The organism is Terriglobales bacterium (assembly GCA_035764005.1).
Lineage (GTDB): Bacteria > Acidobacteriota > Terriglobia > Terriglobales > Acidobacteriaceae > Gp1-AA112.
Window position 1 is genome coordinate 1 of the sequence record DASTZZ010000095.1, and the last position, 57,671, is coordinate 57,671.

52 protein-coding genes and 2 tRNA genes (1 of these 54 running past the window's edge) are annotated in these 57,671 nt (G+C 55.8%); 27 read left to right on the forward strand and 27 right to left on the reverse strand.

Annotated elements, in window-relative coordinates; genetic code table 11:
- Positions 1-56: 56 nt before the first annotated feature.
- Positions 57-1,163, reverse strand: coding sequence for a histidine kinase (locus VFU50_15050; GenBank protein HEU5234179.1), 1,107 nt, complete (start codon positions 1,161-1,163; stop codon positions 57-59).
- Between the two features lie 206 nt (positions 1,164-1,369).
- Here VFU50_15050 and VFU50_15055 point away from each other — a divergent pair, with 206 nt between their 5' ends.
- Both VFU50_15055 and VFU50_15060 read left to right on the forward strand, forming a co-directional pair.
- Positions 1,370-1,888 carry a DinB family protein gene (locus tag VFU50_15055; GenBank protein HEU5234180.1) on the forward strand — a complete coding sequence of 173 codons (519 nt, stop codon included), beginning with the start codon at positions 1,370-1,372 and terminating at the stop codon, positions 1,886-1,888.
- Between the two features lie 58 nt (positions 1,889-1,946).
- Positions 1,947-4,451: an ABC transporter permease gene (locus VFU50_15060; GenBank protein HEU5234181.1), complete on the forward strand. Its 2,505-nt coding sequence runs from the start codon at positions 1,947-1,949 to the stop codon at positions 4,449-4,451.
- Positions 4,452-4,722: 271 nt separating this feature from the next.
- Here VFU50_15060 and VFU50_15065 read toward each other — a convergent pair whose 3' ends face one another.
- The 6 genes from VFU50_15065 to VFU50_15090 are packed head-to-tail and all read right to left on the reverse strand — an operon-like array spanning position 4,723 to position 8,183.
- Positions 4,723-5,052, reverse strand: a complete 330-nt coding sequence (locus VFU50_15065; protein HEU5234182.1) for a carboxymuconolactone decarboxylase family protein — start codon at positions 5,050-5,052, stop codon at positions 4,723-4,725.
- A 13-nt stretch (positions 5,053-5,065) separates the two neighbouring features.
- Complete coding sequence (locus VFU50_15070) at positions 5,066-5,302, reverse strand: tautomerase family protein (GenBank protein ID HEU5234183.1); 237 nt, start codon at positions 5,300-5,302, stop codon at positions 5,066-5,068.
- 7 nt (positions 5,303-5,309) lie between these two features.
- Complete coding sequence (locus VFU50_15075; protein ID HEU5234184.1) at positions 5,310-5,711, reverse strand: cupin domain-containing protein; 402 nt, start codon at positions 5,709-5,711, stop codon at positions 5,310-5,312.
- A 28-nt stretch (positions 5,712-5,739) separates the two neighbouring features.
- Positions 5,740-6,123 carry a DUF2255 family protein gene (locus tag VFU50_15080; GenBank protein HEU5234185.1) on the reverse strand — a complete coding sequence of 128 codons (384 nt, stop codon included), beginning with the start codon at positions 6,121-6,123 and terminating at the stop codon, positions 5,740-5,742.
- An 11-nt stretch (positions 6,124-6,134) separates the two neighbouring features.
- On the reverse strand, positions 6,135-7,163 hold the full coding sequence (locus VFU50_15085; protein HEU5234186.1) for a zinc-dependent alcohol dehydrogenase family protein: 1,029 nt from the start codon (positions 7,161-7,163) through the stop codon (positions 6,135-6,137).
- A 21-nt stretch (positions 7,164-7,184) separates the two neighbouring features.
- Entirely contained in the window at positions 7,185-8,183 is a 999-nt protein-coding gene (locus VFU50_15090; GenBank protein ID HEU5234187.1) for an aldo/keto reductase, read from the reverse strand.
- A 236-nt stretch (positions 8,184-8,419) separates the two neighbouring features.
- Here VFU50_15090 and VFU50_15095 point away from each other — a divergent pair, with 236 nt between their 5' ends.
- Positions 8,420-9,388 carry an AraC family transcriptional regulator gene (locus tag VFU50_15095; protein HEU5234188.1) on the forward strand — a complete coding sequence of 323 codons (969 nt, stop codon included), beginning with the start codon at positions 8,420-8,422 and terminating at the stop codon, positions 9,386-9,388.
- 363 nt (positions 9,389-9,751) lie between these two features.
- Here VFU50_15095 and VFU50_15100 read toward each other — a convergent pair whose 3' ends face one another.
- Positions 9,752-10,456 (reverse strand): MEDS domain-containing protein, encoded by a 705-nt coding sequence (locus VFU50_15100; protein HEU5234189.1) that lies wholly within the window; start codon positions 10,454-10,456, stop codon positions 9,752-9,754.
- Positions 10,457-11,034: 578 nt separating this feature from the next.
- Positions 11,035-12,033 (reverse strand): hypothetical protein, encoded by a 999-nt coding sequence (locus VFU50_15105; protein ID HEU5234190.1) that lies wholly within the window; start codon positions 12,031-12,033, stop codon positions 11,035-11,037.
- A gap of 156 nt (positions 12,034-12,189) precedes the next feature.
- On the opposite strand from VFU50_15105, the gene VFU50_15110 reads away from it, so the two are divergent.
- Complete coding sequence (locus tag VFU50_15110; protein ID HEU5234191.1) at positions 12,190-13,959, forward strand: winged helix-turn-helix domain-containing protein; 1,770 nt, start codon at positions 12,190-12,192, stop codon at positions 13,957-13,959.
- A gap of 145 nt (positions 13,960-14,104) precedes the next feature.
- On the opposite strand, the gene VFU50_15115 is transcribed toward VFU50_15110, so the two are convergent.
- A complete protein-coding gene (locus tag VFU50_15115; GenBank protein HEU5234192.1) occupies positions 14,105-15,334 on the reverse strand; it encodes an alpha/beta hydrolase-fold protein in 1,230 nt (409 codons plus the stop codon).
- 609 nt (positions 15,335-15,943) lie between these two features.
- On the opposite strand from VFU50_15115, the gene VFU50_15120 reads away from it, so the two are divergent.
- A complete protein-coding gene (locus VFU50_15120; protein ID HEU5234193.1) occupies positions 15,944-16,258 on the forward strand; it encodes a hypothetical protein in 315 nt (104 codons plus the stop codon).
- A gap of 13 nt (positions 16,259-16,271) precedes the next feature.
- Here VFU50_15120 and VFU50_15125 read toward each other — a convergent pair.
- The 5 genes from VFU50_15125 to VFU50_15145 all read right to left on the reverse strand — a co-directional run bounded on the left by VFU50_15125 (position 16,272) and on the right by VFU50_15145 (position 19,425).
- Positions 16,272-16,347 (reverse strand) — tRNA-Lys (locus tag VFU50_15125).
- 309 nt (positions 16,348-16,656) lie between these two features.
- Positions 16,657-16,732, reverse strand: a tRNA-Ile gene (locus VFU50_15130).
- 142 nt (positions 16,733-16,874) lie between these two features.
- A complete protein-coding gene (locus VFU50_15135) occupies positions 16,875-17,711 on the reverse strand; it encodes a DUF1003 domain-containing protein (GenBank protein HEU5234194.1) in 837 nt (278 codons plus the stop codon).
- Between the two features lie 102 nt (positions 17,712-17,813).
- Positions 17,814-18,605 carry an FHA domain-containing protein gene (locus tag VFU50_15140; GenBank protein HEU5234195.1) on the reverse strand — a complete coding sequence of 264 codons (792 nt, stop codon included), beginning with the start codon at positions 18,603-18,605 and terminating at the stop codon, positions 17,814-17,816.
- A 1-nt stretch (position 18,606) separates the two neighbouring features.
- Complete coding sequence (locus VFU50_15145) at positions 18,607-19,425, reverse strand: Stp1/IreP family PP2C-type Ser/Thr phosphatase (GenBank protein ID HEU5234196.1); 819 nt, start codon at positions 19,423-19,425, stop codon at positions 18,607-18,609.
- Between the two features lie 564 nt (positions 19,426-19,989).
- Between VFU50_15145 and VFU50_15150 the strand changes: the two genes are divergently transcribed.
- The 5 genes from VFU50_15150 to VFU50_15170 all read left to right on the forward strand — a co-directional run bounded on the left by VFU50_15150 (position 19,990) and on the right by VFU50_15170 (position 27,788).
- A complete protein-coding gene (locus tag VFU50_15150) occupies positions 19,990-20,334 on the forward strand; it encodes a rhodanese-like domain-containing protein (GenBank protein HEU5234197.1) in 345 nt (114 codons plus the stop codon).
- A gap of 163 nt (positions 20,335-20,497) precedes the next feature.
- Complete coding sequence (locus VFU50_15155) at positions 20,498-21,208, forward strand: metal-dependent hydrolase (protein HEU5234198.1); 711 nt, start codon at positions 20,498-20,500, stop codon at positions 21,206-21,208.
- Between the two features lie 716 nt (positions 21,209-21,924).
- Positions 21,925-23,505, forward strand: a complete 1,581-nt coding sequence (locus VFU50_15160) for a hypothetical protein (GenBank protein ID HEU5234199.1) — start codon at positions 21,925-21,927, stop codon at positions 23,503-23,505.
- A 116-nt stretch (positions 23,506-23,621) separates the two neighbouring features.
- On the forward strand, positions 23,622-26,765 hold the full coding sequence (locus VFU50_15165) for an FAD-linked oxidase C-terminal domain-containing protein (GenBank protein HEU5234200.1): 3,144 nt from the start codon (positions 23,622-23,624) through the stop codon (positions 26,763-26,765).
- 225 nt (positions 26,766-26,990) lie between these two features.
- Entirely contained in the window at positions 26,991-27,788 is a 798-nt protein-coding gene (locus tag VFU50_15170) for an alpha/beta hydrolase (GenBank protein HEU5234201.1), read from the forward strand.
- Position 27,789: 1 nt separating this feature from the next.
- Here VFU50_15170 and VFU50_15175 read toward each other — a convergent pair whose 3' ends face one another.
- Positions 27,790-28,824 (reverse strand): tetratricopeptide repeat protein, encoded by a 1,035-nt coding sequence (locus tag VFU50_15175; GenBank protein ID HEU5234202.1) that lies wholly within the window; start codon positions 28,822-28,824, stop codon positions 27,790-27,792.
- A 229-nt stretch (positions 28,825-29,053) separates the two neighbouring features.
- On the opposite strand from VFU50_15175, the gene aroA reads away from it, so the two are divergent.
- Together aroA and VFU50_15185 are read left to right on the forward strand one after the other, a co-directional pair.
- Entirely contained in the window at positions 29,054-30,334 is a 1,281-nt protein-coding gene (aroA, locus tag VFU50_15180) for a 3-phosphoshikimate 1-carboxyvinyltransferase (GenBank protein HEU5234203.1), read from the forward strand.
- A gap of 281 nt (positions 30,335-30,615) precedes the next feature.
- Entirely contained in the window at positions 30,616-31,008 is a 393-nt protein-coding gene (locus VFU50_15185) for a type II toxin-antitoxin system VapC family toxin (protein HEU5234204.1), read from the forward strand.
- A gap of 26 nt (positions 31,009-31,034) precedes the next feature.
- Here VFU50_15185 and VFU50_15190 read toward each other — a convergent pair whose 3' ends face one another.
- Entirely contained in the window at positions 31,035-32,132 is a 1,098-nt protein-coding gene (locus VFU50_15190; GenBank protein ID HEU5234205.1) for a M48 family metallopeptidase, read from the reverse strand.
- Positions 32,133-32,543: 411 nt separating this feature from the next.
- On the opposite strand from VFU50_15190, the gene VFU50_15195 reads away from it, so the two are divergent.
- Entirely contained in the window at positions 32,544-33,821 is a 1,278-nt protein-coding gene (locus tag VFU50_15195; protein ID HEU5234206.1) for a hypothetical protein, read from the forward strand.
- A gap of 113 nt (positions 33,822-33,934) precedes the next feature.
- On the opposite strand, the gene rsmA is transcribed toward VFU50_15195, so the two are convergent.
- On the reverse strand, positions 33,935-34,783 hold the full coding sequence (gene rsmA, locus VFU50_15200; GenBank protein ID HEU5234207.1) for a 16S rRNA (adenine(1518)-N(6)/adenine(1519)-N(6))-dimethyltransferase RsmA: 849 nt from the start codon (positions 34,781-34,783) through the stop codon (positions 33,935-33,937).
- A gap of 128 nt (positions 34,784-34,911) precedes the next feature.
- Between rsmA and glgA the strand changes: the two genes are divergently transcribed.
- Positions 34,912-36,363, forward strand: a complete 1,452-nt coding sequence (gene glgA, locus VFU50_15205; protein HEU5234208.1) for a glycogen synthase GlgA — start codon at positions 34,912-34,914, stop codon at positions 36,361-36,363.
- A gap of 1 nt (position 36,364) precedes the next feature.
- On the opposite strand, the gene VFU50_15210 is transcribed toward glgA, so the two are convergent.
- Positions 36,365-37,516, reverse strand: a complete 1,152-nt coding sequence (locus VFU50_15210; protein ID HEU5234209.1) for an alpha/beta hydrolase — start codon at positions 37,514-37,516, stop codon at positions 36,365-36,367.
- Positions 37,517-37,539: 23 nt separating this feature from the next.
- Positions 37,540-39,210: a ribonuclease J gene (locus VFU50_15215; GenBank protein ID HEU5234210.1), complete on the reverse strand. Its 1,671-nt coding sequence runs from the start codon at positions 39,208-39,210 to the stop codon at positions 37,540-37,542.
- Positions 39,211-39,508: 298 nt separating this feature from the next.
- Here VFU50_15215 and dnaX point away from each other — a divergent pair, with 298 nt between their 5' ends.
- From dnaX to VFU50_15235, 4 genes are all read left to right on the forward strand, one after another.
- Entirely contained in the window at positions 39,509-41,410 is a 1,902-nt protein-coding gene (gene dnaX, locus VFU50_15220; protein HEU5234211.1) for a DNA polymerase III subunit gamma/tau, read from the forward strand.
- Between the two features lie 17 nt (positions 41,411-41,427).
- Entirely contained in the window at positions 41,428-41,733 is a 306-nt protein-coding gene (locus VFU50_15225; protein HEU5234212.1) for a YbaB/EbfC family nucleoid-associated protein, read from the forward strand.
- Between the two features lie 50 nt (positions 41,734-41,783).
- Positions 41,784-42,383, forward strand: a complete 600-nt coding sequence (gene recR / locus VFU50_15230) for a recombination mediator RecR (GenBank protein ID HEU5234213.1) — start codon at positions 41,784-41,786, stop codon at positions 42,381-42,383.
- Positions 42,384-42,606: 223 nt separating this feature from the next.
- A complete protein-coding gene (locus VFU50_15235) occupies positions 42,607-43,047 on the forward strand; it encodes a PPC domain-containing DNA-binding protein (protein ID HEU5234214.1) in 441 nt (146 codons plus the stop codon).
- Positions 43,048-43,058: 11 nt separating this feature from the next.
- On the opposite strand, the gene VFU50_15240 is transcribed toward VFU50_15235, so the two are convergent.
- Positions 43,059-43,229 (reverse strand): hypothetical protein, encoded by a 171-nt coding sequence (locus tag VFU50_15240; protein HEU5234215.1) that lies wholly within the window; start codon positions 43,227-43,229, stop codon positions 43,059-43,061.
- A 181-nt stretch (positions 43,230-43,410) separates the two neighbouring features.
- Between VFU50_15240 and VFU50_15245 the strand changes: the two genes are divergently transcribed.
- Positions 43,411-43,779: a hypothetical protein gene (locus VFU50_15245; protein ID HEU5234216.1), complete on the forward strand. Its 369-nt coding sequence runs from the start codon at positions 43,411-43,413 to the stop codon at positions 43,777-43,779.
- A gap of 97 nt (positions 43,780-43,876) precedes the next feature.
- On the opposite strand, the gene VFU50_15250 is transcribed toward VFU50_15245, so the two are convergent.
- Positions 43,877-44,140, reverse strand: coding sequence for a YtxH domain-containing protein (locus VFU50_15250; GenBank protein HEU5234217.1), 264 nt, complete (start codon positions 44,138-44,140; stop codon positions 43,877-43,879).
- A gap of 220 nt (positions 44,141-44,360) precedes the next feature.
- Here VFU50_15250 and VFU50_15255 point away from each other — a divergent pair, with 220 nt between their 5' ends.
- The 7 genes from VFU50_15255 (at position 44,361) to VFU50_15285 (ending at position 51,310) form a co-directional block, all read left to right on the forward strand.
- Positions 44,361-44,624 carry a CDGSH iron-sulfur domain-containing protein gene (locus VFU50_15255; GenBank protein ID HEU5234218.1) on the forward strand — a complete coding sequence of 88 codons (264 nt, stop codon included), beginning with the start codon at positions 44,361-44,363 and terminating at the stop codon, positions 44,622-44,624.
- Positions 44,625-44,705: 81 nt separating this feature from the next.
- Positions 44,706-45,008 carry an antibiotic biosynthesis monooxygenase gene (locus VFU50_15260; protein HEU5234219.1) on the forward strand — a complete coding sequence of 101 codons (303 nt, stop codon included), beginning with the start codon at positions 44,706-44,708 and terminating at the stop codon, positions 45,006-45,008.
- Positions 45,009-45,188: 180 nt separating this feature from the next.
- Positions 45,189-46,133, forward strand: coding sequence for a branched-chain amino acid transaminase (locus VFU50_15265; protein HEU5234220.1), 945 nt, complete (start codon positions 45,189-45,191; stop codon positions 46,131-46,133).
- Between the two features lie 283 nt (positions 46,134-46,416).
- Complete coding sequence (gene aspS / locus VFU50_15270; protein ID HEU5234221.1) at positions 46,417-48,186, forward strand: aspartate--tRNA ligase; 1,770 nt, start codon at positions 46,417-46,419, stop codon at positions 48,184-48,186.
- A 184-nt stretch (positions 48,187-48,370) separates the two neighbouring features.
- Positions 48,371-49,423: a hypothetical protein gene (locus VFU50_15275; GenBank protein HEU5234222.1), complete on the forward strand. Its 1,053-nt coding sequence runs from the start codon at positions 48,371-48,373 to the stop codon at positions 49,421-49,423.
- Positions 49,424-49,743: 320 nt separating this feature from the next.
- A complete protein-coding gene (gene proC / locus VFU50_15280) occupies positions 49,744-50,649 on the forward strand; it encodes a pyrroline-5-carboxylate reductase (GenBank protein HEU5234223.1) in 906 nt (301 codons plus the stop codon).
- A 7-nt stretch (positions 50,650-50,656) separates the two neighbouring features.
- Positions 50,657-51,310 (forward strand): class I SAM-dependent methyltransferase, encoded by a 654-nt coding sequence (locus VFU50_15285; GenBank protein HEU5234224.1) that lies wholly within the window; start codon positions 50,657-50,659, stop codon positions 51,308-51,310.
- Here the strand turns inward: VFU50_15285 and VFU50_15290 are convergent, their stop codons facing one another.
- The 3 genes from VFU50_15290 to ychF form a co-directional block, all read right to left on the reverse strand.
- Entirely contained in the window at positions 51,311-51,667 is a 357-nt protein-coding gene (locus VFU50_15290) for a YbjQ family protein (GenBank protein HEU5234225.1), read from the reverse strand.
- A 112-nt stretch (positions 51,668-51,779) separates the two neighbouring features.
- Positions 51,780-52,508 carry a ZIP family metal transporter gene (locus VFU50_15295; GenBank protein ID HEU5234226.1) on the reverse strand — a complete coding sequence of 243 codons (729 nt, stop codon included), beginning with the start codon at positions 52,506-52,508 and terminating at the stop codon, positions 51,780-51,782.
- 3 nt (positions 52,509-52,511) lie between these two features.
- Entirely contained in the window at positions 52,512-53,594 is a 1,083-nt protein-coding gene (gene ychF, locus VFU50_15300) for a redox-regulated ATPase YchF (protein ID HEU5234227.1), read from the reverse strand.
- 200 nt (positions 53,595-53,794) lie between these two features.
- Here ychF and VFU50_15305 point away from each other — a divergent pair, with 200 nt between their 5' ends.
- A complete protein-coding gene (locus tag VFU50_15305; GenBank protein ID HEU5234228.1) occupies positions 53,795-55,285 on the forward strand; it encodes an alpha-amylase family glycosyl hydrolase in 1,491 nt (496 codons plus the stop codon).
- A 154-nt stretch (positions 55,286-55,439) separates the two neighbouring features.
- On the opposite strand, the gene VFU50_15310 is transcribed toward VFU50_15305, so the two are convergent.
- Both VFU50_15310 and VFU50_15315 read right to left on the reverse strand, forming a co-directional pair.
- Positions 55,440-56,090, reverse strand: coding sequence for a UdgX family uracil-DNA binding protein (locus VFU50_15310; protein HEU5234229.1), 651 nt, complete (start codon positions 56,088-56,090; stop codon positions 55,440-55,442).
- Between the two features lie 131 nt (positions 56,091-56,221).
- Positions 56,222-57,671 carry the 3' portion of a glycoside hydrolase family 3 C-terminal domain-containing protein gene (locus tag VFU50_15315; GenBank protein ID HEU5234230.1) on the reverse strand. 1,202 nt of this gene lie beyond the right edge of the window, so only the last 1,450 of its 2,652 coding nucleotides appear in the window; its start codon lies off the right edge, out of view; the stop codon is at positions 56,222-56,224.

Below are 57,671 nucleotides of genomic sequence, written 5' to 3' on the forward strand. Positions count from 1 at the left end.
CAATGTCGTTGTGTTTGGCCAGATAGCGACGGATACCGCGCCGGGCGATCGGTTCGTCATCGACGATGAGGACTCGCGTCTTCATGCGAACTCCGCAGTGGAATGGTGATGATGGCCTCACAGCCTCGACCGTCGCCCCTGATAAGTTCCAGCGACGACTCCTCCCCGTACAGCTGTTTCAACCGTGACTGGACATTGTTGAGTCCGACGCCGAATCGCAGACGCGATCCCGGTGCCGGACCAGGGCCATCATCGCGGACGCGGAGCGAAACTCTGCCATTGTTGCGTTGCGCAGCGATCTCTAGCCGGCCCGCGGCGGAATCGACGCTGAAGCCGTGCTTAATGGCATTCTCAACCAGAGGCTGAAGCGCCAGGCTCGGTACATAGATTCCGAGAAGGTCAGTCGGTACGTCGATGTCCACTTTCAACCGATCATGAAAGCGTGTCTGTTCGATCTCCAGATATTTGCCGACAAACTCGAGCTCGCTCTGCAAGGTGATCTCGTTCTCGCGCCGTTCGAGGGCAAGACGCAGCAAGTCGCCCAGGCTGACCAGCAGATGGCTCGCAGCCTCGACGTCTTCCTGCATCAGCTGTCCAATGGTGTGGAGACTGTTGAACAAAAAGTGCGGATGTAACTGGCTCTTAAGGTTCTCAAGTTCGGCATGGGAGAGCTGCATCTCCAGTTGCGCCGCTCGAGTCTGACGCTCCATAGCAGCCTGATAAAAGTGGAACGACTGATACAGCCCCACAACTAACCAGTATGTAAGCACGCCAGTGAAGCTCATCGACAGAACACTGGCTGTGAACGTCGGGGGAAGGGGCGGCGCACCAGGATCGGTTATGCGAAGAAGTAACCGCAGAAGTCCATGGCTCAGAAAATACGCGGTGACCGATCCCAGGGGAGCCATCATTAGCGACGTGACCGTATGGATCGCTATGTGAGGTACAAACCTCGGCCCCGTCAATGGCAACCGTTTTGCCAGAGCAATCACGAGCGGTGTGCACGCCGCCCATACATTCCAGTAGACGAGTTCGATCGCACCCACGATCACCCAGCTGACGTGCCCACCGCGAACCTTCGCAACCACGATCCCCTGCACCGTAAACAACAGTCCTACGATCGTCCACGCACACAGGATCAAAATCCATCTCGTCCGTCCCATATTTGCTGTGGCCTGCAGCACTGGATGTGTCAACCCTTCGGGTGTGTCAACCCTTCCGGCAAGGATTGTAGCGGAACCCTCGAAGAGGACATCACTGAGGACAGACCGCTTATCTCACTTCGGACACCGCACATCACTTTTCCTGCAAACAGTGGTTCTGCGCTCCATATCCTTCAGCGAGAGGAGCATCGCTAGAGGAGTTTCACATGAAGAAGATTTTGATTCAGCACGGAATTTGCACGCTTCTGGTCGCTCTGATGGTGCCGTTGGCGCAGGCGCAGCCGGCAGGAATGCAGGCCGCCTTCGGGAAAGATGCCGGAACTCTTTCCGACAAATTCACCGCACTCGCGCGCGTTATGTCGGGCAAGTATGACTGGAAGCCCGCCCAGGGCGTTCGTTCCGTCGGCGACGTGTTCAACCTGATTGTGAGGGAGAACAGCATGCTCGTCGGCGTGCTCTCGGGCACACCGAATCCGGGGGCAAAGGCCGCGCCGATCACCGATCCGGAAAAATTGCAGGAAGCTCTGAAAGCTTCATACGCCAGTCTGCAAAAACTGATCACGGCACTCTCCGACAATGACCTGCAGGCGTCGGTGAAACTGTTCGGAAGAGACATGACGTTGCAGGCCGTGCTGACTCTGATTCTCGATGATCAACACGAACATCTGGGGCAGTCGATCGCGTACGCGCGCAGCAACGGCGTGGTTCCGCCCTGGTCTAAGTAGGAGCTACAAACTGATAACTAATAAGAGTGCCGTGTATTGACCTTAGAAGAGATTCTTCATGGGAACTTTACTTCAAGATATTCGCTATGGCTGGCGCATGCTGGTCAAGAAGCCCACGTTCACGATCGTAGCTCTCCTGACACTGGCTCTGGGCGTGGGAGCCAACACCGCCATTTTCAGCATCGTGAACGCCGTATTGCTGCGTTCTCTGCCGTACCCCGACCCGGACCGTCTAGTGAGGATCTACTTTAACAACCCAGGGGTAGGGTTGCGGGGCGTGCGGTTTTCCGTGCCGGAATTCGACGATCTCAGAGCGCAGACCGATGTGTTCGAAGATGTGAGTGCCATCGTTGCGGGCCCCACAAACTTGACCGGTGTCAAACATCCCGAACATTTGGCAATGGTCGAGGTTTCTACTAACTACTTTTCTATGCTCGGCGCCACTCCCGAACTAGGACGTTTAATTGATCACCGGGACTACGCGCTCGGTTTTGCGCCTGTGGTTGTGATCAGCGATGCCTTGTGGCGCCGATCTTATGGGGCTGATCCCGGCGTCCTCGGTCGGAGCCTTCGCCTCGACAACGATCTATATACGATTGTAGGTGTAGTTTCTCCCGGATTTCGCCACCCGGGGCCGACTATTCCAGCCGTGGAGGTGTGGATTACCTGCGGATTCAGTGCCGATCCGTACCCGGCGCCGGCGCGTGGGCTGCGCGTACTACCAGGGGCAATCGGTCGTCTCAAGCCGGGCCTCAGCATAGCGCAAGCTCAGGCACGGCTTGATACCTTGACTGCTAATTTGCGTCGCGAATTTGCGAATGATTACCCTCCGCAAGCCAAATGGGCGATTGAGATTGAGCCGTTGCAGCAATCGTTGGTGGGTAAGGTTCGACCGATGCTGGTCGTGTTAATGGCTGCCGTAGTCCTAATCGTTTTCGTGGTGTCTCTAAACATTTCCAGTCTGCTTCTGGCGCGCGCGTCGGGCCGACAGCAGGAGATGGCAGTACGCGCGGCGCTGGGAGCGAGCGGGAGCCGAATGATTCGGCAGATGCTCACCGAATCGCTGTTGCTGGCTTTCATCGGCGGAATCGCAGGACTCGCGACGGCGGCGATTACGCTGAAAGTCGTCTTGCGATTTGTGCCGGCGAATCTTCCGCGGCTGGGCGAAGTAAACATTGATTGGCGGGTGCTGGGGTTTGCGTTACTGATTTCGCTCGCGACCGGACTACTGTTTGGGCTGGCTCCCGCGATTCAGTCCTCGAAGGCGGGACTGGCGAGCACGATGCGCGAGGGCTCGCGCGGCTCGGGCTACAGTGCGAAGGCTGGGCGCATGCGCGATGCGCTGATGGTGTCGCAGCTTGCCTTTGCGCTAGTGCTGATGGTCGGCGCGGGGCTCTTATTGCAAACGCTGCGCGATTTGTTGCGGCAAAATCCGGGTTTCAACCCATCGCAAGTAGTGACCGCGAATATCTATCTGCCGCACCCGAATGATCCGCAGCTCGATCCATATCACACCTTCGCGCAGCAGATTCCGTTTAATCGCGAACTGCTGCGGCGCGCAAACGCGATTCCCGGCGTGCAGTTGGCGGCGATTACGTCTAATTTGCCGGCCGCCGACGCAATTAACAGCGATGCGGCGGCCTACGGCGCCACGAACCACAACTCGCTGGACATCGAAGATCGGCCCACTGAATCCTCCGGAGATTTGAGCGCCGAAATTATCCGCATCAGCCCGGACTATTTTCGAGTGATACAAACAGCGCTGGTCGAGGGGCGCTTCTTCACCGAGGACGATGAAAACGGCAAGTTGCCCGTGGCAATCATCGACGAGGCGACGGCAAGGCGCTACTGGTGGCCGGATCATGATCCGGTGGGCGGGCGGCTGCGTATCCGGTTGCGTTTCGGGGAGAGTCGTGTGAATCCATGGAGCACCGTGGTCGGCGTGGTGAAAAATATCAAGCACGACGGGCTCGATGTCGATGGCGTGCCGCACGTCTATGTTCCGTTGAATCAATTTCTCGGGCGGTCGTTGAGTTTGGCGCTGCGAACTTCGTTGCCCACGAGCACCCTGGATGCGCAAATTCGCGGCGCGATTCAGAGCGTGGATCCGGGGCTGCCGGTATTCAACGTCACCTCAATGGATGAGGTACTGGATGCATCGCTGGCATCGCGCAGATTTTCGGCGAATTTGGTGGCGGGATTTGCAGGTGGGGCGCTCTTGCTGGCCTCGATCGGAATTTACGGTTTGCTGGCCTATATGGTTGGCCAAAGATCACGCGAGATCGGTATCCGCGTGGCCCTGGGCGCGCGACGGAGCGACATTCTGAGGATGTTCCTGCGCAAGGGGGTCGCACTTGCCGCCGTTGGCATCGTCGCCGGATTGGTCGTTTCTGCAGCCACTGCGTCGATGATGGCAAGTTTGCTGTATGGTGTTCGCCCGCACGATCGGCTTGTGTTTCTGGCCGTGCCACTTCTCCTGTTTGCGGTTGCAGTGCTGGCCAGTTACTTCCCGGCGAGGCGAGCCACAAAGGTAGATCCTATGTTTGCTCTTCGCGAGGCATGAACTTATCGAGTTCAGACTGAATACTTTGGGGCCTGATCTCTGCAAGAACCGGAGTAACCCCCATCACGCGACGTTAACAAGACGAAAGCCGAGGTGGTGAACTCAATGGTTTCAGCGATTTCCCAATCGTTTTCGCGAGCACAAATAGGCAGATTTAGACACTGTTGTTGCGAACTTGGTACAAAGTGTTTTGGGCAGCGGGCTCTCAAGGCCGGGTCCCAAAATAGACCGCCATTAACTGCTGACCTGCTTGGCGAAAGATGAGGCTGAATCATCGCGTCTTTGATTGATCGAAAAGTTCTTTCGCAAGCATGACGGCGGTGATGGCGTTAGGCCAGCCGGAGTAGAAGGCCAAATGAGTGATAGCTTCGATCAGCTCTTCCTTCTTAACTCCATTCTCCACCGCTTTCCCAAGATGGAACCGCAATTGGTCGGGTCGATTTAAGGCGATGAGTGCCGCGACCGTGATGAGACTGCGGTCGCGCTTCGACAACTCCTTGCGCTCCCAGACATCGTCGAACAGCACTCTGTCCGTCAGTTCGACCAGCTTCGGAGAAAAATCGCCGATCAACTTCTTAGCTCCATCCGAAGGTTTTGGCATTTTGTGGTTCTCCTTAATTAGAGATCGTTCGGGTCATATCCCGGTTTTTGTAAATGTTGTCCCAGTTGTTCTGAATGTCTGGCTTGTACACCTTTTCCAGCCAATCCCTGGATTTCACCTCATCGAATGCCACGGAAACAGATTCTCCATAGTGGAGAATCTCCATGACATTCTTTGTGATTGCCTCAGCAAGACGGGTCTTCTGCTGCTCCGATTTTCCCGGCCACAACTTCGCGATTACATGCGGCATTGCTTCCTCACACTGATTTCCGATACTGCTCGTCGGTAACTTTTTCCAGCCAGTCAACGGTCTTTCCGTTGAGACTTTCCTGGACCGCGATGTGAGTCATGGCGGTTCTCGGTGTTGCTCCGTGCCAATGCTTTTCGCCGGGAGCGAACCAGACCACATCACCGGGCCGAATCTCTTCGATCGGTCCACCTTCGCGTTGTGCGCACCCGCAGCCGGAGGTCACGATCAATGTTTGTCCCAGTGGATGCGTATGCCATGCAGTGCGCGCGCCCGGCTCGAAGGTGACGTGCGCGCCGCTGACGCGTGCCGGCTCAGGCGCCTGAAATAACGGGTCGACACGCACCGTTCCAGTGAACCAATCTGTGGGACCTTTGCCCGAGGCTTGCAAACCAACTCTCCTTATTTCCATTTCGGTATTTCCTTCATTGTCGAATCGATCACGCGGCTGCCTTGAGTGGAATAACCTTCACCGTCGCCGACCGGGCACCTTCGCCAATCATCGGTTTCAAATAGGGACTGCCCTTATATTTCGCGCGATAAGCATGATCGATGCGGTTATTGATTTCGCCGTTAACCGGCTCGAAGCTGACTTCCTTCGTCATGCCTGCAGCATTGATCCGGCCGGCCTTCTGCTGCATGGCGGCTTTGTACCAGCGCGAGTTCCGGCCGTTATACGCGCGAACATAGAGGTCGTTATCAACCACAACCGACCAGATCCACGTCGGCGTGCCGTATGTCTTTCCGCCCTCGCGGAATGGCGAGATGTGCAGATCGTCGTTGTCCGCGATCCTCTGCAGTTCTTTTTTTAACCAAGTGCTCATTCTTGCCTTCCTTACTTCGTGCCGTTTGGATGTAGAAGCGTCTTGATTGCGCGACGCTCGTCCATTGCGCGGTAGCCTTCCGCAACCTGATCGAGCGGCAGCGTGAGATCGAATACTCTGCCCGGGTTGATTTTCCCTCCGAGCACGAGGTTAATCAGGTTCGGCAGATAACGCCGTACCGGAGCCGGGCCGCCATGGAGTCGAACGAGCGTGAAGAACACCTGCTGCAAGTCGAGGTTTGCTTCGTGCGGCACTCCAACGTAGCCAACCGAGCCACCCGGCCGCGTGGAGCGTATCGCCTGCATCATCGAATCCAAAGTGCCGACGCATTCGAGCACCGAGTCCGCGCCGACGCCTTTTGTCATTTCCTTGATCCGAGCGACGCCTTCATCGCCGCGTTCACTCACGATGTCCGTCGCGCCGAACTCTCTTGCGAGTTTTTGCCGCGATGCATGACGGCTCATCGCGATGATCCGCTCCGCTCCCATTTGCTTCGCCGAAAGCACCCCCAACAAGCCCACAGCTCCATCGCCTACAACGACCACGGTTGAGCCGGGTTTAACATTCGCCGCGTCCGCCGCGAACCAGCCGGTTCCGAGCACATCAGAGACAGCGAGGAGACTGGGAAGAAGATCGCCCGATGGGATGTCGGGCGTGGCAACAAGCGTGCCATCAGCAAACGGCACTCGCGCATATGGCGCCTGCGCTCCACTCATAAATTCCAGGTTCTGGCATCCGGATTGATAGCCGGCCCGGCAATTGGGACACGTGTTGTCGGATATACAAAACGATCCCACGACGAACTGGCCTTTCTTCACCGTCTTGACCGCGCTGCCAACCTCTTCGACGATCCCGCAATACTCGTGCCCCATCGGGGTAGGCTGCTCGATCTTCTGAATGCCCCGATACGGCCATAGGTCGGAGCCGCACACGCACGTGACAGAGAGTCTTATGATTGCGTCCGTTGGTTTGAGGATCTTCGGTTCGTCTCGTTCTTCGAAGCGAACGTCGCGCGGTCCGTATAAAACTGCTCCTTGCATTCTTTCTCCTCGTTCTGCAACTCAGCGGTAGGTCATTCGTTCCAGTTCTTCCGGATAACGAGCGCCGTCGACCTTGACTGCTGAGGCAGCATTGTCGATTTCGCGAAGATCATCCGGTGTGAGTTCGAGGGCATCGGCGCCAATGTTTTCTTCGACGCGCGTTAACTTCGTTGTGCCCGGAATGGGAACGATCCATGGCTTTCGGGCGAGTAGCCAAGCAAGCGCGATTTGGGCCGGCGTCGACTTCTTGCGCTTGGCAATTGCGCTAAGGGAATCCACAAGAGCTTGATTCACGGTTTGGGCTTCAGGTGCAAAACGTGGGATACGACTGCGCAAATCGTCACTGCGAAATGTCGTTCCCTGCTTGATTTTGCCGGTGAGAAATCCCTTGCCAAGAGGACTGTAGGGGACGAACCCGATGCCTAGTTCTTCGCACGTCGGAAGAACTTCCTCTTCAGGACGCTTCCACCAAAGGGAATACTCGCTCTGCAATGCGGTCACTGGCTGAACGGCATGAGCCCGGCGAATTGTTTGCGCCGCTGCTTCCGACATGCCGAAGTGCTTCACTTTCCCTTCCCGAATGAGATCTTTCACAGCTCCAGCTACGTCTTCAATGGGAACGTTCGGATCGACGCGGTGTTGATAGAAAAGGTCAATGGCGTCCACACCGAGCCTTCTGAGTGAGCCTTCGACGCTTTGCTTGAGGTACGCCGGCTCGCTACTGACGCCCACATTGCGAACCTGGCCATCGACTTGCTCAAACTTGAATCCAAATTTAGTGGCGATGAGGACCTTTCCGCGGAATGGGGCCAGAGCCTCGCCAACAAGTTCTTCATTTGCATATGGACCGTAGACCTGAGCTGTGTCAAAGAATGTGACACCGCGCTCTGCCGCTCCCCGGATCACTGCAATCATCTCTTGCTTGTCTCCGGCTGGACCGTAGCCGAAACTCATGCTCATGCAGCCCAATCCAATCGCAGACACTTCCAAATTGCTCTTTCCAAGTTTCCGTTTCTTCATCGCTTTGATCTCCGCATTGTTAATGGCATTTCCTAAACGACCTCGCAGTGCTCGTTCGGGTTAGCCGATTTCACGGTTAATAACAAGAACGATTTCATTTCACGTCTTCGCACCTGACCATTAGAGAACCGGAGTCTTCGAAGCGGATATCACAATCCTGCCGTTTAATTGCCTATTCCTGTCGCGACAAGGGATTTTGTGGAGAAGGATGGCTGCGTCGGCGGTAAGATTCAGTCATGAGGCAATCAGTTGTCAGGGCAATGAAGCGCGAATATGCGCCGAACAATACCTCTTCCGAGGTCTCTAAGTTGCGGACTGAACTGGCGCGAAGGATTGCTGCTCATGCTCCCGCTGAAGGCGAACACTCAACGTCAATACCGGGCCTCACGCTGTATCGACGAACTACGACAACGGCGTGCTATCCGGCGACCTACGAGCCCAGTTTTACCGTCTTCGTTCAAGGCAAGAAACGTATAACGCTCGGCGGTACCACGTACCTCTGCGATGGATCGACGTTCCTGATCAGCTCGCTTGATCTTCTCGTGGTGAGCCAGATCGTAGAAGCAAGTGAAGAGGAGCCGCTGCTTTGCATGCTGCTCAAGCTCGACATGGCGGGAGTCAGAGAAATTTTGAATCACGCGGAGTTTCAAACCGGGAACGGGTTAGCTAACGCTCGCGGCATTGCAATCGGCAAGACAACGACCGCTCTGCTGAAACCGTGTTCTCGGCTTTTAGATTTACTCGATGCTCCCGAAGACATCCCATTCCTCAGCAGCTTGATCCAGCGCGAAATCATGTATCGGCTGCTTCGAGGACCACAGGGCGCACGTTTGCGCGCGATCGCCACATTGGGGGACCAGAGCCACAGAACAGCCAAGGCGATTGCGTGGCTCAGAGCCAATTTCTCGAAACCTCTGCGTGTAGAAGAACTCGCTGACGTTGCACGAATGGGCATGTCAACGCTGCATCATCATTTCCGGGCGTTGACGGCCATGAGCCCGCTTCAGTACCAAAAGCAGCTTCGGTTAATTGCAGCGCGAGAACGAATGCTTATCGAGGGAGTGGATGCGGCGAGTGCGGCTTTCGAAGTCGGTTATGAAAGCCCCAGCCAATTCAGCCGCGAGTACAAACGGTTCTTCGGTCAACCACCGGTGCGCGACATCAAAGCCCGTCGCTCCCCGCAATCTACGGCACTTCCGCACTGAGGCTCGATCGCCGCGCAGAGGCTGAGTCCCTTGAATGTGACCAGTGAACCTTAAACCTTTGATGAATAGATCAAAGCTGCGTCGGCTGAAACTGACCTGAATTCCAGAGGAGATCCGCGAGCGACAGCGGCAAACCTCGTAACAATTTTTGACTACATCTGCCGATGGCAGGTACACCATCGCTGAAAACAAAGGAGTCGGTGAGCGCGGGAGGAATCGAATCCGCAACAAAATGCAGTTTCAACACCATGCAGGGCTACGGATGACACTCAAGGCCATGAAAGTCAACTCAAGCCAAAGCCCTCACCACTTCCTTCGACTCGCCCGATTACAAACAGGTAGTCATCCTGCAAGACATGTTCTTCACTTAGACAATTCCAGTCGATCAAGAAATTCTTGCAGCGCCACATAATGAGGATTCTCGCGCACAACATTGCGCCGGATAGTGATGGGATGCGTTTCCAACGCGCCGTTCAGAATCACGCGCCCGGACAGCGACCGAACGTCGTACATACAAACAATGACACAGGGGAACTGGCGGGCAGCATCTGTTACTTTCGCCTCGAATTTCAGAATCTCCGCTTCTTCCGGCCAGTTCGGTCGGCCCCAGCCAATATTTCCAAGCAAACGTATCAGCTTCGTGCCCTGGGAAATCCTCTGCTGAAAGTGGCTTCCTATTCTTGAAAGAATCACATCGCTGTTCTTGTCCCCCGCAAGAGTGATCAGCCGGCCCGATTTCGTAGCGTACTCGACATTCACTCCTTCTTTCTTCAGAACCGCTAATACTTTCTCATTTGCCTCCTCATAACCGAATACAACCGCATCATCATTGGCGCGCAGTCCAGTAGAGAGGAAGCGGACACCACGGCTGAACTCTTCTTCCGACTCCCAAAAATACGCGATGTGATCGCATCGTGAGCACAACGCGTCACTGATACCGAGGGGAATTTCTTTTACGCGTAAATTCATTAACTTTTGTCGCTTTAGACTCAATGATACCTTGAGCCACAATCCTCGACCGTGGCGCAGCCCCAAGCGATTTGCAGAGTCGCTAGCAATCTGGCCCATCCCGCAACACCAATTAACGCCAAAGCAGTCTGACGAGTTTTGCCGCTTCTATTTGCCTACGAATCCCGTTATGGGCTTGGTAGTGATTGCTCCTGCTGCTGGATATCATGCTCGCTGCGCCAAAGCGACTTTCCACGATTCGCCGGCTCCCGTGCCGGAATACTTTAACCGACTGCGACAATTTGCACGAACCGAGAACGCTCGAACTCATTGCGAGCCGCTGTCTTTGCCGCTATCCGACCAAACGGCGATGGATCACGAAATTGGTGAGCGCGGAAGGAATCGAATCCGCAACAAAACGTACTTTCAACAACGTCCAGGGCCACGGATGACACGCAAGGCCACGAAAGCCAATGCAAGCCATGCAAACAGAGCGCGTATAGAGCGCGGCTCCGGAGCCGGGCGGTGTTGTATCGATGAGCCTGACTGAGTGATCAGGCGGGATTGATAAAGAACGCACGGGTCTGGACTAGCTTGCGCTCCGGTGATGAACATGGTCGAGCCAGAGCAAGTCGGCCACCCTTGCCACTTAAATTTCGGCGACAAGGGTGGTTCGGTTCTGGCGAGAACAATGGGTCTCAACAGCCGAGCAAGGTGCGAATTGCGGCTGCGGCGTCTAAAAGGTTGCTCGCGTTCCTAATGCTGATCTTCTTACCCGATTGCGCATTTACCTCATTCAAGAAATCTTGCAGGGCAACACAGGCAGATGCGGTGTCGCCAGCCTGAAACGCGCCAAGTGCAGCTGTCAGTTTCTTGTTTAGGCTGTTCGTGATCCCAAAGTCGAGGTTAAGTTTTGAAAGCGCCGCTTCCAGGACCTGAATTTCGGCGCCAGCCTCGGGTTGAGACGTGGCTCCCATCGTATTGCCCAGACCTGTGCCACCCAGGACGTCGAGAGTGCCCTGCTCCAAATCGATCTTATAGAGGGGCGAATTTGGATTGGAAAAATCCGTTGATAGGAACCGATTCGAAGAATCAATGGCCAGAGTCATTAAGCAGGGGTTTTGTACGTCCGTGATCTTCGTGCCGGCGCCGGAGATCAGATCAATGGAATAAACCGCAGAGCCATCACATAATGACGCAACCGCGTACATTGTGAAATTAAATGGATCCCAGGCCATATCCATGATTCCGTCGAATCCTAGATTACCGATGAGGGTGGCCGCACCGGTTTTGAGATTCAGAGTGTAGAGATTGTTGGTGTTGAAATTCGCGGCGTAGAGGGTTCCATCGGGAGTGAACGCCATGGCCTCCACTGGAACTCCCGTGAATCCGATCGAAGTCGTAGTGAGAGTATTACCTGCACCGCCACTGCTGAGGTCCACAGTCACTAGTTGGCACAGGCTTGCAGAGCCACCGCGGAGTACTGCGTACAGCGTTCCGTTGGGGCTGAACGCTTGCGCAAGAACCCCGAGTCCCGTTCCATTGGGTCCGTAGGATCCAATGGACGTTTTATCCCCTGTATCTGAGTTGACGACAAAAAGGTTAGCGCCGCCCCTGCTCTCGACGTAAATGTTGTCAGCCCGGGCGCTCATGCATGCAAGCAGCACTGCTAGCGCAACTATCGCCCTAATTTTCATGTGCTTGACTCCTCAATTTTTGGAATAGAATCTGCCGAGCAGCCTTCCCGAAACAGACTGACTCGAAGAGTGCGACGACCGTAGGTCGAAAGTCGGAGCGCCGTCTTCAGAGCGAGATTAGAATTTGTTCAAAATTTTCTTAGAGCTCGCAAAGTTATGCCAATCAAGCGGATTTACGAGTTCGGGTCGTTCAGGATCGATCCTGATCAGCGCCAGCTGCTGCGAGATGGCAAAGCCGTCCCGCTCACACCCAAGGCGTTCGAGACCCTCTTAGCACTCGTAGAAGATAGCGGCCGCGTTGTAAAAAAAGACGACCTGATGAAGCGGTTGTGGCCTGATGCCTTTGTAGAAGAAGCCAATCTTGCGCAGAACATCTGGTCCCTCCGTCGAGCTCTGGACACCAACGGTATCCAATACATCGAGACAGTGCCGAAGCTCGGGTATCGGCTGACAGTCAAAGCGAAAGTGGTTGCGGATCCGGAGAAAAACGTCGGGCCGGCAACCATGTCCCGAGTCAAGATCGCCGAGACAGTGTCACTCGGAACAATTCCAGGGACAAGGGGCAATAGGAGAAGAGTGGCCCCGATTAGTGTCGCGGCCGTGCTCTTGGTGGGCCTGGGCTTCATGGCGTGGTGGGCAAAGAGCCGCGCAGCCAACACTCCCGCACATATCCATTCACTTGCGGTTCTACCGCTGGAGAATCTGTCGCAAGACCCGGAGCAGGAATATTTCGCCGACGGCATGACGGATGAGCTAATCACGGATGTAGCGAAGATCCACTCTCTGCGCGTGATCTCGCGCAACTCGGTGATGCAGTACAAAGGCAAGCACAAGCCGGTGCCGCAAATCGGGCGCGACTTGAAGGTCGATGCCGTCATCGAAGGAACGGTGACGCACGCTGGCGACCGCGTGCGCATAACGGCACAATTGATCGACGCGCGCGAGGACCGCCACCTGTGGGCGGACACGTATGAGGGTGACCTGCGAAACGTGCTGGCACTTCAAGATGAAGTGACCACAGCCATTGCCAGGCAGATCAGCATTCAGCTAACTCCGCAAGAGCAAACTGAATTTTCCCAAGCACGGACGGTCAATCCAGAAGCTCATCAGGCGTATTTGCGCGGCCTATACGAGCTCCGGCACAATTCAGTGGACAGCAATGGAAAAGCAATTGAACATTTCCAGCACGCCATCGTGATTGATCCCAACGATGCCTTGGCTTATGCGGGTCTTGCCGTAGCCTATACCGGCTCCCCTGACGCTCCTAAAGTAAGCATGCCGAAAGCGAAGGCCGCGGCGTTGAAAGCGATCGAACTCGATGACTCCCTGGCGGAAGCACACTCCGAACTCGGCCTAGTAAAGCTCGTCTACGAGTGGGATTGGCGGGGCGCGGAGCAGGAGCTGCGAAGGGCGCTTGAATTAAATCCAAACTCGTCTCTAGCGCATATGCACTACGGGCGTTATCTGCTGTTTGTGCCTCATCGGACTGACGAGGCCATTCAAAATTGCCAACGGGCCTACGATCTTGACCCAGCTGTTCCTGCGGAGCTGGATGACTTCGTTGGCATCCTGTACTTCGCGCGACGGTACACCGACGCGATCAATGAAGCGGCGAAAGAATTAGAAGACAACAGCCCACTTCTTGCGATGTCATACGCAGAACTTGGTCACCGTGAGCAAGCGCAAGCTGTAGCAGCGCGCGTAGAAGCCTCGACAAAGAATCCCACGATGCTGGCACAAGCAGCGGCCGCATATGCGGTTGCAGGAAACAAGAAACGAGCTTACGCGCTGTTAGAAGAAATCGTGGCGCAGGCAAACCAAAACTATGTTTGTGGAATGAATGTCGCCGCTGTGTACTCGACGCTCGGAGACAAAGATCAAGCAATGGCTTGGCTGGAGAAAGCGTATCGCGACCGCTCGGTTTGACTGCCAAACATCGGGGTGGATCCCCGATTCGATCCGATGCGAGGCGACCCGCGTTTTCAGGAACTGCTGCGCCGCATGAACCTGACTCAATAGAGTGCCGCCTCTCACGCATTCAAAGCGATTGCAATGCAGTCTGTGGTCCGCGCTAGTTCGGGCCCATGGCAATGGCCTTCTTTTGCGCAGCGTTCTTTGCTTCCGCGGCTATTCGCTGCAGGCGCTGTTTGTATGGACCGAGGTTTGCATCGGTGTACTTGGCGGCCAGTGCAATTGCTTGTTGGAGATTCTCACTTGCGGCATCGTACTTGCCAGCCGCTTCGAAGCCCTCGCCCAAGCTTTTGTACGCATTGGCCGATTCGGGATAAAGCTGAACATTCCGCTGAAAGACCGCGATTGCCTCATCGAGTTTGCCATCGTTCTTGAGTTGATAGCCGAGTTCGTTAATGACAGTCTCCGGCAGCGGAATGCTGTAACCGAAACGCTGAGACAGTTTGCGGTAGTGATCCTCAATTCCGGCTAGACCACCTATGAAGCCGGACGTTTCGTCGCGGGGTGGATCCCATCCCTTAAAAATCATGCATAGACCGGCGTAGTGCGCGCGCAGCACAGTTGAGCCGTGCGTCTCGTCCGGATAGTGCTCGGCCTTCCACAAAAAACCTTCAGGTGCGTGTTGCGAAAGCGACTTTTCCAGAGCCGAGAAATTTCGCGACATCGGATTATCAGAATTTCCTTCGCCAGCCAATGACATGAACAGCGTGCTATTCAGCTTCGCTTGGGTCGCAAACAACTGTTGCGCCTGATGAAGAACACGCCCGTCGTCCCACTGCAGACTCGGACTCACCGCGAGGTAGGCCTTGAACATGTTCGGTCGTGTGATCAGCGCGTAAATCGCGAGCAGGCCACCAAGCGAGTGCCCAGTCAAAATTTTGTACGGCGCGACCCGATAGCGCTTCTGGACTTCGGGCATTAGCTCAGCTTCAATGAAATCGAGGAACTTATCGGCGCCGCCTGCGGTTGGAAATGGGTCGGTTTTTCCTTCCGGGAGTTTGTGGTGAGTGGAGGTCAAATCGCGCGTGCGATCGGTATTCTCAATTGCGACGACGATTACCTCTGGCATGCGAGTATTCGTGACCAAGAAATCGATCGAACTGCCAATCTCGTTCACATGCCATGGACCATCTGTCTGGTAGATGACCGGGTAAATATGCGTGCTCCGATCGTAACCACGAGGCGTGCGCACCCAAATCACGCGATCTTCATTCAGCACTTTCGAGTGCATGGTGAAGCTCTGCGGAACAGGCGGCGCAATTTCCTCCCCTTCACTCGCAACTGAAAAAACTGCCAGTACGGTAAGCAGGAGCCGAATGGCGAATCTCATGGCAATCTCGGTGAGAGATTACTCCACAGAGCTGCACCACGCCAGCACAGAAATAAGAAATCGAGCAATTCCTTCAAACTTACGCGAAGCTAAATACTCGAGCGGTTCCCCTTAAACAGTTTTCAGCGCAGGTTGTAATAATCGTCTTTCGGGCGTTGTCCCGCCTCGGCTCGGTCTAACGAAAATCTTAAAGAAGAGAAGATTGGGTGGCCTCAATCCGCAGCACAACAGCACGTCTCATACTCGGTACCTCTTACATGCTCTTGTCTTTTGCTTTAGTAATGAGAAGTCACGGTTCGAGGTGCGACGAAACGCAAGCGGCACCCGCGCAGCCTTACTGTGGAAGAGTTCCGCCGGTTCGCGCAGAACATGAGAGAGCCGTTTCGCACGATGGTCTGCTGTGTGTCTGCCTGGGCCTGCATCAGTGAGTGTCTGGCGTTGCGTTGGTCGGACGTTGATTGGCTCAATGGCAAGCTGCTGGTCGAGCGGGCATCGTTTGCCAGCAGGTTGACGATGTAAAAAGCGACGAGTCACGTCGGCAAATGTCCATTGATGTTTCGAAGTGCTCAAGGTGTGGAGACAAACGACCCAGTTTTCGCAACCCGAAGATTGGATCTTTGCCTCTCCAACGAAAGCTGGGCGGCTGCCGTGGTCGTACGATCAGGTCTGGCGCATGAGCAAAAAGCCGCCGCAGCAACGGGAATCGGTCAACTTGGGACGCACTCTCTGCGGCATACCTATCGCTCCTGGCTGGATTCAGTCGGAACGCCAGTGGGCGTGCAGCAGAAGCTCATGCGGCACGCCGACATTCGCACAACCATGAATGTGTGCGGCGATGCGGCAACGGATGAGATGACCCAAGCGCACAGCAAAGTGGTGGGATTAGCTCTGAATGGAGCGCAGACAGAGCGCAAAGCGAGCTAACCCATTGAAAAGTTGGTGAGCGCGGAAGGAATCGAACCTTCAACCTACTGATTAAGAGTCAGTTGCTCTGCCAGTTGAGCTACGCGCCCATGCTTCGATGTTGGAAGACGAGCTGGGTGGGTGATCGCGAGGATCTGCCGACGCGGTGATTAGCGCCGACATTCATCCTAAATGACGATGTTGGTGCGCAGCAAGCGTGCTCCTTGGAGATGTAGTTCGTCGCAGTCACACCAGCGCTAAAGCGCAATCTTATTAAGCGTTCGTTAAGACGACGCTAAAGCGTCGCCCTCGACTAAACTCGAGGGCTTCCACGAAAACAAGCGCGACGACGGGAGAAGCAGTTAGCGACTTGTGCTGTGGCCGAATGGAGACTGCCAATTGCCCACTGCGGTTTTTCCTGGTGGGCCCGGAGGGATTCGAACCCCCAACCAAGGGATTATGAGTCCCCTGCTCTAACCGTTGAGCTACAGGCCCGCGGAGTGTACTTAATCAATATATGGTACCGGGAAAGGCGAACACGAAGGTCACGAAGGGAACACAAGAGGTCACGGAGCCAAATGCTAATTGTGACCTCTCTCTGTTGCCTTCGTGATCTTCGTGTTCGCCTTTCCTTAGGTTACGCGTTTACTTTGCCGCGCACTAAATCCTCGACATCGTCGATCTTGTCGGCGATTAGGTTCAGTTTTCTTGCCAGGCCTTGAATCTGGATTTCGGAGCGGCGGTTCACGTCGTAGTCCAATTCGCTGCGGACGCGGTCTTTAGCGTCCTGGCGGTTCTGGCTCATCATGATGATCGGCGCCTGGATGGCTGCGAGCATCGAGAGGAAAAGATTCAGCAGAATGAATGGATATGGATCCCATGCGGAGCGTCCGAGCGTGACGTTGGTTGCAGTGTAACCGACGAGCACAAGAAGACAGATAATGATGAACTTCCAGGAGCCGCCAAAGCGGGCGACGGCGTCGGCAACGTGCTCGCCGGTGGTGGTCTTCTCTTCGATCAATTCGTTCGGATTGCGCGCGGCGCGCAGGCGAATGAGTTCCTGCGAGGTGTGAAACTGGCGACCGAGGACGCTGAGCATGTCCATGCCGGCGTGCGGCTTGCGCGTGAGCAGCACGGCGATATCGTTGCGGTCGACTTCGATGCACATTGAAGGCTCGAGCGCGATCGCGCCGCTCTTGTGCTCGGTGCCGTCGAGCATCGAGGCGAAGCCGAAGAACTCGCCGGCTGCGGGCTCGTCGATGACAACCTCCTGGTTGTCCTGATCGACGGTCGAAACGCGGACGCGGCCGGAGACGAGGATGTATCCGCGTCCGCCGGCATCGCCGATTTTGTAGATGCGCTCGCGTGGGGCAAATTGTTTGAGTTCGACTTGCGCGGCGAGCACGGCGGCTTCGTCGTCGTCGAGAAGGCCGAAGAGTGGGACGTTTCGCAGGAGTTCACGATCGCATGTCATGGTTCACCTCGGGGTCATAGGTAGATGTGCCAATGATGCAACGGGCAAGGAAAAGCCCCGGCTTGCGCCGGGGCTGGCCGCTGATGGCGCGCAACCGGCGGCTCATTTTGTTTGATCCTGGAATCCGAATGCCATGGTCACCCCACCCACTTCGATGGTATCTCCATCGGAGAGCGGCTTCTGGCCGGAAATTTCTTCTCCGTTGATCTTCACTTTGATCTTGGCTTCGGATGCGGCGATGAAGTATCCCGTATCGCGTTTCGAGATGATGGCGGCCATGTTGGGAGCGAACCATCCTTTTAATTTGATTGACGCCATGTCGGACTTGCCGATCACGCTCATCTTGCTGGTCAGCAGATATTCGCGTTCGTCGGTCTTGCCATCGAGAACGGTGAGAGTTCCAATTCGGTCCGCGGCGGCGGCGGAGCTTTGACGTGCTGCGCCGGCGCCGGCGATTCCCAGTCCTTGCTGCGAGCTGGACGGAGGCGCACCCGCGAGCCGCTCCTTCATCTGCTTGGTATCGAGCATCACCGTGCTCTCGAGTTTGGCCATTGGCGGGGGCGTGTTCTGCTGCACGGGCGCGCGCTGGGCTGAGAGCAGCGTGAAACCTTCGTCTTTGAAGGAGATGGTGTGCTTGCCGATCACGACATCGTCGCCGTCTTTCAGGGTTTGGCGGCTGATGCGGGCGGTGCTGATGTACGTTCCATTTAGGGAATTGTTGTCTTCGATGACGTACTTGCCCGCATCCCAGTAGATCTTGGCGTGATGCCCGGAGACGGCGAGGTTGTCGATTTGGATGGTGTTGTCGGGCAGCCGTCCTATGGTGACCGGATTTTGCGAAAGAGGGACTTCTTTCAGGACAGAGTCTTCGAATTTAAGAAAGAGTTTCGCCATTTCAGTTTCCTCCGCCGAGCGCGAAGTCAAAAAGTTTGTGATACCACTGACGCTCCACCACACGCAGAAGCAGGCAGGTGATGTTGTCGTCTCCACCTTGATCTTTGGCTGCCTGGATGAGATGTTCGCACGCTTCGTCGAGCGAGCGTGAGTCTTCAATGATTGCCTTCAATGATTCCGGCCTTACCAATTTGGTAAGCCCATCGGTCGCGAGTAGATAAACGTCGTCCTGCAGAGCCAGCAGGTCTTGCACTTCGGGCTCCAGGTTCGGCTCGGAACCGAGCGCGCGAATGATGATGTTTTGCAGCTCGGACCGCTCCGCCTGTTCGGCGCTCATCATGCCGCGTCGCACCTGCTCGGCAACCAGCGAATGATCTTGCGTGAGTTGCTCGATTGCGCCATTGCGCACGCGGTACACGCGGCTGTCTCCGGCATGCGCGAGCGTCAGCAGGCCATCGTCATGAAAGAAAGCTGCGACGATGGTCGTGCCCATACCTTGCTGCAGGTCGTTCTTCTGTCCGGCGTCGAAGACGGCTGTATTCGCTTGTTGGATGGCGGTCCAGAGATGACGTCCGGCGGGGGAAAGATCTTCGGGGAGGCCATCGACGTCGGCGTAGCTGCCGTTCTGTTTCGAATTGCGGAAGTATTCGAGCACGAGGTCGACGCCCATTTTGCTGGCAACTTCACCAGCTTGGGCTCCGCCCATGCCATCGCAGACCACATAGATGCCGAGGCTCTGGTCCCAACCGAGGTTGTCTTCGTTGTTGGTGCGCACGCAGCCTACGTCGGTCCTGCCGGCGGATTCGAGCATGAGGTGCATGCGTTGAACAGAGTACTCCCTTGGCATCTTGAGAGCTTTGTCCACATGACTCTACCCGCAGAATCGCCGCATTGGAAGTGTTTGGGGCGATACCAAAGATTCAAAAGTGACTAAGGTTACTTGAAAGGTCCGGACAGGAATTTTCGGATTGCAGGTTCGACGCTTGGTCGCGGCTTTGTACCCAGCAAAATCAACGTCAACAGCAAACGCAAGGTCCTTCGCCCAAAGGCGGGGCTCAGGATGACACGGGTATGAGGACGCTACCGTCTTGGTTGATACCGCGAGCAACGTGGAACGGTCAGTGCTGCAGGCGAGTTTAGGACGTGAGCTTTTTCACCAGCGCGATCACGAAATCGGGAAATCACGAAATCGGGAAATCACGGAATACCCACCGCGTCGAATGGCCGCTGCGGCATCTCAGAAAGCTGCGCCGCCGATTCGGATCTGCACCTTTCAGTGCTCGCGAAACCGCGTATCTGCACTTGCGCTCTCGTAAGGAAATTCTCACATTTGCGAGCCTCCAACTTCACGTCTTAGAATCGACTGTTTTCTGTGGAGCACTCTATGCCGATGCCGGAATTCAATCAGCTTTGTAACGAAGCGAAACGGGAGATTCAGGAAATCGATGTCGAAGCGCTTAAGACCATGCAGAAGCGTGGAGACAACTTTGAGTTGATTGATGTCCGCGAGCCCGATGAAGCTCAACGCGGCATGATTCCTGGCGCAAAGCACATATCACGCGGCGTGCTCGAGCGAGACATCGACAAAGTCACAACCGACAAGAACCAAAAGATCGTTCTTTATTGCGGCGGCGGAAGCCGGTCGGCTCTCTCCGCCTGGATGCTGAAGAAGATGGGATTCAACAACGTGTATTCGCTGATCGGCGGCTGGTCAGCGTGGAATAAGTAGGCTACTGGCTCCTGGCTATTGGCTCTTCACATACGCTGCCGAGAATTTGGAACGTTTTTCCAAACAGCGAAAAAATCCCAGAGTTTGTGAAGAAGAACGGGCAAGCTTGGTGCACCTGTGAGAGCCAGTGGCCAGAAGCCAGAAGCGTGTTTAGGAGTTCACCTTGATCGATCTCAAAGGGCACAAACTTACCTGGCTCGGACATGCGACGTTCCATATTGAAACTCCTTCAGGGAAGTCGATCCTGATTGACCCATGGGTGATGAACAATCCCGCTTGTCCGGACAACAAGAAGAGTTTCAAGAAGATCGATGTGATGCTCTGCACGCATGGGCATGGCGACCACATCGGCGACGCCGTTGAGCTTGCCAAGAAACACAATCCGAAGATCACGGGCGTTTACGAGCTCTGCTTGTGGCTGCAAAAGAAGGGCGCCAAGCAAATCCAACCAATGAATAAAGGTGGGTCGCAGACCATCGAAGGCGTGCGCGTGACCATGGTTCATGCCGACCACTCCTGCGGAATTGAAGATGAAGGCCAGATCATTTACGGCGGTGAAGCCTGCGGGTATGTGATCGAACTGGAAGGCGGAGTGAAGATCTATCACGCCGGCGATACCAACGTTTTTTGGGATATGCAAATCATTCGCGAGCTTTATGCTCCCGAAGTGGTCATGCTACCCATCGGCGATCTGTTCACGATGTCACCGCGCGAGGCGGCGTACGCCTGCAAGCTGCTGAAGCCAAAATTCGTGATCCCTATGCATTTTGATACCTTCCCACTGCTTACGGGACGGCCGCCGCAACTGGCAAAGCTGCTTGAGGGAGGCGGCGCTCAGGTGGTCGCGATGCAACATGGAGAGACGCTGCGCTAACAGTCATCCAGGAGGCGCAATCGCGTCCGGCGAGCCGCTGGAGTGAGCGGTGGCGCACAGTCACAATTTGTGACAAAAAATCCCTGGTCGTTCCCTGTTCGCTTGCGGCACTCTCGCCGATTGTCTTTGCAACTCTGCTAATTTCAATGGAGTAGGGAGAAATTCCTTACAATCGCTGTTAATTCGCTGGCCCGCGAGCAAATTTGCGGATTTTGGGCAGAATTCTTCAATTTTGAGCCCGCGATTTTCGCATTCGCTGTTAAATTCGCTGTTCCTATCGATCCATGCTTCTCGTGCCGGGAGCTTCTGGCTGGTGGCGGCGAGAGTAATGTGGAATGAATTACCATTCATGGCCTCTTGCGAGGCAGGAACTCCTATGATCTGTCGGTGTCAAAATGGATGTGGGAGCGGTGTGCCTTTTTGCTGGACGAAAGATGATGAACGAGCTGTGACTTGCATCTAATCAGTAAAGAGTCCTAACAGTGTTTTCGCGGAATTCGCCGCTTGCTATGTGGATGGTGCATTTTTATAATCAGCGTTTTCTCGTCGTAAGCGGTATTCCACTGGAGCTCTCATCTCGCTGAGCGGTAATGCGAGGGAGAGTTCGGGCGGGATTTTCGCTGTGCCGGTTGTGCCCGTGTTTCACAAATCTAGTGCCGAGTGACGCGGATCCGCAGAAGGTGCTCCTGCCAGGACCGCGAATTAAGGAGCTTCGAATGAAGAAGTTGCTCTTGATGTCCTTGTTGGCATTTGCCGCATATGGCTTCGCCCAGGAGGCGCAGGGTACTGCACCCGCGCAGACCACACCCGGACAGCAGCCCACAGCCGGTCAACAAACCACAACAGGCAGTCAGCAGACCACAGGCGGTCAGCCGGCCGCGCAGCCGCAGCAGAAAACGATCAAAGATCCTGCTGAGTACAACGCGTACATGAGCGCGATCAGCGCGCAGGATCCGAACGCGAAGGCGCAGGCGCTGGAAGCTTTTCTCCAACAGTATCCGAATACGGTTGTGAAGCAAGAGACACTGGAGCAGTTGATGGCTGCGTATCAAGCGGCCAACAACGGCCCGAAGATGACCGACGCAGCGAATCGTCTGCTGCAGGTCGATCCGAACAATATCCGCGCGCTTGCATTATTAACGTTTGTGACACGGTCACAAGCTGCTCAATCGAACCCTCAGACAGCGCCTCAGGTTTACGCTCAGGCGGCCCAGTATGCGCAGCGCGGACTCCAGGCTGCAGAAACTATGCCGCGTCCGGCTGGTGTCTCCGATGCCGATTACAAGAAGCTGCAGGATGGAGTGAAAGTAATCTTTAACGGCGCGATTGGCATGGATGCCTTGCAGCGCAAGGATTACGCTACCGCCCAGAAGGCGCTTGCAGCCGCTGTTGCGGTTCCCGAAGATGCGAATAACCTGCAGGATGTTTATCCGCTCGCTACTGCTTATCTGCAGGCCAATCCTCCCGACTACATCAACGGGTTGTTCTATGCAGCGCGCGCTGTAGATCTTTCGGCCAACAATGCGGCCGCGCAGCAGCAGATCAACAAATTCGCGCAGTACTACTACAAGAAGTATCACGGCAGCACCGACGGATGGGATCAGGTGCTGCAGGCCGCACAGAACTCTCCTGCTCCTCCGGCGGGATTCACCATTACACCTGCTCCGCCTCCGCCCACCCCGTGCGAGTTTGCCGACACGATCATGAAGCAGAATCCTGACGTCTCGCAGATGGCATACGGCGACTGGCTCTTCGTGCTCGGCTCCGGGAATCAGAAGGATGCGGATGCTGTTTGGGCGTTCCTGAACGGGAAGGGAATTCCAGTGAGCAGTCCGGAGCATCCGGCGAAGGTGATCAGCGCGACTGCGGATGAACTTCAGCTTGCCACGACCGATGATGACATCCAGGAAGGCAAGGCAGACGTCACGCTCAAGCTGACCAAGCCGCTACCTGCTTCACAGGTTCCGCAAGCGGGAGCGATGCTAAGCGGACGTTGGGTGGGCAAGGCAACCAGCTACACTCCTTTGCCTCCACCGCAACCTGCGCAAAACGCTGCCGCCGGGCAACAGCAACAGCCTGCTGCCGCAGGACAACAGCAACAACCCGGTGCCGCCGGACAACAACAGCAACCTGCGGCCCCTGGAGCGAACGCACAGCAGCCGCAGCCCGCAGGCTGTTTGCCCAACACTGGGGGGGGCGTGATGTTGACGCTCACAGAAGGAGCAAAGCAAGAACCTCCAAAGAAAGCTCCGCCACGCCGTAGCACTACTCGCAGGCGCTCAACAACGCATCACTGAAGTGCAAGTCCAAACGACGAAGGCAGCCATTGTTGGCTGCCTTTGTTGCTTATGGCGTTTGCTTGCCCTTGTTTTTAGCAAACTGAGGAGTACTTGCAGCAATCCAACCTAAAGTCATGCAAAAGCTAGTGGCGTTGACTCCGGCTGCTCACAATCCCTCAATTCTTCCACCCAGCTCCCACGATCCGTCCAAGCACAAGCGCTTCGCTGAAGCCCACGAGCTCGAAAAAGCCCTCAAGGAGATCGTCAAAGGCGAGGTCAGATTCGGCGACGGCGATCGCGCGCTATATGCGACCGACGGATCGAATTATCGCCAGGTCCCGATCGGCGTGGTCGTCCCCCGCGATGTGGAGGATGCGATTGCCACGATGCGTCTGTGCCGGATGTATGGAGCTCCGGTACTCTCGCGCGGCGGGGGGACCAGCCTTTGTGGCCAATGCTGCAACTTCGCCGTGATTCTCGATTTTTCCAAGTACTGCAACCAGCTTCTCGAGTTGAATCATCGTGAGAAATATGCGCGCGTGCAGCCTGGCATTGTGCTTGACACGCTGCGCAAAGCTGCAGAGCACTTCCATCTCACGTTTGGTCCGGATCCAGCAACTCACAACCATTGCACGCTCGGGGGAATGATCGGCAACAACTCCTGCGGTGTGCATGCTCTCATGGCGGGCAAGACGGAAGAGAACGTCTACGAGCTGGACATCCTCACCTATGACGGTCTTCATATGAAGGTCGGTGAGACCAGTGAGGCCGAACTCGAGCACATCATTCGGGAAGGCGGAAGGCGTGGAGAAATCTATTCCAAGCTCAAGGCCCTGCGTGACAAGTATGCGAACCTGATTCGCGAGCGCTATCCCAACATTCCTCGACGCGTCTCCGGCTACAACCTCAACGAGCTTCTGCCGGAGAACCACTTCAACGTTGCGCGTGCGCTGGTCGGCTCCGAGGCTACGTGCGTGATGGTCCTGGAGGCGAAGCTGCGGCTGGTGTATTCGCCGCCTGCTCGCACGCTCGTCGTTCTCGGCTATGACGATGTTTATGCGGCGGGTGATCACGTTCCGGAAGTGCTTACATTCAAGCCAATCGGTCTGGAGGGAATCGATAACCGTCTTGTCGGCTACATGAAGAAGAAGGGACTTCATGTCGAAGACCTGGCGTTGCTCCCCGACGGCAAAGGCTTCCTGCTGGTGGAATTCGGCGGTGAGAACAAGGAAGAGTCCGACATGAAGGCGCGCGCAATGATGGCCCGCCTCAAAGCCGGAGCTAACGCTCCCAAGATGAAGCTCTACGACGACAAGAAGCAGGAGAAGCTCGTCTGGGAGATTCGCGAGTCCGGGCTCGGCGCCACGGCCTTTGTTCCCGGAGAGCCTGTGACGTGGGAAGGCTGGGAAGATTCAGCCGTTCCGCCCGACAAAGTAGGACATTACCTGCGCGACCTCCGCAAATTGCTGGAGAAGCACGGCTACAACTGCTCCCTGTACGGACATTTCGGGCAAGGCTGCATCCATACGCGCATCGATTTCGATTTCCGTACAGTGGAAGGCATTCGCAACTATCGCGCCTTCATCAGCGAAGCCGCCGATCTGGTGGTTAGTTATGGTGGTTCCATTTCGGGAGAGCACGGTGACGGACAATCCAAGGCAGAGATGTTGCCCAAGATGTTCGGTCCCGAACTGGTGCAGGCATTTCAGGAGTTCAAGGCAATTTGGGATCCGCAGAACAAGATGAATCCCAATAAGGTCGTCGATCCATTCCCCATCGACGAGAACCTGCGCCTCGGCGCCGACTTCGCCCCCTGGCAGCCGGAGACTCATTTCAAGTTTCCCGAGGACGAAGGCCGTTTCTGGCATGCGACCATGCGCTGCGTCGGCGTAGGCAAATGCCGGCGTAAAGAAGAAGGCGTGATGTGCCCGAGCTACATGGTCACGCTCGAAGAGAAGCACTCCACCCGCGGTCGTGCGCACATGCTCTTTGAGATGCTTCAGGGAGAGGAACTGAAATCAGGTTGGCAGGACGAGAGCGTCAAGGAAGCGCTCGACCTCTGCTTGAGCTGTAAGGGATGTAAAGGCGAGTGTCCGGTGAACGTCGACATTCCGACGTATAAAGCCGAATTCATGTCGCACTACTACGAGAAGCACAAGCGTCCCATTTCGGCATTTGCTTTTGGATACATTGATCGCTGGGCCGCATTGGCGTCGATTGCTCCGGAGTTCGCCAATTTCTTCAGCCAAACGCCTGGTTTTAGCGATCTGATGAAAGCAGTGCTCAAGATACCGAGCCAGCGGCAGATTCCACCGTTTGCTCCCCAAAGCTTTCGCCAATGGTTCAATGGACGCAAGACGGATCGCTCCCCCGGTCCGCAGGTGATCTTATGGACGGACACCTTCAACAACTATTTCCACGCCCACACAGCGAAAGCTGCGGTTGAAGTGCTCGAATATATGGGATGGCGCGTGCGCATTCCGCGTGAGAACCTCTGCTGTGGACGTCCTCTCTATGACTTCGGCATGCTCGATGAGGCCAAGGTCTACCTGAAGCGCATTTTGCGAAGCCTTGAACGGGATATACAGGCCGGATTTCCCATTCTGGTCCTGGAGCCGAGCTGCGCTTCCGTGTTCAAAGAAGAACTCAAGAACCTCCTGCCCGATGAGCATCTGAGCGAGAAACTCTCCGGACAGGTGATGCTCTTGAGCGAGTTCATTCAGAAGAAGGCGAGCGAGTTCGAGTTTCCGCAGTTGAAGCGAAAAGCCATTACTCAGAACCATTGCCATCACAAGGCCATCTTTAAGACTGAAGCCGAGGAGCAGGTGTTCAAACGCATCGGGCTCGACGCCAAAGTCCTGGATTCCGGCTGCTGCGGCATGGCAGGTCCCTTTGGCTTTGAAGAGCAGAAGTACGAGGTGTCACAGGCGTGCGGAGAGCGAGTTTTGCTCCCTGCGGTTCGCGAAGCTGCCGAGGACGAGCTGATCCTCGCCGACGGTTTTAGCTGCCGCGAGCAGATTCGGCAGAACACAGATCGCTATCCGCTCCATTTAGCGGATGTCTTGAATGCTGCCATCAAGCAGGACCTTCCTAAATCAGGAAAACCGGAAGCGCACATCGTGAAGAGGATCAACTCCGAAGCCGCTATCGGGAAAGTAAAAGCGGGAGCTGCGCTTACAGCACTGCTCGGAACTGCCGCATTCGGGTTGTGGGCATTCTTCGATCATCGCAATCGCAAAGCCTCGCGCGGAAAAGTGATCGAAATGGGAAGTAGATAATTCTCGCGCCGCCGCGGCGAAAAGGTACGAGTCGCGTACGGTTTATTTGCGGAACCGGAACCTGCTTTTTCTTCAAACGCAGGAACAGCAGATCCCCCGGAGCGCAACCCAAAATATGCAAGATCCGCAGTTCGTCGCTTCGCTCGGAGGGATGACAGTGGCGAGAGAGTCTCGTATCCCGAAAAACGGTCTACAGCAATCCGAAAAACGGTATAGAACGGGTAGATGCAATTCACCAGCGACGATGCCCAACTTTATTACGATTCAATGGGAGAGGGTTTTCCAATCGTTCTGCTTCATCCATTCCCGGTTCACCATGAATTCTGGAAACCAATAGCAAACAAGCTGGCGACGCGCTACAACGTGATTCTTCCCGACCTTCGCGCCCACGGGCGCTCCGAGGTAGGCAAGGGAACAGCGACGATGGGCAAATACGCCCTCGATCTGACGCGCTTGCTGGAAGCGCTGCAAATTCCCAAAGCGGTATTCGTTGGCGTGTCCATTGGTGGATACCTGCTTTTTGAATTCTGGCGACGCTTTCGCGAGCGCGTTGCTGCGTTGGTGCTTGCGAACACGCGGGCCGAAGCGGACACCCAGCAGGGAAGAGCAAATCGACTGAAATCCATTGCCGACTCGCGACTCCACGGGACCGGTCCATTCTTCGATGCTCAGGCGCAAAACCTGATCGGAGAAACAACGCGTCGAACGCGTCCTGACATCGTTGCAAATGCGCGCGCCATGATGCAGATGATGAGTGTCGATGGATTGGCTGCGATTCAGCAGGGAATGGCGGAGCGTCCCGATTCAGTCCCTACGTTGAGCACGATCAACGTGCCCACGCTGATCGTCGCTGGCGAGGAAGACACGGTTACGCCGATCGCCAACGCGCGGCTCATGCATCAACACGTTAGTGGCTCGCGGCTACAGACCATTGCGCGTGGCGGACATTACTCAGCTCTCGAGCATCCGGAAGAATTTGGCCGAGTTCTGCGGCAATTTCTGGATGAGCTTCGGCTGGGCTGATCTAGTGGGCTGCAGGAACAGCCGGGCTGGCTGCCGACGCCATGTATGCCTTCAGCTTTCCAATGGTCTCCCGCGCGGCTCCTGCATTGGGATCCTGCGGCGCCAAAGTCAGGAATTCCTGCAGCTCTGCAAGTCCTTCGGTGTAGTTCTTAAGGGCCAGCATTATATGGGCGCGGACAAGATGGACAGGAGCGTATTCCTTCGGGAGAAAGCTCTGCGCTTTCGAGAGCTGCTGCAGTGCATGCTGATAATCGGCCTTTCCTACATAAGCCTTGGCCATTTCGAAATACGATTGCCACGAACTCGGCGACAGCGTAATCGCACGATCAGCTGAGCGCAGCGCATCGTCAAACTTGTGCAGTTGGTTCAGAGCTGCCGACATCGCCGTATACGCGAGTGAATAGCCCGGGTCCGATTTAATCGCGTGGTCAAAATCGTTAATTGCCGCTTCCGGATGCGAAGAGTCAAGCGACATAACGCCGCGCAGCGTGAGCGCCTCCGCATAATCAGGATAAATCTCAAGGGCTTTAGCCAGTTCTTTCTTCACGTCATCGTTGCGATTCTTGGAAAGAGCAGTTTCAGCTTTGTGGTATGCATCCCGCGCTTTTTGTGGAACCTTGTACTGAGCAACTGAAACCGTCGCGTTCCCGTCTGCCTGGTTGGCGCCTGCCGCCGTGTTGAGTCGCAGCCGAAGATTCATCCCAAAATCGCCCGAAGCGAGGTGCTCATGCGCCTCTGACAACCCACGCACCGCCGTCACGTCGTAACCAGAGGCGGGTAGTCCAGCGAACTGAAATGCTCCAGCATTGTTTGTATAGCCGGTCGCGATAATCCGTGATGTCTGTTCGCTGCGAACCTCAATACGGACGTCGGGAATAGGAGAGCCGTCGGAGCCTACTACCACACCGGAAATACTGCTGACCTGCATTCTGTCGAGGGAGTTGGTGCGCGTACCGAACGAATCGGGAGGAACAGTGTAAATTTGAGAAAAGCAAACGCCGCTGCTCAGGCAGATTGCAAGGAAGGTTGTTACCACTCGGCCTCTCATGGCCCGGTACCTCGTTAAATTTCACGAGCATCGGGAGGCACCTTGTCACCCGTGGGGAACCTCATTCATCGCTCGGCACTGCATGGCTGCCGTGCTGCAGAATGAGAGTGAACTTTGGTCCCGCTAAGTTGGCTGATGAATTTGCGCGAATACAAAAATTAATAGCGGCATGTCAGGCAACTAAACTGGCCTGCCCCTCTGAAGGACATCAAGATTGATGACGGACGTAGTCGTTAAACCTGCGAGAAATATCGTCGGATCGATTCGTTTGCCCGGCGACAAAAGCATTTCTCATCGTTATGGGATGTTGGGAGCTTTGGCCGAAGGAACCACGCGCTTACGAAATTTTTCTACTGGCGCGGACTGCGCCAGCACGCTCGCCTGCATGCAAGCGCTTGGCGCCCGAGTCGAACGCAAGGACGGAGAAATCGCGATCCACGGCTGCGGCGGCTCCTTGAAAAAACCAACTGAGTCGCTTGATTGCGGCAACTCAGGATCGACAATGCGTATGCTCTCCGGCATCCTCGCAGGCCAGCCTTTTGAGAGCGAACTGATCGGCGATGCCTCTCTTTCGCGGCGGCCCATGCGGCGGATTATCGAGCCTTTGAGCAAAATGGGAGCATCGATCTCCTCCCAGGATGGACATGCGCCACTACGAGTACGCGGAGGCAAGCTGGAGGGAATCTCGTACAAACCTGCAGTGGCAAGCGCTCAGGTGAAAACATCGCTGCTATTTGCAGGACTCTTCGCAAACGGGGAAACCACGGTCGAAGAACCGATTCGAACCCGCGATCACGGCGAAGTCGCTTTGCGCGCATTCGGCGCGGATCTCAGTCGTGACAAAGAGCGCGTGAGCATACGAGGAGGCCAGCGGCTGAAGGCGATTGAATCCGTTGTCCCGGGTGACATCTCATCTTCAGCATTTTTCTTATGTGCGGCGGCGCTGTTTCCTGAAAGTAATCTCGTGATCGATTCGCTCCTTCTAAACCCAACGCGCGCGGTGCTGCTCGATGTGCTCACGGCGCTGGGTGCGCGCCTGCGCATGGTTCAGGTGGAAGAGAGTCAAGGCGAGTTGATGGGAACAATCACAATCGAAGCCGGTCCCCTGAAAGGCGTCAAGTTGGTTGGGGCGCAATCTGCCGCGTTGATCGATGAAGTGCCGGTGCTCGCAGCAATCGCTCCTTACACTCGCGACGGCATCGAGGTACGCGACGCTCGCGAACTGCGCGTCAAAGAGTCCGATCGCATCGCGGCAGTCGCGAAAAATCTGCGAGCAATGGGGGCTCAAGTCACCGAGCACGAAGACGGATTAAGCGTCCCTGGCAGCCAGCAACTGCACGGCGCAGAAATCGATTCCGAGCACGATCACCGCATCGCAATGGCCTTTGCAATTGCGGCCCTGAGAGCCAAGGGCGATACGTTAATCCGCGGCGCAGATGCCGCGCAGATTTCATTTCCAGAGTTCTTCCTGATGCTGGAAGGTGTTGCTGAAAGATGAGCGGTATGGCCGAATCGCTTTGACATGTGCAGAACATGAAAATATGTTATTGACATGTCAAAGATGATCCAGCTCCGAAACGTCCCGGAGAGCTTGCATAGAAAGCTCAAGGCCAGGGCCGCGATGGAAGGCATGTCCCTCTCGGACTACTTGATGTCCGAAATCCGGCACATTGCTGAAAGACCTACGCTGAATGAGTTGAGAGCCAGGCTGAATCAACGTGCTCCAGTGGAACTGAACGGAGGGGTTGCCGAGATTCTGCGTGCTGAACGAGATTCGCGGTGATCGTTATCGATGCTTCTGCTGCGCTTGAGTGGCTGCTTCGGTCTCATGCCGGATTGCATATCGAGCAGCGCATTTTTTCGAGCGGCGAACGTTTAGCAGCACCTCACCTGCTGGATATCGAGGTTCTGCAGGTTGTCCGGCGATTAGCTTCTGCAGGAAAGATTTCACCTGTACGTGCGGGTGAAATTCTGGACGATTTCACCTCCGCGATCATTGATCGTTATCCGCATCACATGCTTGTTCATCGAATTTGGGCTTTGCCTCAGAATCTTACTGCCTATGACGCGGCATATGTAGCTTTAGCTGAGATGATAGGTGCACACCTGATCACGTGCGATGTCCGACTCGCGCGAGCGCCTATCTCTCAGGTGCAGATCGAGTCATTTTGAGAGCGACTCGAGCAGCAAGGCAGCTTCTACTCCTGGGCGCCAGTTCTCCGTCGCAATGTCGGATGAGGACGCGCGCCGCCCTGGAACGCGCGGCCGTGGGTCAGCCTTGAGACTCGATCGCGAATCGCGTCGAATTCGCTCGTATCAGTGATGTAGCTTTCCCGATCTGGTAGCATCTCCAGCTCAGCTTCTGCGCGACGGACGCGGTCTTGCGTCATGGGGTGGGTCATGAATGCTCGCGCAATGAAGCTGTGCGGCTCCTTGTCCTCGCCTTCGAGCTTCTCGAAGAAATCGACGAAGGCGGTTGGATCGTAGCCGGCGGCATACTGATATTCGATTCCGAGCAGGTCAGCCTCGCGTTCGGCGTCGCGGCTGAATTTCAGGAATGACATCGGCATAGCTACGCTGGCGACTTGACGAACCGCGTATCCCACTGGCCCGCCGAAGAAGATCAAGGGCAGGGAAGCGTATTGCGTGATTTCACTCTTGGTCAGATTTCGCGTAGCATGCCGGGCGCAAACGTGCGCAATCTCGTGGGCCATCACTCCGGCGAGTTCGGCTTCATCGTCGGCAGCGAGAATGGCGCCGGTGTTGATGTAGAAAAATCCTCCCGGTAATGCGAACGCATTTACTTCGTCATCATCGATCACTTTGATGGTGAAAGGCACTTTGCAGTCGGAATGGCGCACGAGAATCTGTCCAGTCCGATTCACATACTCATTGACGACCGGATCGGTCAGCAAACGCGCGCTCTGCTCCACTTCCATCGAGAGCTCGCGTCCGATCGCGACTTCTTTTTCGATGGAGAAGAAATTTACGCCTTCGCCAATGTCGCGCTCACCAATGCGCGAAACGTCGAACTTCGCCGGAATCGAAGCCGGCCGACGCGGTGCGGAATTCGTTTCCGCCATGCGCTCAGCAGTCGTGCGGAACCCGGTTCGCGGCAAATCGGAGGAATATGCGTAGTCGTCCTCGTCTGGAGAAGTGCTCGCGAGTGACCAGTTGAATGGGTCGGGTGTTAACCGATAGCTTTTTGGCTGAGGAGTGGTTGTGCGCGTCATGGAGCGATTTGAGAGGTCGAACAGGCGAGAACTCACCAGCCATGGGCGAACGAAAGCGATCATCGTTCTTGGGTCCGCGTGCAATGGATTCCGACGAACCGACGGAGACCACAGCAGAAGGTCGATCAGCCTCTGAGGCCCAGGACTTCCATCAGTAGTTATGGGTTGAATAGAAGTGGAATTTTGCGAGGAGGCAGGGAGAGCGACGGCCATCAGGACGCCAACAGTCAGCCGAAGAACTGCACGAAGAGAAAACAGGGGAACAAACATGAGCCGCAACTCCGACTGCCGTCTTGCTCATTGTATGCCCGCGTGCAACTGCCGGGATTTGACCGTTCCCATGGGTTCTGCCAATGCTCGGACGTTCTAGGTGCGCCGCGCGTCTCGCCGTTTATCCCTGTGTGAACAGCAGCTCTCAACTGCAACAATTTATAATCTTGCATTCAGCGACTACAAAGAGGTCAAGGAGTGCATTTGAGACGCGGGTTCACTCTCGCTGCGATAGCGAGCATTGTTTTGTTAATCGTCAGCCAGCCCGGATGTGGGGGCGGCAATAGCAGCACCACGCCGACCAGCGGCCTCGAGGAGCGGGCCTTTGTCGCCGTTAATCTGACCAGCACCGGCAGCATATTGATCGTGGATGCATCGAAGGATCAGCTGTCTGCGTCCAGTATCCCCATCCAAGGAACCCAGCTTCTGTCCTCTCCGCCGCCGCAGATCATGATTCCCGGTCCGAACAGCACGACCATCGAGTACAACAGCGGCGACAACAATGTGAACATGATCGACAACATCAAGGAGACGCAAGTCACTAAAATCGGTAGTATCGATTGCACGTCAGGTACAGCGTGCCAGATACAGTTCGCCGGTCCTGTCGACAGCCTCGCCGCGAGCTCTGATGGAAAATTCATCTACGCCGCGCTCGGGAGCAACAGCGAGGTAAGCATAGCTGATCTGACAGGAAGCACCTCAGTTGCAATCAAAAACATTCCAGATGTTCCTGGCAACTGTCAGACGAAGGGCAATTGTCTACCTGGCGCGCATCGCATTGTGCTTTCGCACAATAACAATAAGCTTCTCGTTTTTAACGAAACGTTGAATCAGTTTGAAATTATTAATACTCCCGACAGCACAGTGCAGACCGTGACAGGCCTCGATCACCCTATCTACGGTGTCTTTTCGGCGGATGACAGCAAGGCCTACATTCTCAACTGCGGTGCCGAGTGCGGCGGAACGCAAGCCAGCATCGTCACCGTCGATATGAGCTCGCTCGGCCTCAGCCAGCCAGTGAACGTCGATGCTGCGACGATCGGAACAGCAGACACAAACAACCTATACGTTGCAGGAAGCAATCCGGCAACCCCGGGAGCGGGAAGCGTGACCGTGCTTCCGCTTTCATCGCTTACGGGTGGGAAGCAGATCAAAATCGGCGACGGCTTCCATCAAGTAATTTCCTCGTTTCAGGGCAAAGTCATCGTGGGCGCGCGCACGTGCACGACAGGATGCCTCTCGATCGTGGATCCAAATGCGGGAACAGCGATTATCGATACGCCCGCGGCGGGCCAGCCGCAAAAGGGCGATGTGTTGGCGATCGCTCCCGTTGCGCCGCGCAAAGTCTTCTACACCGCCGAAGGCGGCGAGCTGCGCATTTACGACGCCACCACGGGAGTGGAAGAGCTCCTCAACACTGCTCCGATGATCGATATCGTTGGTAAAGTGACTAGCGTTCTGTACGTGGGCCCAAAGACATAGCGTTCATCGAGTTGCTCTGGCATTTCAGCATGCCCTCGGCAATTTCAGGTGAAGTGCTTCTTCCGAAGCACCCACATACGGCTTACAACACAGCCCGGGCTGAGATTGGGTTCTCAGCCTCGGATTAAGTGCTTGTAAACATCTGTCAAGCCGATGAGCGATAGTTCCTCTGCGCGGGCGCTCGCATGAACTCCCACGTGCTGCAATGCTGTTTTGATCGAAGCCTCGTCGTACATTCCGCGCAAATTGTTGAACAGCGTCTTGCGCTTCTGCGCAAATGCCAGCTTAGAAAAGTTCAGGAACTCGCGCGAATCGATTCCCAACTGTTCGGCTTTCGGAGCGACGCCTAACCGCAGCACACTGGAATGGACCTGAGGAGGAGGAGAAAATGCGCCAGGAGGCAGCGTGAACAGCCTTTCAACGTCGGTGAACAGACGCGCAGTCACCGTGAGCAATCCATAGTCGCGGCTCTCTGGTTCGGCGACGAGGCGATCGGCGACTTCTTTCTGCACCATCAGTACGACGGTTTCTATATGCTCATGCTGTTCGAACACTCGAAGGAGAATGTCAGAGGTGATGTAGTACGGGATGTTTCCAACAACCTTGACGGGGTCCGATCCAGGTGCCGAAATGGAACCGAGCAATCCAGGGATGCTGGCGCCCAGAAAATCGCCTCCGACGATCGTGATGTTGGGTAGATCACGAAATTCGTGCTCCAGCGCGTTTGCCAGATCACGATCCAACTCTATCGCAATCAGATGGCCAGCGCGCTGGGCGAGCAGCTTGGTTAGGGCGCCGCGTCCGGGCCCGATCTCGATTACCACCGAGTTGGAGATATCGCCCAAGGCATGGACGATGCGAAGCGCAGCTCCGCCATCCACGAGAAAATTCTGTCCAAGCTTTGGCTTTTGTTTCGGGCGTGTGCTCTGACGCGCTGCGTTGACCTGTCTATGAGTGGACATTAGACTCGAACTTTTGCCTTGGCCCTTCGATTCTGCTCTGTTGCGAGCAGCACGATAGGGCCTTCCGGACAGCGCCTTTCGTCTCGGGTGGCTGGCGGAAACCTGAATCCACGCCGAAGGAGCTCTGGATGCGAATCACCTTCGCCGCCTCGGAAGGTGTGCCTTACTCCAAGACAGGCGGTCTGGCCGACGTCGTTGGAGCGCTGCCTAAGGCGCTCGCGGCGCTCGGTCATGAGATCACCGTCTTCCTTCCGAAATATAAGCAGTCGCGGCTCAAGCAGGAGCACGTGGTCATTCCCAATCTGACCATTCCTATGGCAGACCACCTGCTCTTCTGCCAGGTTGTCGACGGCGGCAAACACGATGGAGTGCAATTTTACTTTGTCGATCACCCGGAGTTTGCCTTCCGCGACGGCCTGTACGGCGACAGCCGAGGGGACTATCCGGACAATGCTGAGCGCTTCACGATGTTTTGTCGTGCGGTGATCGAGTCCTCGAAACGCTTCGGTCCTCCGGATGTCTTTCACGTTCATGACTGGCAGGCGGCGCTCATTCCCGTCCTTCTCCGCAACCAGTATGCATCGGATACGGATTTCTCACGCAGCGGCACCGTACTGACAATTCACAACATCGGTTATCAGGGCATCTTTCCCAAATCGGTAATGCCCAAGCTGCTGCTTCCCTGGACGCTCTTCACCATGGATCGGCTGGAGTTCTATGACAAGGTTAACTTTCTGAAAGGTGGAATCGTCTACGCCGATTATGTGACCACCGTCAGCCGGACATATGCGCGCGAAATTCAGACAAGAGAATATGGATTTGGGCTGGCAGACACAGTACGCGCCAAGCGCGATCGCGTCGTCGGCATCGTGAACGGCGTAGATTACGGTGAATGGAATCCGGAAACGGACCGCTACCTTCCCGCAACGTTTTCCACTTCTGATCTAAGCGGCAAAGTGAAATGCAAGCTCGCCTTGCTCGACGAATACGGGATTCCCAAGCAGAAAGCCGATTGGCCCGTAGTAGGAGTTATCTCCCGCTTTGCCGCGCAAAAGGGATTCGATCTGATGGAAGCGGCGTTGCCGCAACTTCTCACCGATGAGATGGTGCTGCTTGTGCTCGGAACCGGCGATGTCCATTACGAGTCGATGTTCCGCACTTTGCACAAGCGCTTTCCCGATCGCCTGTGCGTGAAGATCGCTTACGACAATCGCCTTGCACACCTCGTCGAAGCTGGCTCTGACATATTCCTGATGCCGTCCCATTACGAACCTTGCGGTCTGACGCAGATCTACAGCATGCGTTACGGCACGGTGCCGGTTGTTCGATCGACTGGTGGCCTCGAAGACACAGTCGAGCAGTGGAATGCGAAGACCGGGAAGGGAACTGGGTTCAAGTTCTCCGGCTACACTGCTCCGGAATTGCGCGCCGCGGTTCGCCAGGCCCTTACGACGTTCGAGAAGGAAGCCGAATGGAAGCGGCTCATGCTTAACGGCATGCGCCAAAATTTCTCATGGGAAGAGCCGGCGCGTGAATACGCTGCGGTCTACGAGAAAGCACATCGGTTACAAACAGTCTGATTCATCGCCGCTCCTCATCCGCGTCCTTCAACATCAGTGCGATCCAGTGAATCACCGCGAGCTGGTCGCGCCATCCTGGCGCTTTCTCCAAACTCACGTGTGAAATCGCGCGGCTGATCAGCGCTTCCTGCAGTTCACCGTTGGGAATGTCGCGCGCCAGCCATTCAGTTTCTGAAGGTGGAATCACATCGTCGCCTTCTCCGTGAACCAGCAACACCTTCGCTTTGAGACTCTGAATGTGGTCATGTGGGGAGACGGCAACTGCTTCGGCTGTGTGTTTGTCCAGATCGGCCAATAGTTTGTCGCGGAAGAGCTCGCGACGACCATCAAAAATATCCTTCATCAGCCGCTGCCCATCGGGAGAAAGCTGGGCCGCTCGGGTGTTCGCCTGCTTTAAATCTTCGTGAAGCAACAGCCGCAGCGATTCTCTTGCGCCCTCCACATCGGCAGGAGCGAAAAAGTCCTCGGGATGCGAGTAGATTACGATCAGCCAGCCATATTCGTTAGGCGGGGTCGTCAGCAATGTTCCATCAGGCCAGCGCGTTTGACCCTCAACTAAGTAGTGCTCGACGCGCTGGACATCATCTTGCGCCCCGACTGCCGCAACAAAGGAAATGTCGTCCGCGTACTTAGGATCAGCGGCCGCCATGAGCGAGAGTCCCCCGGCAAAGCTCAGTCCGAGCACCCCGACCTTTTCTCCAGCGCGATGCGAAAGAAACTGAGCCGAGGTTCCGATTAGGTCGATGGACTGTGGCTCAACACGGTACTCCGCGAGCGCGTCCACTTGTGGAGTCAGTACCTCCACTCCAGACTCCGCCAATGATTTAGCGAAATTAACAAGACGGGGTTCATTCATGCCGAGTTGATGCAGCCCGGGAACCACGACCATTGCTGGCGGATTCTCAATGTTGCTGGGAAGGTAGAGGCGCGCGCGCGACAATCCTGTTGTCGAGCTAAAAGTAAGCGTCTGGATGTCATACGGATGTTGATCGAGGCGAGCGGTTAAACTTCTTTGTTGCGACATGCGCGCCAGCAGCGACATCGCACGAACGTGCTCGCGCGCCGCGGGCCAGAGTAGAAGCAGGATAATGGCGAACAGTAAAAGGACAATCTTGAGAAGCTTGTGCCTGTTTGGACTTTTCTTCTGTGTCACAGCAGGTGAAGGCTGCGTCACGTTTAGATCTCGAGAATCACCGGCATGATGAGCGGTCGGCGGCTGGTTTGTTTATTAATGTAACGCTTTAAGTCTTGACGGATTTTTTCTTTGATCACGCCGTAGTCGGCTTTTTCTTCCTGGCTCGAAAGTTCGAGCGTACGGCTGATCACCTCGCGAGCATCGGCGAGAAATCCGTTCTCTGCGCCGGCGGCTGCAAAGCCGCGCATCACTATTTCAGGAATGGACTCAACGCGTCCGGTGAGCTTGTTGATTGCGATGATCGGCAGCACGATTCCATCTTCACTGAGATGGCGGCGGTCGCGGATGACAAGATCTTCGACTACATCGCTGCCCGAACCAGAATCAATACAAACGCGTCCGACGGTAACCTTTCCCGCCTTGCGCGCTCCAAGTTCGTCGATTTCCAGCACGTCTCCACTTTCGAGCATCAGCACGCTGCCGACTGCTCCATGCATCGATCCCGCAAGCTCGGCGTGACGCTTGAGCTGACGGTACTCGCCATGAATGGGAACGAAGTAATGCGGCCGGACGAGATTAATAATCAGACGAAGCTCTTCCTGGCTCGCGTGTCCGCTCACGTGTACCGGCGAGCCGGAGCCATCTTCATAGATCACGTCGGCATTGCGTCGATAGAGGTGATCGATCATGCGAAAGATGGCTTTTTCATTTCCGGGAATAATGCGCGACGAGAGCACGACAGTGTCGCCCGGCTCGATTCGCGCGTGTTTGTGATTATCCACCGCAGCACGCGACAGAGCCGACATCGGCTCCCCTTGTGTTCCGCTGATGAGTACGCACACTTTCTCCGGATTAAAATCGCGAATTTGTCCAGGATGGATCAGCGTGCCTTCGGGGATGTGCAGGTACCCGAGATCGAGCGCGATCTCGGTGGCTTCATTCATCGACCGACCAACGAGCGCCAGCTTACGTCCATGCTCGAATGCCATGTCAGCCACGAGCTTGATGCGATGGATTGAAGACGAGAAACAGGAGACGAACAGCCGCCGCTTCGTCCGCGTGAAAATTTCTTCAAATCGCGGACGAACCGCGCGCTCGCTAGGCGTATATCCGGGTCGTTCGACGTTCGTCGAGTCCTGCAGTAGGAGCAGCACGCGCTCTTTGCCGTACTCGGCGAACTGATGCAGGTCGAAGAGCTTTCCATCGGTCGGAGTTGGATCGACTTTGAAATCTCCGGAGTGAATCACGACTCCCAGAGGCGTATGGATCGCCAGCGCCACGCAATCAACTAGGCTGTGAGTCACGCGCAATGGGTGAATGAGAAACGGTCCAATCCGGAAGCGCTCGTTCGGTTCGATTTCGTTGAGTACAGCAGAGTCGAGCAGGCCATGCTCTTCCAGCTTTCCTTCCACGAGAGCAAGCGTGAATTCAGTCCCGTAAACAGGAAGATTCAGCTCAGAAAGAATCCATGGCAAGCCGCCGATATGATCTTCGTGTCCGTGAGTGAGGAGAATGGCGCGAACTTTATCGCGATTTTCGAGGAGATAACTGATATCGGGAACGACGATATCGACGCCCAGCAGCTCCGATTCGGGAAACATCAGCCCTGCGTCGATGACGATGATGTCATCTCCCCACCGCAAAGCCATGCAGTTCATGCCGAATTCGCCAAGGCCACCCAACGGCACGACCTGAAGTTTGCCCGAACTCATCGAGAGTCGATGCTAGCACACATAATGATGCGCACTTCACCGGGGTTGAACACGGATGGCACGGAGGTCACAGAGGAAACATGAGATGTGTTTCGGCGAAGGATCCTGTGGCTCCCTTCAGAGCGGATCAGCGCTCGACAGATCTTTTCGGAGACTTCGATTCCATTATCTATGTGCGCATGAGCTACATTCATCTACTTCGACCGCCCACTGCACCGACCTCTGTGCCCTCCGTGTCCTCCGTGTTCAAATCTCGGCCGCACACTTTCGACGGTATAATCGACTGCAGTTTCCCGCCATGAGCTATCAGGTCCTCGCCCGGAAGTATCGTCCTCAACGCTTTTCTGACGTAATCGGGCAGGAGCACGTCACTCGCACGCTGCAGAACGCGATTTCCCAGCAACGCATCGCTCACGGATATATCTTCAGCGGACATCGGGGCATCGGGAAGACGACCATTGCACGCATTCTCGCGATGGCGCTCAACTGCCGCTCGACCGATAAGCCTTCTGCGGAGCCTTGCGGCGTCTGCGACTCCTGCCAGGAGATCAGGGCAGGGAGTTCGGTCGATGTAATCGAAATTGACGCGGCCACCAACCGTGGCATCGACGAGATTCGCGAGTTACGAGATGCGGCGCGATATCGTCCGGCGCGCGATCGCTACAAGATCTACATCCTCGACGAAGCTCACCAGATCACCGACGCCGCCTTCAATGCATTGCTGAAGACTTTGGAAGAACCACCGGCGCACATGGTCTTTATGATGGCCACTACGCAGCCGGAGGACATCCCGCAGACCATCCGCTCGCGGTGTCAGCATTTCAGCTTTCATGCCGTCCGCTTCGACGATATCGTGCAGCAGTTGCGCGACATAGCTGCTCAGGAAAAGATCAATGCCGACGATGGCGCGCTGGCCGCTCTGGCCGAGGCCGGCGACGGCTCAATGCGCGATGCGCTCTCGATCATGGATCAGGCGATTGCCTGCTGCGGTATCTTTGACGGCGATTCCAGCGCGAAGCTCACGGCAGCACAAGTTCGAGGGCTGATGGGAACGGTTTCCTCTGACGTGCTGGTGCACGCGATGGAATGTGTTCATCGCAACTCCAGCGAGGATCTGCTCAAGTTGCTCGATCGTCTGATGACCGAGGGGCAGAGTCCATCGCACTTCGCCAAACAGTCGGTTCGCTTTCTACGCAACGCTGTAGTCGCGAAGATTGCCGGCGGAGACTCGCCGCTGCTGCAGATTTCGTCGGATGAGAAGCAGAAGGTAGCTGCTATTGCCGCACTGTTTTCCGAGGAAGACCTCACGCGATTCTTGAACATCATTCTGCGCACTCACGACGAGCTTGGATATCGCCAGGAGCAGCGCTTTCATCTCGAACTGGGCATGTTGAAGATGGTGCATGCGCATCGCCTGCTTCCGCTGGAAGATTTGCTTAGCCAGGCAAATGCAGCTGGATCTGGAATTCCGATGCGGCCCGCAGCGCCAGCAACCAGCAGCGGTTCCCCACGAGGTGTTGAAACGAGAATCTCAGCATTGGGTTCGTTACGCCCGCAGTCCCCGCAGGCTGCTTCTGGGCCATCTCGCGTTGTTTCCCCATTCGAAGCCGACCGTCTGCGGAAGATCCGCTCGTCCGAACCCGAAGGCTCGACTACTGCTTCAATCTCGGATTCCGCTGCAGAGCTACAAACGCGTGGGAGCTTAGCAATGGCCGCAGTGTCTGCCGCAGCCACTGCATTAGCGGTCGCCGAAGCTCCGGAGGAACCCGCGCCAGCCGCGGAGCCGAAGGATGTTCGGCTTGAAGATCTGCGTTCTGCTCTGATCGGTGTGCTCGAAGCCCAGAGCCAGGCTACTGCTGCAGATCTGCTTGCCCGGGGAGAGTGGAAGTTCGAAGGCAATCAGCTCAATCTTCGGCTGCCCCTTTCCGAAAAGGTGATTGATTTGAGCTTGAGCGCGGATGCACGCCGATTGCTGACGCAGGAAGCGGCTCGACTCTGCGGTCGTCCCATCAAGCTGACTGTCGCCGGAGGCGGAGTTGCGCAGATTCCGGTGGAGCGCGGCCTCAACGGAAATGGAAACGGGAATGGCAACGGCGCAGGAGGTGCGCGCCAGAGGGCTGCCGAAGATCCGATCGTACAGCGTATGCAGGAGAAGTTTGGCGCGGAAGTTCGCACCGTAGTCGATTTAAGAAAGAAATAGTTGGAGACACGGCGAGAATGGAATTCAATCCCAAGGAGTTGCTGGCCCAGGCACAACGCGCTTCCCAGGAAATTCAGGAAAAGATGCGTGCCACTGTTGTCGAGGCGTCATCCGGAGGCGGCACGGTGACGGTGAAGATGAATGGCCAGAAACAGGTAATCTCGGTCAAGATTGATCCGGAAGCGGTGAAGTCAGGCGACGTCGAGATGCTGCAGGACCTGATCACAGCTGCAGTGAACGAGGCTGGGCGCAAAGTCGACGGAATGATGCAATCCAATTTGGGAAGCATGCTGGGTGGAATGAATCTGCCGGGATTGTTTTAACGCGTTTTCTTCCTTCGCCTGCACCATAAGTCCAACTGAGTCGAGGCACCTTGTCAAAATTCGCCGAGCCGATGGCGCGGCTCATCGACGAACTGAAGAAGCTGCCGGGCATCGGTGGCAAGACGGCGCAGCGGCTCGCCTTCCACATCCTGCGCGCCAGCAATGAAGACGCCGAACTGCTCGCCGAGGCAATTCGCCGAGTGAAGGCAAGTCTCCGTCTCTGCTCGATTTGCAGCAACATTACCGACGTAGATCCCTGCGTATATTGCAGCAGCGCCACACGCAATCAGCGGCTGGTGTGTGTTGTCGAGGAACCGACTAATATCGGGGCGATCGAAAAGACGCGCAGCTACAACGGCGTCTATCACGTGCTGCACGGAGCACTATCGCCGTTACAGGGTATCGGACCGGAACATCTGCGGCTGGCAAGCTTGAGTCAACGCGTCGAACGGGGTGATGTAGACGAGCTGATTATTGCCACTAATCCCACAGTGGAGGGCGAGGCGACAGCCGTCTACATCCAGCGCATGCTCAAGAACTCTGCTGTGAAAATGACGCGCATCGCTACAGGTATCCCAGCCGGGAGCGACATTGAATATGCCGACGAAGTCACGATGGCGAAAGCCCTCGAAGGAAGACGCGAGCTGTAGCATTGCTGCCTGTTCGCGTGTGTAATCGGCCGGGGCCGATAACGTGTCCCTCCCGCTCACGCAGCTCCCGGGGTTCCCACCGACTTGTGCAACTGCGGCTCGCATCCCCACCTGCGATTGCATAAAGAGTTGGACGCAGGGCGGTACTCAAGCATCGAACCAGACCAGAGGTTCAAATTGGGCATAGCAGGGAAGGACTGCTGCCCAATTTCAGGGGGACAAAGTGCAATCGAAGCTTTTATCTGAAGAGAACAAGCTAAAAACGTTTGCGCTAGCGTTCGACAAGAATGATGACGTTCTTCCCCTCCTGCTGCAATTTGCCGAGGAGAACAACATCAGCAGCGCTCGCCTGAGCGGGATTGGGGCGTTCCAGCGTGTGCGCCTGGGCTATTTCGATCGCGAGCGCCGCGAGTATCAGCCAATAGACATCAACGAGCAGGTTGAGTTGCTCTCATTCGTCGGAAATCTGGCGCGCAGTGACGGCAAGCGGAAGCTGCACGCTCATGTGGTTGTGGGTAAGCGCGATGGCACTGCCCATGGCGGCCATTTACTGGGTGGAAGCGTCTGGCCGACCATGGAGGTGATGGTTATCGAAACTCCTGCGTATCTTCAGCGGACAATCGATGAAAGTACAGGATTAGCTTTGCTCGACTTAGCCGCCTGATTGCGGAGCGACTAGGGCTTGAGTTGCTGAGTCTTCATCCAGACGCGGGTAAAAAGATGCACGATCAGGAAGGCTACTGCGAATGCGAGCAGAATCCACATTCCTGCAGTAATGGTTTTGACGATGGCCCACGATATGAGCCAGATGATAAACAGTATTATCGCGACAAAGAGAAGCCACATCGACTATCACCTTATGAAAAACCGTGAAGCTAACTTGTTCGATGCGATAGCACCGTGTTTGTTGTAGGAAAGTTGCATAACGTATGACCTGTTGCACCAGCAAGCCCTCAGCGCCACATACTCCCACCGTCGCGGCACATCGAACTCATCAGCGCTACAAGAAAATCATTGGAGGTTTTCCGTGAAAGTACAAGGAATGCTGAGGGCTGTGTCTGGACTACTGTTATCAGGCGCGATGGTGTTTGCAGTCAATGCCTTTGCTCAACAAGACCAGAGCAACAATCAACAGATGCAACAAGAAAAGCAGGACATCAAGGGTGCAGTGAGTCAGGCCAAGGGCCAATACGGGACTATGCAATCCACGCTCTCACAGATGAAGGGCGATGAGGGCAAGGTCAGCGATCAGGCGACAAAAGACTACATGCAGAAGAATGATCAAATGTGGCAACAGGCTCTGCAGCAAGAGAAAGAGGTAGGCAGAGCAGCTAAGCAGGCGCATCAGCACCACAAACAGAAAGAGCAACAGCAGAGCAGCAGCAACCCGCAATAACTACCCAAATCGGTTCAACTCTGCCGCTGATTCCAGCGGCGGAGTTGATTACTATTCGTGAACAGCTGCGCCGGTCTGGCCTTTGCGTAGGAAGTCACTACCCGATTTTCTCAGTTGGCTGACTCGCAATGTTTGGCGTTGCCTTTTCTACCGCTGCCTCTGCAGCCTGCCGGCCTAATTTCGCACCTAAGTCGCCTGCTTTGGCTTTTGCAGATGCGGCTATCTGTCTAGCCTTTTGTTGCGGCAACTCTGGCAACTCACGCGCTTTCTCAGCCAGGCGACGGCGCGTCTCCTTTCCAGGGGCGGGAGCATAAAGCAGGCCGAGCGTAACCCCGAGCGCGAATCCGAATAGGAACTTCATACACTTTTCCTCATAGTTGGCGTTTTCTTCTGACCTAAGATGCGCGCTGAAATCTGCGGGAGTCCTGAGGTTCGTACCGCAGAGAATCTCCGATGCGTTGCCGTCGGTCTCTCACCACGGGCAAATGAGTCGTTCGACTCCATTACTATTTGGAGAGCCCAGGTTGGTATTCAAGAATAGCGCCTCCGGATACACTGATGCGGGAGGCTCACTGAACTCAATGGCAGACGTAAAGATCACTGTAAAGCCGAATGGCCCATATCGTGTCGAAGGCGTAGTTAAACTGGTGGATGCTGAAGGTCGCGAATGGGACCTGACCGGCAAGCCTGCTTTCTCGCTGTGCCGCTGTGGGGCCAGCACCAATAAACCTTTCTGCGATGGAACGCACTCGAAGCTAGGCTTTCAAGCTGCCGAAGCTGCGGTCCGAAAAGAAGAGACGGCGCAAGGACAAGCTCCGCCTCCCAATCCTGTTACCAAAATGTAGTTGAGCGCTCAACAACGGTCGCACCTCTGCCCTTAGACGCGCGCAGGCAGAGGCTTGTTAAAGCGATATCCAGAGCCGCCAATGATCTACGTCATGTGGGAGTTTCAGGTAGCGCCCGAAAACCGCTCCAAATTTGAGACGGCGTACAAAGGTGACGGAATCTGGGCTCAGCTTTTTCAGCGTGATGCAGCTTATGTCGAAACCATACTCGTCAGAAGCGACGAGCATGCAGGCACGTACCTGACGATCGATGTCTGGAAAAATCGCGAGTCCTATCTGCAATTCAAACAGCGTTTTGCTGCCGACTACGCGAAGATAGACAAAGATTGCGAGGCTCTTACCGATTCGGAACGGCTGATCGGCATCTTTGAAAAGATTGTTTGAACGCGGAGGCCGAATGAGCGGGAAGACCTGTTAATGCGGGCGAGTCTTAGATCTCGCTCCGCATCGCACTCGCCCCATCGTTCTTGGTTCGGAGCTACTTTCATGGTCTGCAGAGCAGAGCGTCCGAATATAATGGTGAGTTCCATCATTTTTCTGCGAATGCATTCCTAAGGAGCGCGCATGGCAATTCCAAAATCGGAAAAAATCTGGCATAACGGCAAGCTGATCAACTGGGATGACGCCAAGCTGCACGTCATGTCGCATGTCGTGAACTACGGCTCGTCGGTATTCGAGGGCGTGCGCTGCTACAAGCATCCGAATGGGGCGGGAATTTTTCGCGCTCAGGAACACGCCGAGCGACTGATCCACTCGGCCAAGATCTATCGCATGGACGTGCCGTTTTCTGAAGACGAAATTGTTCAAGCGATGGTTGATACTGTGGCCGCAAATGGAGTGTTTCCATGCTACATCCGCCCTATCGTGCTCAGAGGGTATGGCGAGGCTGGAGTGAACCCGCTCGGATCGCCTGTTGAGGTTTACATCTGCAACTATGCTTGGGGGAAGTACCTCGGGCACGGGTCCCCAGACGAAGGCGTGGATGTGTGTGTTTCTTCCTGGAATCGGATGGCCCCGAATACGCTGCCCGCGATGGCCAAGTCCGGCGCGAATTACATGAACTCGCAGCTCATCAAGATGGAAGCCATTCTTAATGGATATGTCGAGGGAATTGCCCTCGACGTGAATGGCTACGTGAGCGAAGGTTCGGGTGAGAATCTCTTCCTGGTGCGCAAAGGCACTGTATACACCGCGCCGCTTGGAAATTCGGTGCTGCCTGGTATCACTCGAGCGAGTGTGATTGAGCTGGTGAAAGAACTAGGCTTCCCAATCGTCGAGCAGATGATTCCCCGCGAGATGCTCTACATCGCCGACGAAGTCTTCTTCACGGGCACTGCGGCCGAGATCACGCCGATCCGAACGGTGGACAAGATCACCGTCGGGAACGGCAAGACCGGTCCGGTCACGCGCGCCCTGCACAAGGAGTTCTTCGACATCGTCGAAGGCCGCGCGCATGACCGCCACGGCTGGTTCACGCAAGTGCCGGTAAAGCAAGCAGTGACGGTTTAGCGGGTTCGTAATTCAGATCGGGTGATTTGGTGATTTCTCGATTCGATCAAGTCATCCGAATTTGTCTTCTCCAGCGTTCAAACGTGGCGAGCCGCACTGCACGTTGATCAACCCATCGTTCGGCCATTGACAATCGCGAAATCGCGAAATCACCAAATCGCGAAATGACTCCGTTCCCAATTTCTCAATTCCGCAATTAAGATGAAGGATTACCCATAACCTCAAGGACTTCACCTTGCCAGAAACTCAGCTCGACCTGCTTGGAAACCTCGAACGAAGCACCATGTGTGGCACGCTGACGGCCGGCGATGCCGGTAAGAATGTCACCCTAATGGGATGGGTGAATCGTCGCCGCGATCTCGGCAATTTGATTTTCATCGATCTGCGCGATCGCAGCGGCGTGGTCCAGGTGGTCTTCGATAACGAGCGGAATCCGGCGCTGCACTCGAAAGTGGAAACTGTGCGCTCTGAGTACGTCCTGGCTGTAGTGGGATCGGTGAAGCGGCGCGACCCGGCGACCGTAAACAAGAATCTGCCCACCGGTGAGATTGAAATCGTCGCCAACGAATTGAGAATTCTCAACGATTCGAAGACTCCTCCGTTTTCTCCGGCCGAACCAGCCATTTCGAATGAAGAGCTGCGCCTGAAATATCGCTACATCGATATGCGTCGTCCGGAGATGCAAGCCAACATCGCGATGCGTTCGCGCGTCTCGCTGGCAATTCGCAAGGCGCTGTATGAGCGCGGTTTTCTCGAAATCGAAACACCGTTCATGACGCGCAGCACGCCCGAAGGCGCGCGCGACTATCTCGTGCCGAGCCGTGTTTATCCAGGATCGTTCTACGCGCTGCCGCAATCACCACAACTCTTCAAGCAGATCCTGATGATCTCGGGATTCGATAAGTACTTCCAGATCGTCCGCTGTTTTCGCGACGAAGATCTGCGCGCCGACCGGCAACCTGAGTTCACGCAAATCGATCTGGAGATGTCGTTCCCAAGTCAGGAGCGTGTCTTCGAGGTCGTGGAGGCCTTCTTGGTCGCTGCCTTTCGGGAAGGCGGGATCGAACTCAAACCGCCGTTTCCTCGCATGAAATACGACGATGCGATCCGCAAATACGGCATCGATAAACCGGACATGCGCCTGCCCGCGATATGCGACGTGCGCGAAGCGTTTACCGAGGAGAACCTGAATGCTCTGACTCTTGATCCGCTGCTACCGGTGGTTGCAGTCCGTATTCCAAAGGTGGGGGAGCTCTCGCGCAAGGAGCGCGACGAAAACAAACAGCTCTTCGCCGCCAAGCCTCCCGCCAAAGTCATCGACGACCTGAAGCGCCTCGAAAAGAGCTTTCCCGATTCGGTCACAAAGCTGCGCGCGATGTGCGAAGCCGAAGGCGACGATCTGCTCGTGTTGGTTGCAGGAGGGCCCGTCCAGGATCGTTCTCCGATCGCGGTGCGCAAAGCGGCAGAAGCCGTGTACACCTCTGCCGGAACCCTGAGACTTGCGCTTGCCCAAAAGTACAAAGATAAGCACGGAGGGTTCAGCAAGAAGGGGACTGCCGAGGATTACAAGTTTCTGTGGGTCACTGACTTTCCCATGTTCGAGTACGACGACAAGGAAAACCGGTGGAATGCGGCTCACCATCCCTTTACCTCGCCACACGAAGAAGATTTCGGCAAGCTGCTCTCCGATCCAGGAGCGGTGCGTGCACTGGCCTATGATATTGTCCTGAACGGTACCGAATTGGGATCGGGATCCATTCGTATTCACCGCCAGGACATCCAAAAACAAATATTCAACGCTCTAGGAATGACCGACGAGGAAGCGCGTTCCCGATTTGGATTCTTTCTCGAAGCGCTGGAATATGGAACCCCGCCACACGGCGGAATTGCGCTGGGGCTCGACCGCATCGTGATGATTCTCGCGGGCGCTGATAGTCTGCGCGAGGTAATTCCATTCCCGAAGACGGCCAAGGCAGTGGATCTAATGGTCGATGCGCCGACCCCCGTCAGCCCTGCCCAACTACGGGAACTGGGGATCACCGTAAAAAGATAGCTTTCGACGTCGCGGGTTATCGCATGTGCGAATGCCGAACATACGTCTCACCCCTTCGTCTGCTTGTTCACCTCAGAATCGTTACTTGAGGACATGTACGTTCAGTAGCCCTCCGTCTGCTGGTTATCTTGTCGCGCTTCCATCCGGTTCATACGATGGAGTCCCCCCACCATCGAGGATGTTGATGAAATTCTGCAGCATTGGACGAATACTCATCTCTCTCGCGTGCGCTGGATTGTTCGCGCCTCAGGCGTTCTCGGCCAGCGCGTCGTTGCCACCGAATACTGCTCTTCAAGTGCGGATCGACGAGCGCATCTCCAGCAATACGGCGAAAGTGGGCGACGTATTTCATGGAACACTCGTGCAACCGGTGGTTGTGAATGGCAAGATTCTCTTCGACAAAGGAACTGAAGTCACCGGACAAGTCCTTCAGCAGCACAGCTCAGGGCGGCTGAGTTCGCCGGGACAATTAACGCTGGCCCTCACTTCAATCAGTGGAGGGTGGTTCCGTTCCTACGACCTAACAGTGACGCCGGTCGTGATTACCGGTGGATCGCATACAAAGAGCAACATCGCCAAGATAGGAAGCGGCGCTGCAGCGGGCGCAGTGGTCGGAGGCGTCGCCGGAGGTGGAAAAGGCGCTGCGATCGGCGCTGGTGTGGGCGCGGGTGCAGGTACAGTGGTCGCAGCCGCGACCGGTAAGAAGGAAGCCGTAGTCGAGTCTGAGGCGGTGCTCACATGGTTCACACCAGGCGCACCAACTCGACAGCCTAGCCCCAATCGCGCAGAGACTGCATTTCGTGACGATCACGATTCGCGCCGTTACGACGACGATGACAGACATTACGCAAAGCGCGGCAATGGTCACAAACGGGACCGGGAAGATGATGAGGACGAAGATGATGATCGCGATGGTGACCGTGGCCGCTATGCAGTTTTCAGCGACTCCGATCGCGATATTCTGCGCGGCTGTCTCTCGGGCGACGATTACTCGAATCTCCCACCGGGACTCGCGAAGCGCGACCGTCTGCCTCCTGGTCTGGAAAAGCAGTTACAGCGCAACGGCACCTTGCCTCCAGGACTACAAAAGCGCGTACAGCCTCTCCCGCATTCCTGCGAGGTGCGCCTGCCGCGACTACCCAGAGATTGGGAGCGCGTGATCCTTGGAGGGCGTGTGATCCTGGTCGATCAGACGCAGCGCATTCTCGACATCATCGACATCTATACGCGCGACTAGTAATTTCCTTGATTTCGCGATTCCCGTGATTTCCAAATCACGAAATCGCGAAATCGGGAAATCCACGAAATTCGAACATCCGGCCGAGATGGGTACCACCTTATCCGCTTGCATTCCCCCGGTAATCCGGCGTAAAGTTCACTCAATGTTCTTGCGGAGCTTCAACCCGCCGATCCCGTGCCCGCCGCCGGCGTGTGCGCGATGGTGTGGTTGGATGGAAGACGCCTAAGAACAGATAAATTCGGCATCATCCAAAGACCTGCATCGCGAAAGCGTTGTAGGTCTTTTTGTTTTTGCGCGAATCACGAGAGGAGAAGAAGATGAGTATCAGTTACGGTCGAGGAGACCACATCGCCGTACTCGGAGCAGGGAAGATGGGCAGTTCACTCCTTGCGGCCATGATCAAGAGCGGCAATGGAATTTTTGCCAATGCGACTGCGACGGTGAAGCACGCTCATCGCGCCGCAAGCGTGTCGAAACAGCTCGGCATGAACGTGGGGACCGACAATTCGGCGGCCGTACGCAATGCTGGCGTGGTACTGCTCTGCGTTAAGCCGCTCTTCATGCAAGCCGTTCTTCAGGAGATCCGATCAGAGCTGAACGAGGATGCGTTGATTATCTCTATAGCCAGTGCAGTCACAACCCAATCGATCGAAGCAGCATTGGGCCGACGACTTGCCGTCGTACGCGCAATGCCGAATACAGCGTGTCGAATCGGGAAGGGCATGACCGCCTTGTGTGCCGGACGGTTTGCAACTGCCGACCATCTGGCGCGAGCGGCGGAGCTTTTCGCACTGATGGGACGCACCGCCGAAGTCGACGAGGCAATGATGGATGCGGTCACCGGCCTCTCGGCCAGTGGGCCCGCATTCATCTACACAATTGTCGAAGCGCTCGCTGAAGGTGGCATTCGCATGGGCTTGCCTCGCGATCTGGCGACCACATTGGCAGCTCAAGCAACTTTGGGCGCCGCCTCGATGGTGCTCGAGACGGGGCTACATCCAGCCATTCTGAAGAGCGAAGTCACCACGCCGGGAGGATGCACCGTGGAAGGCTTGCTCGAATTGGAAGAAGGCAGCATTCGCGCTACGCTCATAAGAGCGATCGACACGACCACGCGTAAAGCCAGCACGCTGGCTCGTCCGAGCACGAATGGCGCGCAGGAGGTCGAATCGTTTTCGCATCGTCAACACGTGAGTGCCGCAGGAGAAGGCAGACCGGCTTAGCAAACGAATGGGAGTCGCCGCACATCTTGGCATTGATCTGGCGCAATACGACGCGCGCATCCGCACATTCATACCGCATTACGAGGAAATGCTGGATGTCGCTGCTTCGTATGTCGATCCCGCTTCGGGAATCATTGTCGATCTCGGAGTTGGAACGGGAGCACTTTCTGCTCGCTGTCGCGCCTTCGCGCCCGCAGCAAAGTTCGTGGGCGTCGATTCGGATCCAGAGATGTTGAAAGCTGCAGAAAGGCGTGTTTCGGGTGCGCAGTTTATCTGCAGTTCGTTTCTTCGTTGCGAGATCCCGCCCTGTGATGCCATCGTTGCTTCCTTTGCTCTGCACCATGTACGCACGCGCAGCGCCAAACGTGCTCTTTATCAGCGGATCGCCGTAGCGCTTCGTTCCGGAGGCCAAATCGTCAACGTTGATTGTCAGCCAGCGCAGGAGAAGAGGATCGCGAAGCGCCAGTTTGAGGCCTGGAAAACTCATTTGCGATTGTCCTATGACGAGCGGCAAGCGGGCGATTACCTGAGCGCGTGGGCGAAAGAGGACGTATATGTGCCGCTTGCTTCGGAGATCGTGCTCATGGAGGACGCAGGCTTCCGCGTCGAAGTCCTTTGGCGCAAAGACGCATTCGCGGTTCTGCAGGGCAGGCGATCCTAGCTACTGCGGAGCACGTTCCACAACCACCGCGGTTCCATAAGCCAGTACTTCAGTGACTCCCTGCATGATCTCAGTAGCGTCGTAGCGAGCGCCGATCACCGCATTCGCTCCGAGGTCTCCAGCGTGCTTCAGCATCAGATCGAAAGCTTCCGCACGCGTCTTTTCGCAGAGATTGGTAAGCAGACTGATGTTGCCGCCAACCAGTGTCTGCAATCCAGCTCCGATGGTTCCGAAAATGGAACGCGAGCGGACCACGATTCCGCGGACCACGCCGAGTGTTCGCACCACGCGATATCCGGGAAGCTCGAAGCTGGTTGAGACCATCTGGTGGCCAGGTGTGCCCGAGTAGGTAGCCATGTGGAAATTATCGCGCGATGAGAAACCGACAAGTTGGAATGAATTCAAACAAACAATAGGCGTCCGATCTCATTCTTTAAGAGGCACAGCGATAAAAACGCCGAGTTTCAGATCAAACGCGGATCCAACTATCCAGTACTAGGAGCACGGCTACTCCAACAAAGACGAGCAGTGCCATTCTGATTCCGGGCTCCTTATTCACTTCTGGAATCAGATCAGACGCGGCAACATACAACGTGACACCCGCAGACAGCGGCAGTCCGACATGGAGCATCGGTGCAAACGCGCGCATGGCAAGTACGCCCAGCAGAGTGGAAGCCCCTAGGATCACCGATGAGGTGAACGCCATGCGGCGAGAGCGTCCGCTGGCCAGCATCACCGAGCCGACGGTGAAGCCTTCTGGAATTTTATGCAGGAATACGGCTATGAAGATCACCCATCCCAACCAGTTCGAAATCAGGAATCCGGAGGCGATCGCGATCCCGTCGAAGAACGTGTGGACCACCAGGCCGAGCAGTACCGAATAGCTCTTGTGCGTGTGGATGAACTCCCCGGCGTGCGTTTCTTCCCCGAAATGGAAATGAGGGACAACGGTGTGCTCGAAAAAATGAACGAGAAAGTACCCCAGCAGCAGGAATGCCGGAGCATGTTTCGGCGCAATGCGCAGGCTCTCGGGGAGCATCTCGACTAACGCTGTTGCCAGCATGAATCCCGATCCGACCGCGACAAAGTAGCGTAGATAACGCCGCTCCCAATGACGCTGAATGATGATCAGGCCACCCACGCCGTCGGCCATCGCCGCGGTGAGTCCCAGGATGATAGTGAGAGCGAGAGGGGACATCGTTCAGGCGCTGTGGCGGATGTGCATCACGTCGCCATCGCGCACGATGTAGTCTTTGCCTTCAAGTCGCAGCGTGCCGCGCGAGCGCGCGTTGGCCTCTGAACCGGCTTCCAGAAGCTGATCCCAATGGATCGTCTCAGCGCGAATGAAATGCTTCTCCAGATCGGAATGGATCGCTCCGGCCGCTGCCTGCGCGCGGGATCCGCGCTCGATCGTCCAGGCCCGGCATTCGTCTTCACCGACGGTGAAGAATGAAATGAGTCCGAGTAGCTCGTAGCTTTTGCGAATGAGGCGCACGAGACCGCTCTCTTTTAAGCCATAGCTTGCGAGAAACTCCGCGGCTTCTTCGTCGCCCATGTCCGCGAGCTCGGCTTCCACTTTTCCGCAAATCGCGGTGACTCCTGCGTTTGGACGCGAGGCATACTCGGTCAACTTGTACTTTGCCGGAGCTTGTTCCAGATCGGAACCGAGCGTGGAACTCTCATTCACGTTCAGTACATAAAGGATTGGTTTTTGGCTCAAAAACATGAATCCGCGAATGCGCTTTCTATCTTCGGGTGACATCTCCATCTCGCGCAGCGGGCGCTCGGATTCGAGATGCGCCTTAGCACGCTTCAGCAGATCGAACTCGCGCTCCAGTTCGGCCGACTTCATTTTCTTCAAATCTTTTTCCAGACGCTCCAGGCGCTTCTCGATCTGGCCGAGATCATTGACTACCAGATCGAAATCAACGTTGCGCGCGTCGCGCAGCGGGTCGATTTCACCAACATGAGGAATCGAGGGCTCGTCAAATGCACGCAGCACGTGAATGAGAGCGTCAACCGTCCTCAGATTGTTCGCGTAAGCAGATTCTTTCAACGCCTCCTTACCGATAGCGGCGACGTCAGAGTATTCCACGGTTGCATGAATGAGTTTCTTTGGACTGTACAGGGCCGAAAGCTTATCGAGGCGCTCGTCGGGTACCTTCGCAATCCCAATATGGGCCTCACGCGGATTGTGTCCACGCTCCTCCACTTGAGCTTTGGTCAGAATCTTGAACAGCGATGTCTTGCCCACCTGAGGCAGGCCGATAATGCCAGTCTTCATGTATATGGAAACCTACTGCGATGGATATGAGCCTGAACGCAATCCTCTATCTTAGCAGTGAGCCGATAAAGACAACCGTTCAGCGGCGCAGCAGACGAGCGCCGCGCCCGGACCTGAGTTCGCTGTCATGACACCTCCACGAAGCGAATAGAATCTCTGCATCACCACTGGCAAATGATTGCTGGTGCTGCAAATCGCTAATGAGCACTCTTCCTTCGCTGAGGCGGCATCCGCAGCTTTACGAAATCAGCACACTGCAGTGGTTATCCAAGCTAAGCCGCAAATTAGGCCAGAAGGTATTGCTGGGCGATGTTCCCGTTTCAGAATGGGAGCGCCTGCGAGCTCTTGGCTTCGATCTCGTTTACCTCATGGGCATATGGAAGCGGAGTACGACAGGCCGCCTGCTGTCGCGCAGCCATTTGCCGCTTTTCTCTCGATATGACGAGGCGCTTCCTGGCTGGACGCTGGAAGACGTCGCCGGCTCGCCATTCTCGATCGAGCGATACGAACCCGATCCGCTGATCGGAAGCCGGGAAGATTTGGAAGCTGTTCGTCGCCAGCTTAACGACCTCGGAATGCGCCTGATTCTCGATTTTGTGCCGAACCATACAGGGCAGGACCATCCCTGGGTTCTTGAACATCCCGAGTATTACGTTCGCGGCGATCTCGCGGCGTATCGTAAGGCACCCGGCGATTTTTTCATGAGCGAAGGCGCGAATGGCAGGCCGGAAGTGATCGCGTACGGACGCGATCCGAACTTTGCTCCGTGGACCGACACCGCTCAGCTCAACTATTTCAACCCGGAACTGCGGGCAGCGATGATCGAGCAGATTCGCCGCATCGCACAGTTCTGCGATGGCGCGCGCTGCGACATGGCGATGCTGCTGCTCAATGACAGCTTCCATCAGAACTGGGAGCCATTGTTGGAAGGGATAGCTGCGCCTGTGGAAGAGTTCTGGCGCGAGGCGACGCGGGCGGTTACGGACTTCATCTGGATCGCCGAAGCTTATTGCGATTGCGAGTGGGCCCTACAGCAGCTTGGGTTTAACTTTACGTATGACAAGCGGCTCTATGACCGCCTGCACGATGGGTTTGTCCGCGACGTTTATCTGCACCTCAAAGCCGATTGGGAGTTCCAGTCGCGCTCGGTGCGCTTTCTTGAAAACCACGATGAAGGCCGCGCTGCGACGGCTTTCGGCAAGAACCGGCTGCCGGCGGTCGCGGTTCTCGCGTGTACCATTCCGGGAATGCACTTTCTCAACGATGGGCAGCTCGAGGGCCTGCCGACCCAAGCCGTTGTGCAGCTCGCGCGCACGCGAGAAGAAGTAAGTGATGCTGAAGTCTTAAACCTATATGAGCGGATATTAAGGATCGTCGATGCTGCTGAGTTCCACGGCTCAAATTGGAAGCTGCTCGAAGTCGAAGATTCGAGCGACCACACGGCTTCAGATCTTATTGCTTACCTGTGGACTGGACAAGGAAGCTATCGGCTCGTTGTAGTGAATCTTGGCGCGGGAATCTCTACCGGGAGAATCTACCTTCCCACAGAGATGCTGCGATCACCTTCGCTGCGTTTCGATGACGTGCTGAACGGGCACGTATATGAACGGCAAAGCTCAGACCTGAAGCAGTGGGGATTGTTTATCAAGCTGGATGGGTTTGCTGCGCACGTGTTCGCGGTACCGATCTAGCCAATAATGCGAGCGCCTTTGCAACGCGCGTCAGTACCGTTCGCGGTAGCGAATGGGTCAGCAGTACGTCGCACTCACCCATCCGCTACCGCGGACGGTACTGACTTTCAGTGATTCGCTGTCGGAATCGGCAGCATCCATAGTTCAAGCCGGTTCAAGCAGCTTTCCTACTGCTATGGATGTGCGAGGCCACTACGCGGAGGTCATCGATGAACTTGGCCATCTCAGCGTGGCGGGATTCGTCATCGGGCGCTCGCAAAATCGAGGAAGGGTGGACTGTGGCAATAATCGGAGTCGCTCCGGTTGAAATTACTTTCCCGCGACTTTGAGTGACGCGGAAATCGCGTCCGAGCAGAGCCTGCGCCGCCGTCGCTCCGAGTGCGACGATGACTTTTGGCTTAACCACATTCACTTCTTCGTCGAACCACGGACGGCACGCGGCAATCTGCATTCCGTTAGGCTTCTTGTGAATGCGGCGCTTGCCGCGCGGTTCCCATTTGAAATGCTTTACGACGTTGGTTACATAAACGTCATCGCGGTCGATGCCTGCAGCAGCAAGCGCCTTGTCCAGAGCTCGGCCCGCAGGACCGACAAACGGACGTCCTTGCAGATCTTCATCGTTGCCCGGCTGCTCGCCAACCAGCATCACTTCCGCGCCCGGCTTTCCTTCTCCAAACACAGTTTGCGTACCGCGCTGCCATAGATCGCAGCCACGGCACGACTTTGCGGCCTCGCGCAGCGCCGGAAGTGTCTTGCGCGCCGGCAGGAAATTTGCAGCCGAAATGGAGCGAAGCTTGGGAGACATAAGCGCTCTCAATCTTGGATGACGAGAACGCCGCTTGCGGTACCCTGCAATTGTCGGCGGCCGGTCTGCGGTCTGCCCGCAAACGGCTGTGATTCTGAATGCGCCGAGGCTTTCTTGTTCCTCCAGATGCGCTACTCCGGCAGCTTCGCCTCTCCACGAATTGAAAAAGTGCCGTTGACCGTCTTGGCTTCGGTTCCCGGCTGCCCGCCGCCAACCGAAATTTTGTAAGTCCCTGCAGCGATCATTGGCTGGCCCGCTTCGGACACCATGCTCAGATCGCGACCTTTGAGATCAAATGCGACGGTCTTGCTTTCACCAGCGTTCAAGTGCACGCGCTCGAACCCGCGCAGCGCTTTGTGTGGAGCACCCTGCACATTGGGAAAGCTGAGATAGAGCTGGACTACTTCGTCGCCTTGTTTTTCTCCAGTGTTCTTCACTGTGACCTCAGCATGGAGAGGAGCGCCGGCCTTTATAGCGCCTGAGGGCAGCTTCAGGTCGCTGTAATCGAACTGCGTGTAGCTCAGCCCGTATCCGAAGGGGTACAACGGCGCGCCTTCGAAATACCGATACGTTCTGTTCGCCATCGCGTACTCTTCGAAAGGCGGCAGCTGGCTAATGTCTTTATAGAAAGTAACCGGCAGACGACCACTGGGGTTGTTTTTGCCGCTCAGAGTTTCCGCGATTGCGGCGCCGCCTTCTTCGCCTGAGTACCAGGCTTCGAGAATCGCATTCGCGTGCTCATTCGCCCAGTTCACGCCGAGCGCGCTGCCGTTCATCAGCACGACAACCAGAGGTTTGCCCGCAGAGGCTACAGCTTCGAGCAGATCGTGTTCCGGTTTGGGAAGATCGAGGCTGGTGCGATCGCCTCCCTTGAAGCCTTCTTCGCTCACCGGCATCTCTTCGCCTTCAAGTTCGCTGGTGATGCCGACTGCGGCAACCACTACGTCAGCTTCTCTTGCCGCAGTGACCGCTTGGGGAGATGGAGTGCGGTCGTACTTCGACCAGATCAGTTCCATTTGGATGGGACCTGGTTGCGTCCGTCCGTAACGGGCCTTGATTGCGACCTTTTTGCCTTGCTCCAAATGAACATGTCCGACTTTGGATTCGAGGTCGTTTGCAGTCCCCATGAATTCTTGCGCGAGCAGCTTACCGTCGACGCTGACCGACGCAAACGTTCCTTGCGCCCTGACGCCAATGTTGAACTCCCCGGTTTCCGTCGGCGTAAGGATACCGTTCCATTCAACCATTAACGGCTTGCCGGAAGCTTCGGGTGGAACATCCTCTGCTTGCAACTCGACCGTCGATTGCTGACGGCTCGTGATCGGCGTAGGTTTGGCTCCAAACAGTTCGCCTGTAGAGAAATCGACTTTAACTCCAGGCTGTCCGTCGGGAGTAGTCAGCATCGAAGCCGGAACCGGTTCGCCTTCATTGCGCAGGAACTGCGTTCCCGGAACGAAACTGATCTGCGCTTCAGGAAATTCCGCCTTTAATCCTTCCAGCATCGATACCGTGTGGTTGGGAATGCCAGTGTAATTCCCGAGAAGCACCTTCGTCTGATCGGCAAGTGGGCCAATGACGGCG

Bases quoted from the DNA above. Each gene is read 5' to 3' on its own strand.
- VFU50_15265 (HEU5234220.1), top strand. From the start codon at position 45,189: ATGGCAATTCCAAAATCGGAAAAAATCTGGCATAACGGCAAGCTGATC.
- VFU50_15100 (HEU5234189.1), bottom strand. From the start codon at position 10,456: ATGGGCCAGATTGCTAGCGACTCTGCAAATCGCTTGGGGCTGCGCCAC.
- glgA (HEU5234208.1), top strand. From the start codon at position 34,912: ATGCGAATCACCTTCGCCGCCTCGGAAGGTGTGCCTTACTCCAAGACA.
- VFU50_15240 (HEU5234215.1), bottom strand. From the start codon at position 43,229: ATGTGGCTTCTCTTTGTCGCGATAATACTGTTTATCATCTGGCTCATA.
- VFU50_15105 (HEU5234190.1), bottom strand. From the start codon at position 12,033: ATGAAAATTAGGGCGATAGTTGCGCTAGCAGTGCTGCTTGCATGCATG.
- VFU50_15145 (HEU5234196.1), bottom strand. From the start codon at position 19,425: ATGCACCTCATGCTCGAATCCGCCGGCAGGACCGACGTAGGCTGCGTG.
- VFU50_15065 (HEU5234182.1), bottom strand. From the start codon at position 5,052: ATGCCAAAACCTTCGGATGGAGCTAAGAAGTTGATCGGCGATTTTTCT.
- VFU50_15190 (HEU5234205.1), bottom strand. From the start codon at position 32,132: ATGATCGCTTTCGTTCGCCCATGGCTGGTGAGTTCTCGCCTGTTCGAC.
- aspS (HEU5234221.1), top strand. From the start codon at position 46,417: ATGTGTGGCACGCTGACGGCCGGCGATGCCGGTAAGAATGTCACCCTA.
- VFU50_15225 (HEU5234212.1), top strand. From the start codon at position 41,428: ATGGAATTCAATCCCAAGGAGTTGCTGGCCCAGGCACAACGCGCTTCC.
- VFU50_15290 (HEU5234225.1), bottom strand. From the start codon at position 51,667: ATGGCTACCTACTCGGGCACACCTGGCCACCAGATGGTCTCAACCAGC.
- VFU50_15250 (HEU5234217.1), bottom strand. From the start codon at position 44,140: ATGAAGTTCCTATTCGGATTCGCGCTCGGGGTTACGCTCGGCCTGCTT.
- VFU50_15080 (HEU5234185.1), bottom strand. From the start codon at position 6,123: ATGAGCACTTGGTTAAAAAAAGAACTGCAGAGGATCGCGGACAACGAC.
- VFU50_15160 (HEU5234199.1), top strand. From the start codon at position 21,925: ATGAAGAAGTTGCTCTTGATGTCCTTGTTGGCATTTGCCGCATATGGC.
- VFU50_15050 (HEU5234179.1), bottom strand. From the start codon at position 1,163: ATGGGACGGACGAGATGGATTTTGATCCTGTGTGCGTGGACGATCGTA.
- VFU50_15110 (HEU5234191.1), top strand. From the start codon at position 12,190: ATGCCAATCAAGCGGATTTACGAGTTCGGGTCGTTCAGGATCGATCCT.
- VFU50_15085 (HEU5234186.1), bottom strand. From the start codon at position 7,163: ATGCAAGGAGCAGTTTTATACGGACCGCGCGACGTTCGCTTCGAAGAA.
- VFU50_15165 (HEU5234200.1), top strand. From the start codon at position 23,622: ATGCAAAAGCTAGTGGCGTTGACTCCGGCTGCTCACAATCCCTCAATT.
- VFU50_15090 (HEU5234187.1), bottom strand. From the start codon at position 8,183: ATGAAGAAACGGAAACTTGGAAAGAGCAATTTGGAAGTGTCTGCGATT.
- VFU50_15095 (HEU5234188.1), top strand. From the start codon at position 8,420: ATGAGGCAATCAGTTGTCAGGGCAATGAAGCGCGAATATGCGCCGAAC.
- VFU50_15170 (HEU5234201.1), top strand. From the start codon at position 26,991: ATGCAATTCACCAGCGACGATGCCCAACTTTATTACGATTCAATGGGA.
- VFU50_15070 (HEU5234183.1), bottom strand. From the start codon at position 5,302: ATGCCGCATGTAATCGCGAAGTTGTGGCCGGGAAAATCGGAGCAGCAG.
- VFU50_15075 (HEU5234184.1), bottom strand. From the start codon at position 5,711: ATGGAAATAAGGAGAGTTGGTTTGCAAGCCTCGGGCAAAGGTCCCACA.
- VFU50_15055 (HEU5234180.1), top strand. From the start codon at position 1,370: ATGAAGAAGATTTTGATTCAGCACGGAATTTGCACGCTTCTGGTCGCT.
- VFU50_15305 (HEU5234228.1), top strand. From the start codon at position 53,795: ATGAGCACTCTTCCTTCGCTGAGGCGGCATCCGCAGCTTTACGAAATC.
- VFU50_15150 (HEU5234197.1), top strand. From the start codon at position 19,990: ATGCCGATGCCGGAATTCAATCAGCTTTGTAACGAAGCGAAACGGGAG.
- VFU50_15060 (HEU5234181.1), top strand. From the start codon at position 1,947: ATGGGAACTTTACTTCAAGATATTCGCTATGGCTGGCGCATGCTGGTC.
- VFU50_15310 (HEU5234229.1), bottom strand. From the start codon at position 56,090: ATGTCTCCCAAGCTTCGCTCCATTTCGGCTGCAAATTTCCTGCCGGCG.
- proC (HEU5234223.1), top strand. From the start codon at position 49,744: ATGAGTATCAGTTACGGTCGAGGAGACCACATCGCCGTACTCGGAGCA.
- VFU50_15215 (HEU5234210.1), bottom strand. From the start codon at position 39,210: ATGAGTTCGGGCAAACTTCAGGTCGTGCCGTTGGGTGGCCTTGGCGAA.
- VFU50_15295 (HEU5234226.1), bottom strand. From the start codon at position 52,508: ATGTCCCCTCTCGCTCTCACTATCATCCTGGGACTCACCGCGGCGATG.
- VFU50_15115 (HEU5234192.1), bottom strand. From the start codon at position 15,334: ATGAGATTCGCCATTCGGCTCCTGCTTACCGTACTGGCAGTTTTTTCA.
- dnaX (HEU5234211.1), top strand. From the start codon at position 39,509: ATGAGCTATCAGGTCCTCGCCCGGAAGTATCGTCCTCAACGCTTTTCT.
- ychF (HEU5234227.1), bottom strand. From the start codon at position 53,594: ATGAAGACTGGCATTATCGGCCTGCCTCAGGTGGGCAAGACATCGCTG.
- VFU50_15140 (HEU5234195.1), bottom strand. From the start codon at position 18,605: ATGGCGAAACTCTTTCTTAAATTCGAAGACTCTGTCCTGAAAGAAGTC.
- aroA (HEU5234203.1), top strand. From the start codon at position 29,054: ATGACGGACGTAGTCGTTAAACCTGCGAGAAATATCGTCGGATCGATT.
- VFU50_15255 (HEU5234218.1), top strand. From the start codon at position 44,361: ATGGCAGACGTAAAGATCACTGTAAAGCCGAATGGCCCATATCGTGTC.
- VFU50_15135 (HEU5234194.1), bottom strand. From the start codon at position 17,711: ATGACATGCGATCGTGAACTCCTGCGAAACGTCCCACTCTTCGGCCTT.
- VFU50_15285 (HEU5234224.1), top strand. From the start codon at position 50,657: ATGGGAGTCGCCGCACATCTTGGCATTGATCTGGCGCAATACGACGCG.
- VFU50_15275 (HEU5234222.1), top strand. From the start codon at position 48,371: ATGAAATTCTGCAGCATTGGACGAATACTCATCTCTCTCGCGTGCGCT.
- rsmA (HEU5234207.1), bottom strand. From the start codon at position 34,783: ATGTCCACTCATAGACAGGTCAACGCAGCGCGTCAGAGCACACGCCCG.
- VFU50_15260 (HEU5234219.1), top strand. From the start codon at position 44,706: ATGATCTACGTCATGTGGGAGTTTCAGGTAGCGCCCGAAAACCGCTCC.